General features: G+C 71.1%; 55 protein-coding genes and 2 pseudogenes (2 of these 57 cut by a window edge). 15 read left to right on the top strand and 42 right to left on the bottom strand.

Going from position 1 to position 56,585, the window contains the following annotated elements:
- Positions 1-494, bottom strand: the 5' portion of a protein-coding gene (locus AB0M54_RS31375; protein ID WP_364312386.1) for a hypothetical protein. It extends 193 nt beyond the left edge of the window; 494 of the gene's 687 nt are visible here — the first part of the coding sequence; the start codon lies at positions 492-494; its stop codon lies beyond the left edge, outside the window.
- Between the two features lie 207 nt (positions 495-701).
- Here AB0M54_RS31375 and AB0M54_RS31370 point away from each other — a divergent pair, with 207 nt between their 5' ends.
- A complete protein-coding gene (locus tag AB0M54_RS31370) occupies positions 702-1,127 on the top strand; it encodes a prepilin peptidase (RefSeq protein ID WP_364312389.1) in 426 nt (141 codons plus the stop codon).
- 6 nt (positions 1,128-1,133) lie between these two features.
- Here AB0M54_RS31370 and AB0M54_RS31365 read toward each other — a convergent pair whose 3' ends face one another.
- From AB0M54_RS31365 to AB0M54_RS31345, 5 genes are all read right to left on the bottom strand, one after another.
- A complete protein-coding gene (locus tag AB0M54_RS31365; protein WP_364475294.1) occupies positions 1,134-4,259 on the bottom strand; it encodes a UvrD-helicase domain-containing protein in 3,126 nt (1,041 codons plus the stop codon).
- Between the two features lie 70 nt (positions 4,260-4,329).
- Positions 4,330-5,727: a metallophosphoesterase gene (locus AB0M54_RS31360; RefSeq protein WP_364475292.1), complete on the bottom strand. Its 1,398-nt coding sequence runs from the start codon at positions 5,725-5,727 to the stop codon at positions 4,330-4,332.
- A gap of 578 nt (positions 5,728-6,305) precedes the next feature.
- The gene (locus AB0M54_RS31355; protein ID WP_364312397.1) at positions 6,306-6,548 is read right to left on the bottom strand and encodes a MoaD/ThiS family protein; all 243 of its coding nucleotides are present in this window, start codon (positions 6,546-6,548) and stop codon (positions 6,306-6,308) included.
- Between the two features lie 236 nt (positions 6,549-6,784).
- A complete protein-coding gene (gene moaA / locus AB0M54_RS31350) occupies positions 6,785-7,798 on the bottom strand; it encodes a GTP 3',8-cyclase MoaA (RefSeq protein ID WP_364316934.1) in 1,014 nt (337 codons plus the stop codon).
- Positions 7,799-8,019: 221 nt separating this feature from the next.
- The gene (locus tag AB0M54_RS31345) at positions 8,020-8,889 is read right to left on the bottom strand and encodes a fructosamine kinase family protein (RefSeq protein WP_364312400.1); all 870 of its coding nucleotides are present in this window, start codon (positions 8,887-8,889) and stop codon (positions 8,020-8,022) included.
- A gap of 56 nt (positions 8,890-8,945) precedes the next feature.
- On the opposite strand from AB0M54_RS31345, the gene AB0M54_RS31340 reads away from it, so the two are divergent.
- Positions 8,946-9,449 (top strand): GNAT family N-acetyltransferase, encoded by a 504-nt coding sequence (locus AB0M54_RS31340; RefSeq protein ID WP_364312402.1) that lies wholly within the window; start codon positions 8,946-8,948, stop codon positions 9,447-9,449.
- A 69-nt stretch (positions 9,450-9,518) separates the two neighbouring features.
- A pseudogene (locus tag AB0M54_RS31335) lies at positions 9,519-10,346 on the top strand (DUF4192 domain-containing protein); the annotation flags it as partial.
- A gap of 37 nt (positions 10,347-10,383) precedes the next feature.
- On the opposite strand, the gene AB0M54_RS31330 reads toward AB0M54_RS31335, so the two are convergent.
- From AB0M54_RS31330 to fdhD, 3 genes and pseudogenes are all read right to left on the bottom strand, one after another.
- Positions 10,384-11,073 carry an alkaline phosphatase D family protein gene (locus tag AB0M54_RS31330; RefSeq protein WP_364475290.1) on the bottom strand — a complete coding sequence of 230 codons (690 nt, stop codon included), beginning with the start codon at positions 11,071-11,073 and terminating at the stop codon, positions 10,384-10,386.
- Positions 11,074-11,149: 76 nt separating this feature from the next.
- Positions 11,150-11,656: pseudogene (locus AB0M54_RS31325) on the bottom strand (alkaline phosphatase D family protein); the annotation flags it as partial.
- Positions 11,657-11,696: 40 nt separating this feature from the next.
- Positions 11,697-12,524, bottom strand: a complete 828-nt coding sequence (gene fdhD, locus AB0M54_RS31320) for a formate dehydrogenase accessory sulfurtransferase FdhD (RefSeq protein WP_364312407.1) — start codon at positions 12,522-12,524, stop codon at positions 11,697-11,699.
- Positions 12,525-12,608: 84 nt separating this feature from the next.
- On the opposite strand from fdhD, the gene AB0M54_RS31315 reads away from it, so the two are divergent.
- Genes AB0M54_RS31315 through AB0M54_RS31305 form a run of 3 tightly spaced genes read left to right on the top strand, consistent with a single transcriptional unit; the run spans position 12,609 to position 14,534 of the window.
- A complete protein-coding gene (locus AB0M54_RS31315; protein ID WP_364312410.1) occupies positions 12,609-13,208 on the top strand; it encodes an NTP transferase domain-containing protein in 600 nt (199 codons plus the stop codon).
- Positions 13,208-13,447, top strand: a complete 240-nt coding sequence (locus AB0M54_RS31310; protein WP_364312413.1) for a DUF6457 domain-containing protein — start codon at positions 13,208-13,210, stop codon at positions 13,445-13,447. Before AB0M54_RS31315 ends, AB0M54_RS31310 begins: the two co-directional genes overlap by 1 nt.
- Before the next feature lie 10 nt (positions 13,448-13,457).
- Positions 13,458-14,534, top strand: a complete 1,077-nt coding sequence (locus tag AB0M54_RS31305) for a hypothetical protein (protein ID WP_364475288.1) — start codon at positions 13,458-13,460, stop codon at positions 14,532-14,534.
- Here the strand turns inward: AB0M54_RS31305 and AB0M54_RS31300 are convergent.
- Both AB0M54_RS31300 and AB0M54_RS31295 read right to left on the bottom strand, forming a co-directional pair.
- Positions 14,529-16,349 (bottom strand): beta-propeller domain-containing protein, encoded by a 1,821-nt coding sequence (locus tag AB0M54_RS31300; RefSeq protein WP_364475287.1) that lies wholly within the window; start codon positions 16,347-16,349, stop codon positions 14,529-14,531. The two genes, AB0M54_RS31305 and AB0M54_RS31300, sit on opposite strands and share 6 nt — an antisense overlap.
- Positions 16,350-16,368: 19 nt before the next feature.
- A complete protein-coding gene (locus tag AB0M54_RS31295; protein ID WP_364316936.1) occupies positions 16,369-16,827 on the bottom strand; it encodes an Lrp/AsnC family transcriptional regulator in 459 nt (152 codons plus the stop codon).
- 67 nt (positions 16,828-16,894) lie between these two features.
- Between AB0M54_RS31295 and ddaH the strand changes: the two genes are divergently transcribed.
- Together ddaH and AB0M54_RS31285 are read left to right on the top strand one after the other, a co-directional pair.
- Positions 16,895-17,722 carry a dimethylargininase gene (ddaH, locus tag AB0M54_RS31290; protein WP_364312420.1) on the top strand — a complete coding sequence of 276 codons (828 nt, stop codon included), beginning with the start codon at positions 16,895-16,897 and terminating at the stop codon, positions 17,720-17,722.
- Positions 17,723-17,745: 23 nt separating this feature from the next.
- Positions 17,746-18,297, top strand: coding sequence for a bacterial proteasome activator family protein (locus tag AB0M54_RS31285; RefSeq protein WP_364312423.1), 552 nt, complete (start codon positions 17,746-17,748; stop codon positions 18,295-18,297).
- On the opposite strand, the gene AB0M54_RS31280 is transcribed toward AB0M54_RS31285, so the two are convergent.
- From AB0M54_RS31280 to AB0M54_RS31265, 4 genes are all read right to left on the bottom strand, one after another.
- The gene (locus AB0M54_RS31280) at positions 18,294-19,097 is read right to left on the bottom strand and encodes an HAD family hydrolase (protein WP_364475285.1); all 804 of its coding nucleotides are present in this window, start codon (positions 19,095-19,097) and stop codon (positions 18,294-18,296) included. The genes AB0M54_RS31285 and AB0M54_RS31280 overlap by 4 nt on opposite strands.
- Entirely contained in the window at positions 19,097-19,909 is an 813-nt protein-coding gene (locus AB0M54_RS31275; RefSeq protein WP_364475283.1) for an HAD hydrolase family protein, read from the bottom strand. The genes AB0M54_RS31280 and AB0M54_RS31275 overlap by 1 nt, the downstream gene beginning before the upstream one ends.
- Positions 19,910-20,018: 109 nt before the next feature.
- The gene (serS, locus tag AB0M54_RS31270; protein WP_364475281.1) at positions 20,019-21,278 is read right to left on the bottom strand and encodes a serine--tRNA ligase; all 1,260 of its coding nucleotides are present in this window, start codon (positions 21,276-21,278) and stop codon (positions 20,019-20,021) included.
- Positions 21,279-21,323: 45 nt separating this feature from the next.
- Positions 21,324-22,088, bottom strand: coding sequence for a hypothetical protein (locus AB0M54_RS31265; RefSeq protein ID WP_364312433.1), 765 nt, complete (start codon positions 22,086-22,088; stop codon positions 21,324-21,326).
- Positions 22,089-22,155: 67 nt separating this feature from the next.
- Here AB0M54_RS31265 and AB0M54_RS31260 point away from each other — a divergent pair, with 67 nt between their 5' ends.
- From AB0M54_RS31260 to AB0M54_RS31245, 4 genes are all read left to right on the top strand, one after another.
- Positions 22,156-22,584: an OsmC family protein gene (locus AB0M54_RS31260; protein ID WP_364312436.1), complete on the top strand. Its 429-nt coding sequence runs from the start codon at positions 22,156-22,158 to the stop codon at positions 22,582-22,584.
- Between the two features lie 71 nt (positions 22,585-22,655).
- A complete protein-coding gene (locus AB0M54_RS31255) occupies positions 22,656-23,003 on the top strand; it encodes a metallopeptidase family protein (RefSeq protein ID WP_364316939.1) in 348 nt (115 codons plus the stop codon).
- Between the two features lie 66 nt (positions 23,004-23,069).
- On the top strand, positions 23,070-23,801 hold the full coding sequence (locus AB0M54_RS31250; RefSeq protein WP_364312439.1) for an AIM24 family protein: 732 nt from the start codon (positions 23,070-23,072) through the stop codon (positions 23,799-23,801).
- 151 nt (positions 23,802-23,952) lie between these two features.
- Entirely contained in the window at positions 23,953-26,445 is a 2,493-nt protein-coding gene (locus AB0M54_RS31245; RefSeq protein WP_364475279.1) for a M1 family aminopeptidase, read from the top strand.
- A gap of 645 nt (positions 26,446-27,090) precedes the next feature.
- Here AB0M54_RS31245 and pheA read toward each other — a convergent pair.
- The 5 genes from pheA to AB0M54_RS31220 form a co-directional block, all read right to left on the bottom strand.
- The gene (gene pheA / locus AB0M54_RS31240; RefSeq protein ID WP_364312447.1) at positions 27,091-28,044 is read right to left on the bottom strand and encodes a prephenate dehydratase; all 954 of its coding nucleotides are present in this window, start codon (positions 28,042-28,044) and stop codon (positions 27,091-27,093) included.
- A 10-nt stretch (positions 28,045-28,054) separates the two neighbouring features.
- Positions 28,055-28,603, bottom strand: a complete 549-nt coding sequence (locus AB0M54_RS31235; protein ID WP_364312450.1) for a hypothetical protein — start codon at positions 28,601-28,603, stop codon at positions 28,055-28,057.
- A gap of 36 nt (positions 28,604-28,639) precedes the next feature.
- Positions 28,640-29,029, bottom strand: coding sequence for an ACT domain-containing protein (locus AB0M54_RS31230; protein WP_364312452.1), 390 nt, complete (start codon positions 29,027-29,029; stop codon positions 28,640-28,642).
- A gap of 47 nt (positions 29,030-29,076) precedes the next feature.
- Positions 29,077-29,541 carry a hypothetical protein gene (locus tag AB0M54_RS31225; RefSeq protein ID WP_364312454.1) on the bottom strand — a complete coding sequence of 155 codons (465 nt, stop codon included), beginning with the start codon at positions 29,539-29,541 and terminating at the stop codon, positions 29,077-29,079.
- 101 nt (positions 29,542-29,642) lie between these two features.
- Positions 29,643-30,269, bottom strand: a complete 627-nt coding sequence (locus tag AB0M54_RS31220; protein ID WP_364316941.1) for a hypothetical protein — start codon at positions 30,267-30,269, stop codon at positions 29,643-29,645.
- Between the two features lie 385 nt (positions 30,270-30,654).
- Here AB0M54_RS31220 and AB0M54_RS31215 point away from each other — a divergent pair, with 385 nt between their 5' ends.
- Positions 30,655-31,863 carry an arginine deiminase gene (locus tag AB0M54_RS31215; RefSeq protein WP_364475277.1) on the top strand — a complete coding sequence of 403 codons (1,209 nt, stop codon included), beginning with the start codon at positions 30,655-30,657 and terminating at the stop codon, positions 31,861-31,863.
- Here the strand turns inward: AB0M54_RS31215 and AB0M54_RS31210 are convergent.
- The 22 genes from AB0M54_RS31210 to AB0M54_RS31105 form a co-directional block, all read right to left on the bottom strand.
- Complete coding sequence (locus AB0M54_RS31210; protein ID WP_364475275.1) at positions 31,844-32,575, bottom strand: glycoside hydrolase family 16 protein; 732 nt, start codon at positions 32,573-32,575, stop codon at positions 31,844-31,846. The two genes, AB0M54_RS31215 and AB0M54_RS31210, sit on opposite strands and share 20 nt — an antisense overlap.
- The gene (locus tag AB0M54_RS31205) at positions 32,572-33,447 is read right to left on the bottom strand and encodes a DUF5926 family protein (protein ID WP_364312462.1); all 876 of its coding nucleotides are present in this window, start codon (positions 33,445-33,447) and stop codon (positions 32,572-32,574) included. Before AB0M54_RS31205 ends, AB0M54_RS31210 begins: the two co-directional genes overlap by 4 nt.
- A 32-nt stretch (positions 33,448-33,479) precedes the next feature.
- Complete coding sequence (locus AB0M54_RS31200) at positions 33,480-34,661, bottom strand: HAMP domain-containing sensor histidine kinase (protein ID WP_364312465.1); 1,182 nt, start codon at positions 34,659-34,661, stop codon at positions 33,480-33,482.
- A 142-nt stretch (positions 34,662-34,803) separates the two neighbouring features.
- Positions 34,804-35,130, bottom strand: coding sequence for a rhodanese-like domain-containing protein (locus AB0M54_RS31195; RefSeq protein ID WP_364475273.1), 327 nt, complete (start codon positions 35,128-35,130; stop codon positions 34,804-34,806).
- A gap of 75 nt (positions 35,131-35,205) precedes the next feature.
- Positions 35,206-36,300: an LCP family protein gene (locus AB0M54_RS31190; RefSeq protein ID WP_364312470.1), complete on the bottom strand. Its 1,095-nt coding sequence runs from the start codon at positions 36,298-36,300 to the stop codon at positions 35,206-35,208.
- Between the two features lie 79 nt (positions 36,301-36,379).
- Positions 36,380-37,612 carry an LCP family protein gene (locus tag AB0M54_RS31185; RefSeq protein ID WP_364312472.1) on the bottom strand — a complete coding sequence of 411 codons (1,233 nt, stop codon included), beginning with the start codon at positions 37,610-37,612 and terminating at the stop codon, positions 36,380-36,382.
- 89 nt (positions 37,613-37,701) lie between these two features.
- On the bottom strand, positions 37,702-38,679 hold the full coding sequence (locus tag AB0M54_RS31180; RefSeq protein WP_364312475.1) for an NAD-dependent epimerase/dehydratase family protein: 978 nt from the start codon (positions 38,677-38,679) through the stop codon (positions 37,702-37,704).
- 68 nt (positions 38,680-38,747) lie between these two features.
- Positions 38,748-40,433 (bottom strand): cation acetate symporter, encoded by a 1,686-nt coding sequence (locus AB0M54_RS31175; protein WP_364475272.1) that lies wholly within the window; start codon positions 40,431-40,433, stop codon positions 38,748-38,750.
- On the bottom strand, positions 40,434-40,793 hold the full coding sequence (locus tag AB0M54_RS31170; protein WP_364475270.1) for a DUF485 domain-containing protein: 360 nt from the start codon (positions 40,791-40,793) through the stop codon (positions 40,434-40,436).
- 124 nt (positions 40,794-40,917) lie between these two features.
- Positions 40,918-41,445: a flavin reductase family protein gene (locus tag AB0M54_RS31165; protein WP_364475268.1), complete on the bottom strand. Its 528-nt coding sequence runs from the start codon at positions 41,443-41,445 to the stop codon at positions 40,918-40,920.
- A 7-nt stretch (positions 41,446-41,452) separates the two neighbouring features.
- Positions 41,453-43,057, bottom strand: a complete 1,605-nt coding sequence (locus AB0M54_RS31160; protein ID WP_364475266.1) for an ABC transporter permease — start codon at positions 43,055-43,057, stop codon at positions 41,453-41,455.
- The gene (locus tag AB0M54_RS31155) at positions 43,048-43,827 is read right to left on the bottom strand and encodes an ABC transporter ATP-binding protein (protein ID WP_364312489.1); all 780 of its coding nucleotides are present in this window, start codon (positions 43,825-43,827) and stop codon (positions 43,048-43,050) included. Before AB0M54_RS31155 ends, AB0M54_RS31160 begins: the two co-directional genes overlap by 10 nt.
- A gap of 186 nt (positions 43,828-44,013) precedes the next feature.
- Positions 44,014-44,631, bottom strand: a complete 618-nt coding sequence (locus AB0M54_RS31150) for a hypothetical protein (RefSeq protein WP_364312491.1) — start codon at positions 44,629-44,631, stop codon at positions 44,014-44,016.
- 83 nt (positions 44,632-44,714) lie between these two features.
- The gene (locus AB0M54_RS31145) at positions 44,715-46,352 is read right to left on the bottom strand and encodes a cation acetate symporter (protein WP_364312494.1); all 1,638 of its coding nucleotides are present in this window, start codon (positions 46,350-46,352) and stop codon (positions 44,715-44,717) included.
- Positions 46,349-46,732 carry a DUF485 domain-containing protein gene (locus AB0M54_RS31140; RefSeq protein WP_364312496.1) on the bottom strand — a complete coding sequence of 128 codons (384 nt, stop codon included), beginning with the start codon at positions 46,730-46,732 and terminating at the stop codon, positions 46,349-46,351. The genes AB0M54_RS31145 and AB0M54_RS31140 overlap by 4 nt, the downstream gene beginning before the upstream one ends.
- 41 nt (positions 46,733-46,773) lie before the next feature.
- Positions 46,774-48,444 (bottom strand): DUF4153 domain-containing protein, encoded by a 1,671-nt coding sequence (locus AB0M54_RS31135; protein WP_364475265.1) that lies wholly within the window; start codon positions 48,442-48,444, stop codon positions 46,774-46,776.
- Between the two features lie 198 nt (positions 48,445-48,642).
- On the bottom strand, positions 48,643-49,677 hold the full coding sequence (locus tag AB0M54_RS31130; RefSeq protein ID WP_364475263.1) for an ATP-binding protein: 1,035 nt from the start codon (positions 49,675-49,677) through the stop codon (positions 48,643-48,645).
- Positions 49,671-50,366: a response regulator transcription factor gene (locus AB0M54_RS31125; RefSeq protein ID WP_364475261.1), complete on the bottom strand. Its 696-nt coding sequence runs from the start codon at positions 50,364-50,366 to the stop codon at positions 49,671-49,673. Before AB0M54_RS31125 ends, AB0M54_RS31130 begins: the two co-directional genes overlap by 7 nt.
- 187 nt (positions 50,367-50,553) lie before the next feature.
- On the bottom strand, positions 50,554-51,300 hold the full coding sequence (locus AB0M54_RS31120) for a LytTR family DNA-binding domain-containing protein (protein ID WP_364312508.1): 747 nt from the start codon (positions 51,298-51,300) through the stop codon (positions 50,554-50,556).
- The gene (locus tag AB0M54_RS31115) at positions 51,297-52,490 is read right to left on the bottom strand and encodes a histidine kinase (RefSeq protein ID WP_364312510.1); all 1,194 of its coding nucleotides are present in this window, start codon (positions 52,488-52,490) and stop codon (positions 51,297-51,299) included. Before AB0M54_RS31115 ends, AB0M54_RS31120 begins: the two co-directional genes overlap by 4 nt.
- A 75-nt stretch (positions 52,491-52,565) precedes the next feature.
- Positions 52,566-54,059 carry a sugar transferase gene (locus AB0M54_RS31110; protein ID WP_364316943.1) on the bottom strand — a complete coding sequence of 498 codons (1,494 nt, stop codon included), beginning with the start codon at positions 54,057-54,059 and terminating at the stop codon, positions 52,566-52,568.
- Positions 54,060-54,292: 233 nt separating this feature from the next.
- Positions 54,293-55,168: a DNA-formamidopyrimidine glycosylase family protein gene (locus AB0M54_RS31105; protein ID WP_364475333.1), complete on the bottom strand. Its 876-nt coding sequence runs from the start codon at positions 55,166-55,168 to the stop codon at positions 54,293-54,295.
- A 25-nt stretch (positions 55,169-55,193) separates the two neighbouring features.
- On the opposite strand from AB0M54_RS31105, the gene AB0M54_RS31100 reads away from it, so the two are divergent.
- On the top strand, positions 55,194-56,369 hold the full coding sequence (locus AB0M54_RS31100) for a glycosyltransferase family 4 protein (protein ID WP_364312512.1): 1,176 nt from the start codon (positions 55,194-55,196) through the stop codon (positions 56,367-56,369).
- Positions 56,370-56,400: 31 nt separating this feature from the next.
- On the top strand, positions 56,401-56,585 hold the 5' portion of the coding sequence (locus tag AB0M54_RS31095) for an arylsulfotransferase family protein (RefSeq protein WP_364475260.1). 1,357 nt of this gene lie beyond the right edge of the window; only the first 185 of its 1,542 coding nucleotides appear in the window; its start codon is at positions 56,401-56,403; the stop codon falls past the right edge of the window.

Raw genomic sequence — 56,585 nt, 5'->3', positions numbered from 1 at the left:
GCGTTGCCCTCGTTGCGGACGCACTGACCCTTGGTGACGAACCGCGCGTCCTCGCTGCTGCGCGGCTGGGGGTCGGTGACCTGGTTGGTCGTGGCCGAGGCGGTCGGGTCGGCGGTCGAGCCGCGCGCGTCGTCGTCCCGGCCCGAGAGCAGCCAGGCCGTCGTGCCCAGGCCGCCGCAGATCAGCAGGCCGAGCACGATCACCAGGGCGACGATCGGGGTGTTCCGCTTCCGCGGCTGTTGTGGCTGTGGCTGATGCCCCCAGACCGGCGGGGGCGGGCTCGCGTAGTTCGGCTGCGGCGCGATGGTCGAATGGCCGGTGTCGGTGGCCGGCGGCACCGAGGCCTGGTGGTGGCCCCAGTTCGGGCTCGACGCGCTCTCCGTCGGGTGGTCACCCCACGGGTCGGCCGGTTCGGTGTACGGCTCGTCCGACGAGCCCTGGTTGTTGTTCCACGGCTGCGACGGCGGGCCGGGGTACGGACCGTTCTGCGTCATCAGCGTTTCCTCCAGGGCGCGTCTTCGCTGTACGCCACCGTAGCGTGCACTTTCCGCGGCGTGACTCCCGAAATCGCGCCGACCAGGCAACACTTGAGTGACAAGCGCCCCAAATCAGCCTGTGTGTCGCGTAATTGACCAAGGGCGCCGGGGCGGTTGTCCACAGGGTCCAACGGGGCACGCTCGCGCCTCGCTACGGTCTCGGCCGTGCCCCTTCTTCCCGCGCTGGTCGTCGGCGTGCTCCTGGCGCGGGCCGACCTGCGCTCCGGCCGGCTGCCCGACCCACTGGTGTTCCTGCTGGCCATGGCCGTGGTGCTGCCGGTTCTCGACCGGCCGGCGGTTGCTCTGGCGCGCGGGCTCGCGGCGTCCATTCTGGTGTTTTCCTTGTATTTTGGGGTGGCTCTGCTGCCCGGCGAGGGGCTGGGATTCGGGGACGTGAAGCTTGGCGCGGTGCTGGCCTTCGGGCTCGGTGTTCAGGGCTGGCACACCGTACTCCTGGGCCTGGCTCTGCCGCCGTTGATCGTCGGGCCGACCGCATTCGCGCTGGTGGCCACGCGGCGGCTCGGTCGGCGTGACCCACTGCCGTTCGGTCCGGCGCTGCTCGGCGGGGCGCTCGCGACACTGCTCATCTGACGCTGGTTATATGAGGCGCAGCTGGCGGTCCTTCGGGCGGGCCGGGAGCGTGTCGCCGAGGCGCTCGAACAGGCCGGCGTCGATCGCGTCCAGGAACGGTGTCGGCGACTGCTCGCGCTCGGTGCCATGCCGGAACCGCCGCGCCGCGTGGCTCAGATAGAGCCGGTCCTGGGCCCGGGTCAGCCCGACGAAGAACAACCGGCGCTCCTCGGCGACATCCTCCTCGTCCGGCGACGCGCCCGGCCAGCGCAGCGGGAGCAGCCCGTCCTCACAGCCGACCAGGAAGACGACCGGGAACTCCAGGCCCTTGGACGCGTGCAGGGTCAGCAGGTTCACCGCCTCGGCCCGCGGGTCGAGGGCGTCGACCTCGGCGCCGGTCGCGATCTCCTGCAGGAACCGGGGCAGGTCGTCGCCGATCCGGTGGGCCAGCGGCATCAGCAGCTCGGCCGCGGCCCAGATGTCGTCCGGCGCCAGGTGCTCGGCGTCCAGGGTCGGCGCGGCGTACCGCTGGGCCAGCACCTGGGCGGCCAGCTTGACCCGCGTGGCCGGCGAACCGGCCGGGCCGTCGGCGTGCCGCAACTCGCGCGCGATCACCTGCACGCCGGCCCGGTCCCGCAGCCGGTTGTGTGACCGCTTCTGCACCGGAATGCCGGCCCGGGACAACGCCTCGACGATCGGCCCGGACTGGGCGTCGGCGCGGTACAGCACCGCGATGTCCGAAAAGGACAGCGTGCCCGGTGAGATCGCCCGGCCGTCCACCCGCCCGCTGTCCAGCGATCGGTGCGAAAGGCCCCCGACCAGTTCGTCCACGGTACGCACGACGAAGTCGGCCTCGTCGGCGACGCTCCGGGCGTGGTACCGCCCGACCAGCGGCGACTCCGGGTCGAGCCGGGCCGGATCGAGCCGCCGGCCGCTGACCAGCGACGACGGGGCGATCGCCTGCACCGCCGCGGCCAGGATCGGCGCCGCCGACCGGTAGTTACGGGTCAACCGGACCAGCCGGGCGTCGGTGAAGTCCTCGTTGAAGCGCAGGAAGTACTTCACGTCGGCGCCCCGGAAGCTGTAGATCGCCTGGTCCGGGTCGCCGATCGCGCACAGGTTGCCGTCGGCCGGGCTGAGCAGCCGGAGCAGCTCGTACTGCAGCTCGTCGACGTCCTGGTACTCGTCCACGAACAGCCACTGCCAGCGCCGGCGGTACTTCTCCACCAGGGCCGGCTCGTCGCCGAGCAGCTTCACCGGCATCGCGATCAGGTCGTCCAGGTCGACCAGGTCCTGCTGGCGGAGCAGTTTCCGGTAGGCCAGGTCGTCGTCGCCGGACTGCTCCCGGGCCTGGGTGCGCTCGGCGTCGTCGGCGACCCGCCACTTCGCGGGCAGGCCGGCCAGCTTCGCGTTCTCCTTGAGGATGGTCAGGCCGACCGAGTGGAACGTGCCCACGGTGATGTCCTCGGCCACGTCGCCGAGCAGGGCGTCCAGGCGCTCGCGCAGCTCCTCGGCGGCCCGGCGGGTGAACGTGATGGCCAGGCAGCGCTCGGGGAAGACGCCCAGCTCGGCGCAGAGGTAGGCGATGCGGTGGGTGAGCGTACGGGTCTTGCCGGTGCCCGGGCCGGCCACGATCAGCAGCGGGCCGCCCGGCGCGGAGGCGGCCACCCGCTGCATCGCGTCGAGGCGGTCCAGCAGGCCGGTGCCGACCTCCTCCATGCCGGCCAGCATCGGCTCGAACGGCTCGTGCGGGGACGGCGGCGGGGCGATCGGCCGGGCCTTCTTCTTGGGCTCCTTGACCTTGGGTACGGGCGCCTTGACCTTGGGCGGCTCCGCTTTGCGCTGCTGCGGCACGGCGGGCATGTCGAAGAGCGTCTCCAGCTGAGGCTCGCCGGTCCGCAGCTCACCCGGCTCGAACAGGGTGATCACGCCGTACTCCCCGTCGTACCCCGGAACCCGGCGGACCCGGCCGGCGCGCAACCGGGTGATCGCCTCCCGCAGGTTCTCGCCGCCGGCCTGGCCGATCGCGTCCAGCGGCGCCCTGCGCAGGATGTCCAGCTCCGAGCCGAGCGTGGCGACCAGGTGGGTGAGCTGGCCGTCCACGGTCTTCGACTTGGGGCCGACGCCGTTGATCTCACCGAGGATCTCGTGCAGCTGGATCAAATGCTCGGGTTGGTACGGGCGGATCTTGGGCTCGTCACGATCGGCCAGATCCTCGACCCGGCTCAGCACGCCGACGGTCAGCGGTTTGCCGCATTCCGGGCATCGGCCGGCGTTCTCCCGGGTCTTCTGCGGCTCCCAGTTCACGCCGCACGTGCGGTGGCCGTCGGCGTGGTACTTGCCCTCCTCGGGGAAGAACTCGAGGGTGCCCTTCAAGGTCCGGTTCGTTCGGATGGCGTCGTAGTCCGGTTCGCCGGTGTACAGCGTCGCCTCGCGGGCCAGCGCCGGCGGCGAGTGAGCGTCCGAGTTGGACACCAGGGCGTAGCGGTCCAGGCTGGAGACGCGCCAGTTCATCTCCGGGTCGGAGGAGAGGCCGGTCTCCACGGCGGTGATGTGGCCGGCCAGGTCGGCGTAGCAGTCGGCGATCGCGTCGAAGCCCGACTTGGAGCCGAGCGCCGAGAACCACGGCGTCCAGATGTGCGCCGGCACGAGATAGCCGTCCGGGCTCGACTCGAGCACGATCTCGAGCAGGTCGCGCGAGTCGAGGCCGAGGATGGGGCGGCCGTCGGCGGTGAGGTTCCCGATCCGGCCCAGGGCGGTGTTGAAACGCGCGGCGGCCTCGAAGTCGGGCAGGTAGATCAGGTGATGGACCTTACGCGTACGGTCGTCGCGCTTGTAGATCGTGGAGATCTCGACGCTGAGCATGAATCGCGCTGGGCGGGAAGCCTGCAGCGAGCCCGGCAGCCGCTTGGTGACCTCGTCCTCGGCCGCGTACCGGTAGAGCCCGTGGCCCGCCGGCTCGAGATTCTCCTTGAGATGGTCGAGCCAGGCGGGGTGGGTGAAGTCACCGGTGCCGAGCAGCGCGATGCCCTTGCGGCGGGCCCACCAGGCGAGATTGGGCAGCGTCAGGTCGCGGCTGCACGCTCGCGAAAATCGCGAGTGGATGTGCAGGTCCGCTACGTATTCCTCGCTGTCCGAGGGCACGCGCTGCATCCTGTCACGTCGGCTCTCGGCCCGGCGCGCCGCCACGCTCAAAGCCAGTTATGGATCTTGATGGCCCGGATCAGGGCGCCTTGAGCTCGATCAGCGTGACCTGCGGAGGGGCGCCGACCCGGACCGGCGGCCCCCAGAAGCCGGCGCCGTTGGTCACGTAGACCGGCACGCCATCGACCTCGCCGTAGCCGGAAACCACCGGTTGCTGGAGTTTGACCAGGTAGTTGAACGGAGCCATCTGGCCACCGTGAGTGTGCCCCGACACCTGGAGATCGACGCCGAAGCGCGCGGCGTCACGGGCGACCACCGGCTGGTGGGCCATCAGCACCACGGGCTTGGCGCCGTCCCGGTTGCCCAGCGCGGCGTCGAAGTTCGGCCCGTCGCCGACCGCGGCCCCACCGAGATCGTTGACTCCCGCCAGGTCGAAGGCACCCCCACGGGTGACGATCTCCAGCCGCTCATTGCGCAGCGGCCGCACCCCGAGCCGGTCGACCTCGTCGATCCACTGCTCGAAGCCCGAGTAGTACTCGTGATTCCCGGTGACGAAGTAGGCCCCTTGCTTGGACCGGACATCCGCCAGCGGCGCCGCGAACCGCCCGAGCTCCGCAACGGACCCGTCAACCAGGTCCCCCACGATGCACACCACATCGGCGTCCACCGAGTTGATCATCTCCACGATCCGGCCCATGTGCCGGGCCCCCGTCAGCGGCCCGAGGTGAATATCCGAGACCACGGCGAGCCGGGTGCCGTCCATGGCCCGAGGCAGTTTGGCCATCGGAATCTGCACGCGATCAAGCCGAGGCCCGCCCAGCGCGGTCTTGACGCCATACCCGGTGACCGACGCGGCCGTCAGCCCAGCGAAGATCGCAGCGCCACGCGCCAGCAGCAGCCGTCGCCCGATCCCCGCCTTGTCGTCTGCCGCTTTCTCGTCTGCCGCATTGCCACCTGGCGCCGATCCCTTGGCCGTGCCGGCCGGCGACGCCGTGCCGCCACCTGCTGCGGCCTTGCTCCTACTCGCGCCTTCACCGTTGTCTGTTGCCACGTCGTTCTTCGCGGTGGCGTCGTCCTCGGCAAGCGGGTCGGCGTTGTCGCTGGTCGCGGGGTTGCTGGTGCCGCCACCCAGACCGGTGGAGCGAGCGGCGTGAAGGCTGGCCGGTTCTCGGTCACGGCGCCCGACCGCCCGCCACACCAGGTTGACGACAAGCCGCGGAATCTCCAGCAGAACCAGCGCAACCAGCAGATAGAACATCAGGGCCAGCCAGAGATACCCCGGCCAGGCAAGCCACTGCACGTACCCGTTACGAACGAAGATCAACGTCGCCGGAATGAGCAGCGCCACCAGAAGCATCGCGAACCCGGCGACCTTCCGCCCCGCCCCCGGCCGCATGGTGTCCCGAACCAGGCGCTTCCACAGGTAGAGATGAATCCCCACCACCAGAACCAGCGCAAACCCGATGAACCCGAGCACCCATCACTCCTACGACGCCAGGCGCGCTACCAGCCACGCCGCAGCCCTGGCTGACCATCAACCGACCAAGCCAGGCCACCCTCGAAGAGGGCATTCGCTCCATCTTCCAGCAGCCCAGCCCCATCCGACCCCCGGCCTCAGGATCTTCACAGCGATCCGAGTCCCACCCGCCCCCTAATCCCACCCACCGCAACACGGTCGATCCGCCCCGCCAGCCCCGGCGCCGTCTATCCGATTCCGACGGTCAGACCGGGGCCGTGGAGGGCGGTGAAGCCGGACGACCTCCACCGCCCACCTTCCCGGGCGCCGTGACCAGCGTGCTCGGCCCCCTTGCTCTGAGCGCATATAGGCAACACGTCCCACTCCTCGCTCCAAGCAGCAGTCCTGGTCGTGATCGCGCAGCCCCGAGCGGACAGGCCGGAAGCGTGAGTAGATCGGAGCGCACACAATCGCGGAGCGCACATAGGAGACCGCCGACGCCGGCCCCCTCTGCCCGTCACCCACCAGGAGGCGCTCCGGCCACGCGGACAGCGCCTCGGGCCGCCCCGTCAAGCGGCGGGAAGGTTGAGCGGGGTGGCTCAGCCGCCGGCGAAGGGCGGAAGGATGTCGACCGTCGCCTCCGAGGGGAGTGCCGCGTCGGGGTTGTGGCAGCTCAGGCCGTCGACCAGGAAGCTCGCGGCCTTGAGGACGACTGCCAGGCGTTCGCCGTGGCGGGCGGTCAGCACGGAGATCACATCGTTCAGCGTGGCGGCGGAGACCTGCTCGGCGGGCAGCCCGCCCGCAGCCGCGCGAGCGCCGGCGAAATAGCGGACCGTCAGCATCGCCACGCCCTCCCGGAAAGTTCGTGTCGCGTCACCATCGCACAGCCGCCAGCCGGGCGCAGCTGGGCGCCGACCACCGGGCCGGGTTGCCGTCCGTGCCGGCGGGGAAGTCGGCCTGGCTGCCATCCGGGCGGCCGCGGAAGGAAGCGTGGTCGCCGTCCGCACCGGGGCGAAATGAGGCGTTGCTACTGCATGAGCGGCCGCGGGCGTTGGCGCTTTTGGGGAAGGCATCTGGGTCAGCCGCCGATCGCGGACATGGGGCGGGTCGGCTGGAGGAAGGCGGGGTTGTCGATGCCGTGGCCGGGGCGCTTGGGGAGCGTGGCCTTCTGCCAGGCGATGGCGATGGCCTCGTCGGTTGCGCCGGATCGCAGCAGGTGGCGCAGGTCGGACTCGTCGGTGGCGAAGAGGCAGTTGCGGATCTGGCCGTCGGCGGTCAGGCGGGTACGGTCGCAGTCGCCGCAGAATGGCCTGGTCACGCTGGCGATGACGCCGACGCGGGCGGGGCCGCCGTCGAGGGCCTGGTAGCCGGGGACGATCCACGTTTCGGCGGGCGCCGTTCCACGTGAAACCTCATCGGGCCGCAGATCGAACTCGGCCAGGGACGTCAGGATGTCTTCGGCGGTGACCATGGTGTGGCGGTCCCACTGGTGTTGGGCGTCGAGTGGCATCTGTTCGATGAACCGCAGCTCGTACCCGTGATCGAGCGCGAAGCGCAGCAGCGCCGGCGCCTCGTCGTCGTTCACGCCGCGCATGAGCACCGAGTTGATCTTCACCGGAGTGAGCCCGGCCCGCGCCGCCGCGGCGAGGCCGGCGAGCACGTCGCCATGGCGGTTTCGCCTGGTCAGCTCGTCGAAACGGACCGGATCGAGCGTGTCCAGGGAGACGTTGACGCGGTCGAGCCCAGCCTCATGCAGCGCCCCGGCCAGCCGCTCCAGCCCGATGCCGTTCGTGGTGACCGACAGCCGTGGCCGTGGCCGCATCGCCACCGTTTCGCGCACGATCTCGACCAGACCACGCCGGATCAGCGGCTCGCCACCGGTGAAGCGCACGTCGGTGATGCCGAGCCGCTCGACCGCGACCCGCACCAGCCGGATCACCTCGGCGTCGGTGAGCTGCTCGTCCTTCGGCATCCAGGCCAGCCCCTCGGCCGGCATGCAATAGGTGCACCGCAGATTGCACCGGTCGGTGAGCGACACCCGGAGATCGGTGGCCACCCGCCCGAACCGGTCGACCAGCCCGCCGGGGCGCACACCGCCGCCACCGCGCACGATGACCTCGGGCACGTCCAGCCGTTCGCGAAGCTCGCTCACGCGATCAAAACTAGCCCGCCCGGCCCGGCTCCCGCGAAGCCTGATCCATCCTGTGGATAACCATTCCACCGTGATTGACGACACCTATGGGGCGACGCCCGCGGGGACGTCCGAGCGCAGGTGATAGCTCAGGACGGAAGACGAGCTGGCACTTGCCAGTCTCAGAGGCGAGAAGCCTCGCGCACCGCAGAGGCATAGGACGCCCCGAACGCCGCAGTGTGCACAAGAAGCAGGTGCAACTGATGCAGCGGTACGCGGGCCTCCCAACCGTCGGCCAACGGGTATTCGTCCCGGTAGGCGCCGAGGATCGTGTCGAGGTGGGGAGCGCCGCCGAACAGGGCCAGGGTCGCCAGGTCGGTCTCGCGGTGGCCGCCGTGGGCCGCCGGGTCGATCAGCCAGGCCTGGCCGTCGGCCGACCACAGCACGTTGCCGGGCCACAGGTCGCCGTGGATGCGCGCGGCGGGCTCGCTGTCCTCGTACCCCTCGATGAACGTGATCGCCTGCTCCACCGCCTGGACGTCGGCGGGGGACAGGGCGCCGCGATCAACCGACAAGCGCAGGTACGGGCGGAGCCGGCGCTCGGCGAACCACGGCCCCCATGGACCGGCTGACACCGTGTTGTCCAGCGGCAACGGGCCGATGAAGCCGCCCCACGACGCCCCGAAGCCGGGAGCGCCGGAACGGTGCAACGCGGCAAGCGCGCGCCCGAAGGCGGCCGCCGCGGCCCGGGACGGGGTGCCGGGCTCGATCCACTCCAGGGCGATCATCGACGGCAGCGCGGCCAGCACCGACGGCACCGGGATCACGCCGGGTGACGCCAGCCAGGACAGACCGGCCGCCTCGGCCTCGAAGAAGCCGGCGGGCGGCGTACCCGTCGGCCAGGTCTTGGTGAACAGGGAAGCGCCGTCGTCGAGGGTGAGGCGGGACGCGCGGGACACGTCGCCACCGGGCACCGGCGTCTCTCGGATGCGCTGGTGCTCCAGAAATGTCGGGAGGTGCTGGGGGTGCGTGCGGAGGTACGCCAGATCCACCGCTCTATCTTCCACTTCGGGTTACGGACGTCACGAATCGGAGTCAAACTGTCCGCATGAACCCTGTCACGGTGCGTTCGTACCGGCCGACGGACCACAGCGCCGGCCGCCGACTCTGGTCGGAACTGACCAATCAGCACAACGCGATGTACGGCGAAGCGGGCGACGACGCCGGTGCCGGGTTCGAGGAGTACCTCACCCGTCTCGATCTGGGCGGAATCTGGGTGGCCGAGCACGCCGACGACGGGGTGATCGGGATGGTCGGTCTGGTGATGCGCGGCCGTGGTGGCGAGGTGGAGCCGGTCGTGGTGACCACGTCGCACCGGCACAAGGGCGTGGGGCGCAAGCTTCTGCGGCATGTGGCCGCCGAGGCCAAGAAGCGCAGCATGACCTCGCTGACCATCTCGCCGTCGTCACGGAACGTGGACGCCATCCGGAGCCTGCACGCGGCCGGGTACGACGTGGTGTCGTCGATCGAGCTGACGATGGACCTGGATCGGGTTGAGCACGCATGGCAGCAGGATGGTCTCGAGCTGCACGAGCTGCAATTCCGTTCGTGACGCCTGTGGACAACGGGGTTGTCCACAGGGGCTGAGCAACCGCCGGCCGGCCGGGCCAGGATTGCCGCCATGCCCCCGAACCTCATCGTCCGCGGTGTCGGCGACCTCCTGGCCGTCGTCCCGTACCTGCTCGGCTACCACCCGCACGACGGGCTGGTCCTGGTCGCGACCCGCCGGCACAAGATCCTCTGCGTGTTGTGCGGCGACGACCCGGCCCTGCTCGCCGCCGTGGCCGCCGAGCACGGCCCGGACGGCACCTTCCTCATCGAGTACGGGCCCGGCAGCGCCGGCGTGAACCACGAGGTCGACGTCCGCGTCCACGACGGCCACTACTGGCGACCCGGCGACCCGGACCAGAAACGCCGGGTGCCCACCGGGTCGGTGGCCGCCGCTACCGCCACCTTCCACGGCCTGCGGGCCCGGCCCAGCCGCGCCGCGATGCTCGCCGAGCTGGCCGCGGTGACCGGCCCCGAGCGCGAGGCGATGACCGCCGCCACCCGGCGGGCCGAGACCCGGATGGTCGAGCTCGACCGGACCGTGCCCGACGAGGAGAGGTTCACGCGGCTGGTGCGCCGGGCCGGCACGGCCGCGGTCCGCGCGGCCGAGCGCCGCCACCGCGCCCGGGGCCGCCTCACCGACGACGCCACGGCCTGGCTCACGGTCCTGCTGGTCAGTCCGGCCGTCTTCGCGTACGCCTGGGAGCGCCTCGGCGACGACCAGCAGGCCCTCTGGACCGACCTGGTCCGCCGCGCCGACCCGCGGTATGTCGCCGCCCCGGCCTGCCTGCTCGGCTACCTGACCTGGCGCGACGGCCAGGGCACCCTGGCCCGGATGGCGATCGACCGCGCGCTGACCGCCGAGCCGGACCACGAGATGGCGCGCCTGCTCGACGACCTGGTCGGCCAGGCGGCGCCTGGAAGGGTGACGCCGAGGATCAGGCCGTCTGGTGCAGCCCCGGCACCCGGTCCTCGATCACGAACGTGGCCCGGGTGTGAACCGGCGCCCCGGCCCGCGTCACATAGGGCAGAACCCGGAAGTCCGCCGTCATCGACTCGCGGGTGATCGTGGTCCGCACGTACCCACGCTGGTTGTTGTAGAAGCGGAGGTGCGGGTTCCAGTCGGTCCACGGGTGCCGCCCACCCACCACGTCCGCGCCGTCACCGGTCGAGGTGATCGACGAGCAGACCAGCTCGGTGCCGACCGTGCGCGACGTCGGATCGTTCCAGTCCAGCTTGAGCTCGTCGGCCCAGTGCGCGTGAACGTCGCCGGTGAGCACGACCGGGTTGCGGACCCCGGCGTCGACCCAGCCGCGGGTGATCCGGTCGCGGGAGGCCGCGTACCCGTCCCAGGAGTCCATGCTGACCACCTTGGCCGGGCCCGAGTTGTTGTCCCGCTGACCGAAGAACACCTGCTGGCCGAGCACGTCCCAGCGGGCGTCGGAGCGGCGGAACCCGTCGAGCAGCCACTGCTCCTGCGAGGCGCCGGTGATCGAGCGCGCCGGGTCGATCGCGGCGGGGCAGTCCTTGTAGCCGTCCCCGCAGCCCTGGTCGTCGCGGTACTGCCGGGTGTCGAGCATGTGGAAGGTGGCCAGCCGGCCCCACTTGATCCGGCGGTAGAGCTGCATGTCGATGCCCTGTGGGAGGGGAGCGGCGGCGCAGCGGCATGTTCTCGTAGTACGCCTGGAAGGCGGCGGCGCGGCGGGCCGGGAAGTCGGGGTCCGGCTGCTCGGGCACCTCGTCGGCCCAGTTGTTCTCGATCTCGTGGTCGTCGAAGACCACCGCCCACGGCGCGACAGCATGCGCGGCCTGCAGGTCGGGGTCGGTCTTGTACTGGGCGTGCCGCTGCCGGTAGTTGGCCAGCGTCACGGTTTCCGGGCCTTGGTGGTCGCGCGGGTTGCCGCCGGGGATCGTGTAGACGCCGGCCTGGTACTCGTACTGGTAGTCGCCGAGGTGCAGGATCAGCTCCGGCTCGTCGGCGGCCAGTTCCCACTCGACCTTGATCGGACGGCTGGCCATGCCACCCAGCCCGTCCTCGGCAAGCGGGCTGACGGCGAGCCGGGTCCACAGCACGACGCCGTCCGGTTCGGGGTCACCTGAGGCCACGCCGAGCGTGAACGGGTCGGAGCGAAGCGGTGTGGCGGGCAACGAGAACGGAAAGGCGGTGGCGGCGGCGCTGCCGACGAGCAGGGTTCTTCGCGAAACAGACATGCTCGCAGCCTCGCGAGCATGGATGAACACCGATGGACAGTCAGACGGTGACCCGATGTGCTCCCGCGTACACGTTCATGGACGGGCCGCGGAGGAAGCCGACCAGCGTCATGCCGGCCTCGTCGGCCAGTTCGGCGGCCAGCGTGCTGGGCGCGGAAACGGCCGCCAGCAGGGGGATCCCGGCCATCCAGGCCTTCTGGGTGAGTTCGAAGCTGGCCCGCCCGGAGACCAGCAGCACGTGCCCGGTCAGCGGCACCCGTCCTTCCCGGAGGGCCCAGCCGATCACCTTGTCCACGGCGTTGTGCCGGCCGACGTCCTCGCGCAGCACGAGCAGCTCGCCGTCGGGGGTGAACAGGCCGGCGGCGTGCAGGCCGCCGGTGCGGTCGAAGGTCTTCTGGACCGCGCGCAATTTGTCGGGAAGTGAGGCAAGTGTCCGAGCTGTCACGGAAACGCCGTCGGAGGCGATGTCGAACTGTGATCGGGTTCGGACGGCATCGATGCTCGCCTTTCCGCAGACGCCGCAGGACGAGGTGGTGTAGAAGTTCCGGCTCGGGTCGGTGACCGGCGGCGGGACGTCGGCGCCGAGCACCACGTCGACCACGTTGTAGGTGTTCGGGGTGTCCGTCCCGGCGCAGAGCTGGGCCGTCACCACGTCGTCGGCGCTGGTGATCACCCCTTCGGTGAGCAGGAAGCCGACCGCCAGATCGATGTCCTGGCCCGGGGTACGCATGGTGACCGCCAGCGGCGCCTTCCGGACGCGGATCTCCAGTGGCTCCTCCGCGGCCAGGTCATCGGGGCGGCGGCGGGGTTCCGCGGAGGCGTCGAGATTGATCTTCGTCACGGGGCGGCGGTTCATCGTCCGGGCCATGAGTCGAGCGTAGGCGCGACTCCGGGCTCCGCACAGCGGCCGCACGCGGTCACACGACTGTCGTCGCCGGGATACGGTACGTACGTGGGGGGATTTGCGGCGGTGGTCCTGGCCGGCGGAGCGGCGCGTCGGATGGGCGGTGCGGACAAGCCGACCCTGACCGTCGCCGGTCAGTCGATGCTGACCCGTGTGCTGGCCGCGGTGCATGACGCCGACCCCCGCGTGGTGGTCGGCCGGGTGCCGCCCGACCTGCCGGTTCACGTGCACGGCACGAGCGAGGAGCCGCCCGGCGGCGGGCCGGTGGCGGCCACGGCGGCGGGGCTCAAGCTGGTGCCCGAGGGGGTGGCGTTCACCGCGCTGCTCGCCGCCGACCTGCCGTTGCTCACCGGCGAGGCGATCGACGTGCTGCGGCTGACCGTGGAGTCGGCCCCGATGCAGGGCGCGGTCTACCGGGACGCCGACGGGCGCCGCCAGTTGCTCTGCGGGGTGTGGCGGACCCAGGCCCTGCGTGACGCCGTCGACCGGCTCACCGAGGAACGCGGCAGCCTGCACGGCGCTTCGGTCCGCGAGTTGATGGAGTACCTGCGGGTGGCCGAGGTGTCGTGGCGCCGCCCCGGCCCGCCGCCCTGGTTCGACTGTGACACCGACGACGACCTCAGGACCGCGGAGGAGTGGGCGAGCTGATGAACCAGCTGGACGCGTGGGTCAGCGAGGTGATCGGGGAACTCGGCCTGGCGGCCGGCGACGACCAGACGGCACGGATCCTGGACGTCGCCCGCGATGTCGCCCATCAGGTGCTGCGGCCGGGCGCGCCCGTCACGGCGTACCTGATGGGGGTGGCCGTCGGTCGCGGAGCCGACCCCGCCGATGTCGCGGAGCGCGTCTCTGAGCTGGCCCGCTCGTGGGAAACAACCACTCGATAGGGTGGCGGGTATGACCGCGGACACGACGGGCGACCAGCCCGAGGGCATTCTGCTCGACGAGCCCAGCACCGCCGACCTGCGCGCCAAGGTGACGGAGGCGTGGCAGGAGTTCGCGGCCGCGCTGGCCAAGCTCATCCCGGAGCTGTCCGCGGGCGGCCACATCGACGTCACCCTCGACCCCACCGCCTCGGGCACCGGCACGGCGGTCTATTCGGTCAGCCTGCGCGTGCTCGACGACGAGGTGGTCGAGGCGCTCGCGGTGGGCAACGCCGAGCTGCCTGACGGCTTCCGGATGGATCGGGCCGCGGTCGCCGACCTGATCGCGCTCGGCTGGTCGCCGCCCGGCGTGCAGGCCGACTCGGGCGACTCGTTCGGGCTGCGCTCGAGGGCCGACCACGCCGCGCGCATCGCCACCATCGTCACCCGCACGCTGCGTGATGTGTACGGCGCGCCGCACCCGGCGTTCCTGATGTACCTGGTGCACGACATCGACGACGAGCCGGTCACCACCGCTCCGCTGGGCACCGCGCGTCACGAGCCGACCCTGGAAGAGGGCCTCAACCTCGACGACCTGCAGGGCGCGGCCGCGCTCGCGCATGCCGCCGAGGAGGCCATCCCGCTCGAGGAGCGGGTGCGCACGGTGGTCGCCACGATGTCCAAGACCACCGTCGACCAGCTCCAGGAGGACGCCGACGGTGACATCGGCATCCGGGCCGGCTCGGCCATGGTGTTCGTCCGGGTCCGGGACAACCCGCCGCTGGTCGACGTCTTCTCGCCGATCCTGACCGAGGTCGAGCCGACCGAGACGCTCTACGTGAAGCTGTCCGAGCTGACCAACCGCATGCCGATCGGCCGCCTCTACGTCGCCCAGGACACGGTGTGGGCGTCCATCCCGGTGTTCGGCCGCAATTTCCAGGCGTCCCACCTGATGCTGGCCGTGCAGGTGATGACCGGCCTGGCCGACGAGCTCGACGACCGGTTGCACGGCGAGTTCGGCGGCAAGCGTTTCTTCGGCGAGGGCGACAAGCCGGCGGGCGGCGGTGGCGCCGACAAGGACGCCGACCACCGCCCGGGCATGTACCTATAGCCGCAGGTAGGTGACCGGCTCCAGGGTGGACAGCCGGGAGATCTGCAGGCCGTTCTCGTAGAGCGTCCACAGCTCGCCCCCGATGACCAGGTTGCGCCGCACCTGCATGGCCGAGGCGCGCGGCGCGATCTGGCCGGCCTCCGTCAGGCCGTTGTCGGTCACGGTGAGGGCGAGAAGACCTTCGTTCACGGGTACGGCGAAGAGCTTGGTGTCCGGCCACCACAGGATCGCGTGCGGGTCGTACTCGGCCTCGGAGTACCCGTTCTTGACGTGGTGCTGGGCCAGCCGCCGCGGCGCCGCCGGGTCGGACACGTCGAACAAAGACACCTGGGTGCCCTGCCGCCGGCCCTCCTCGGTCGCCTCCTGGCCGACCCCGACGAGCCGATCCGGCCCGACCGGCTGCAGGTGGGCCGAGAAGCCGGTGATCTTCAGTTCACCGGTGACGCGCGGCGCGGCCGGGTTGCTGAGATCGAGGCTGTAGAGCGGATCGGTCTGGCGGAACGTCACTACGTACCCGCGCGGCCCGATGAACCGCACCGAGTAGATCCGCTCGTTCTTGCCCAGCCCATCCACCTCGCCGACCTGGGTCAGGGTCTCGCCGTCGGGTTTCAGGACCCGCACCGCGGACGACTGCTGGGCCGAGTCGGTGGTGGCGACCCGCAGGTGACCGTCCCATTCGGACAGCGCGTACTGATTGATCAGGAAGCCGGGCACCTTCCCGGCCGCGCGGTAGACCGGCGGCTCGGAGCCGGTGACGTCGAACCGGAAGACGTCGGTCTCCTGCGGCACGGTCCGGTTGTCGCGCCCCGGGAAGAAGTCCAGCCGCCAGCGCTGGTCGGACGCCACGTAGAGGCTGGTCGGGGTGCCGTAGACGGTGTCGCCGTCGGCCACGATCGAGACCGGGCGGCCGCTGTCGAGCTTCGGCGCGGACAGCGGGAAGGTCAGCACGGTCAGCATCGAGCGGCCCGAGTAGGTGACCGGCCGGCGCACGTCGTTGCAGGCCACCTTGCCCTGCTCGGTGGTGTTGCCGGTGGTCACGGTCCAGCTCGGCAGCCAGGCGTCCACGCCGGTCCGGTCGATGACACGCTGGTTGGCCTTGATCCGGTCCTCGTCGTCGTCGCGGGCGGCGGGCCGGTCGGGGAAGGTGATGCGCGGCTGGCTGGTGAGCACCACCCGGGCGGTGTCGCCGGTCTGCCGGGCGTCGACCAGCCGGCCCTCGCCCCGGTAGCGGCTGATCACCCGGGGCGCGCCGGTCAGGTCGACCAGGATCAGCTCGGCGCCGGCCGGCCGCATCGGCATCTTCCGGTCGTACAGCACATCGCCGCCGCCCTGGTGGGTCAGGACCAGCGCGCGGTCGCCGGAGAGCAGCAGGTCGGCGTCGCCCCACGCGTCGAGGGGGAGCTGGCCGGTGGCCTTGTGCGAGGCGGCGTCGATGACCCGGAGCGAGCCGCCGGTGATGGTGACGATCCGCTTCCCGTCGGTCTTGACGATGTCCGGCTCGTCGACGCCCACCTCATGGACGTTGGTTCCGGAGAAGGCCGGCGCGGCTTTGTCAGCCGTTCCACCAGCAGAAGCCGCCGAGCGTGCGCCATCGGGAACGGCGCCGAAGGTGCGCATCATGCCCCCGCTGAAGCCCCACGGCCCGACCGATTTCTTGGCCGCGGCCTTCAGGTCCTTGGTGAGCTGTTCGCACGAGTCGAACGCGACGAGCTTGAAGCCGCTCTTGACCGGCGGCGGGGTCGGCGTGGGCGTGGGCGTCCCGGAAGTGCATCCCGCGAGCAGCAGGGTGGTGACCAGAAGAATGCGGCGTGACATGCGGGTGGGACGGCGCGACTCAGGGATTGGTTCCCAACGTCACCGGCGACTCCACCAGCCGCGACAACACGACCATGCTTCGCGTGGAGGTCACGAACGGCTCGGCCCGCAGCCGCTCCAGCGCCTGTTCGAGGTGCCGCATGTCGGCCGCCCGCAGGTGCACCAGCGCGTCCGCCTCACCCGACACGGTGTAGGCCCCCACCACCTCGGGGTGGCGCCGCGTGGCCACCGTGAGCTGGGCCGGAGTGGTCCGCCCGGTGCAGAACAGCTCGACGAACGCCTCGGTCGTCCAGCCCACCGCGGCCGGGTCGACGACGGTGGTGAATCCCTTGATCACCCCGCTCGAGCGCAGCCGGTCGACCCGGCGCTTCACGGCGGGGGCGGACAGCGAGACCTTGCCGCCGATCTCCGCGTACGAGGCGCGCGCGTCGGCCATCAGCAACGCAACGATTCGCTGGTCAACCGCGTCCATCTGCAACGATTCGCCTCCCACGAGCAAGACAATGAGCTGTTTCGGTCGCCTGAGCGTACCTACCCTTTAGATCATGAGCCACACCGAGCGGGCCCCGCGAAACCGGACATATCTCATGTGTCCGCCGAGCCACTTCACGGTCGAGTACGCGATCAACCCGTGGATGGACACCACCATCGCGGTGGACGCCGGTCTGGCCCTCAAGCAGTGGGAGATCCTGCGCGAGACGCTGGCCGGCCTGGGCCACCAGGTGCACGTGCTCGACCCGCAGCCCGGCCTGCCCGACATGGTCTACGCGGCCAACGGCGCCTTCTCGGTGGACGGAACGGTCTACGGCGCCCTGTTCCGCCACCCGCAGCGTGCAGCCGAGGCCACCCACCACGCGCTCTTCTACCGCAACGGCGCCTGGACCTTCGTCGACCCGGCCCAGGTCAACGAGGGTGAGGGCGACTTCGCCTACCTGCCCGGCGCGTACGGCGGGCTGATCCTGGCCGGCTACGGCTTCCGGACCGAATCCTCCGCGCACGCCGAGGCGCAGGAGGTCCTCGGCCGGCCGGTGGTCTCGCTCCGCCTGGTCGACCCGGCCTTCTACCACCTGGACACCGCCCTGGCCGCGCTCGACGACCGGCACATCACCTACTACCCCGAGGCGTTCTCGCCGGCCTCGCAGCGAATCCTCGCCCAGCTCTTCCCGGACGCGGTGCTGGCCGACCGCTCCGACGCCGAGTCCTTCGGCCTCAACCTGGTCAGTGATGGTCGCCACGTTGTGCTCAACGCTGAAGCCACCGGCATGGCCGCCAAGCTGCAAGCGGCCGGGTACGTACCGGTTCCGGTCGAGTTGAGCGAGCTCAAGCGTGGCGGCGGAAGCGTGAAGTGCGCGGTGGCCGAGCTTCGGCTCTAGAAACGTTGCGCCATGATGGTCCGATGACCGACGACAACCAGACCACAGCCAAGCAGGACGACGACGGCTCCGTCATCGTGGTGGGCCCGGACGGGCGACCCATGGGCACGGTCGAGTCGGATGGCACTCTCAAGCCGGACGAGCCCGGCAACCTCATCGAGCAGCCGGCCAAGGTGATGCGGATCGGCAGCATGATCAAGCAGCTGCTGGAAGAGGTCAAGGCGGCGCCGCTCGACGAGGCCAGCCGCGGCCGGCTCCGCGAGATCCACCAGCGCTCGATCACCGAGCTCGAAGACGGCCTCGCCCCCGAACTGCGCGAGGAGCTCGAGCGCCTGTCCCTGCCGTTCGAGGGTGACGCCCCGCCGAGCGAGGCCGAGCTGCGGATCGCCCAGGCGCAGCTGGTCGGCTGGCTGGAGGGGCTCTTCCACGGCATCCAGACGGCGCTGGTCGCCCAGCAGGTGGCGGCCCGGCTCCAGCTCGAACAGATCCGCGGCGGGGGCGCCATCCCGGGCCGCCCGGCGCTCCCGGTGGGCCCGCAGGGCGCCGAGAACGGCCGCGCGGGGCAATACCTTTAGAGGCCGAAGGTCTTTTCGAGGAACACCGCCACACCGTCCTCGTCGTTGGTCGCCGTCACCTCGTCGGCGATCTCGGCGACGGACGGGTGGGCGTTGCCCATCGCCACGCTGTGCCCGGCCCAGGCCAGCATGGGCAGGTCGTTGGGCATGTCGCCGAAGGCCAGCACGTGCTCGGCGGTGATGCCCTCGCGCTCGCTGAGCCAGGCCAGCCCGGCCGCCTTGGTGACGCCGGCCGCGGAGATCTCGACCAGCGCCGACGACGACGAGTGGGTGGTCTCGGCCAGCCCGCCCAGCGTCCGCGACACCAGGGCGAAGAAGTCGTCGGGCGACCCGGCCGACGCGGATCGGGCCAGCAGCTTCACCGCCGGCACCGAGGTCAGTTCCTCGGGCGAGGTGAGCACGCGCACCTGCCGGTGTTCGCTCTCCCAGCGCATCGGCCAGTTCTCGTCGTACCAGAACGCTCGCCCGTCCTCGACCTCGACGGCCAGCGAGATGTCGGGCACCGCGTCGCGCAGCTTCTTGGCCACGTCGAGCAGCAACTCGACATCCATCGAGGTGGCGACCAGCACCTCGTCGGTGTCCGGGTCGTAGACCACGGCGCCGTTCGCGCACACGGCCGGCGGCGGATCGGACATCTGGTCGTAGAGCTGGCGCAACCAGCGGACCGGCCGCCCGGTGACCAGGACGAGGGGCACGGGCAGCCGCTCGATGACGTCGATGGTGCGGGGACTGAGCGTGCCGTCGCTGCGGATCAGGGTGCCGTCGATGTCGGACGCGACGAGGCGGAAGGGTGCAGGCATCACCTCGACAGTAGCCGGTCGAGATAGACGGCCACCCCGTCCAGGTCATTGGTGAGCGTCACCTCGTCGGCGGCGGCCAGCACGGTCGGGTGTGCGTTGGCCACGGCCACCCGCTGCCACCCGGCCCAGGCGAACATCGGCAGGTCGTTGGGCATGTCCCCGAAGACCAGGACGTCGGCCGGGTCGACCCCGACGGTCTCGGCGACCACGGCCAGGCCGGTGCCCTTGTCGACCGCGGGCGGGCAGATCTCGATCACGTTGAGCCCGGCCTGGGTGATCGTCGCCACGGCCGGTGGCACCACCGACCGGGCCGCCGCCAGCAGGTCGTCGACGTCGTGCGCGGCCGAGCAGGCGTACGCCTTGATCACGTCCCCGGCCACACACTCGTGCCGGGGCCGCTCCTCGACCACCACCTCGTAGCGCCAGTCGGGTGTCCGGGTGCCCCACAGCGGTGAATCCGGGTGTTCCAACGCCTCGACCATGACCGTCAGGGGCCCGATCGCGCGCTCCAGATCGTCCAGCAACGTCGAGAGGACCGGCCCGGGCAGGCGGGCCGAGCGCAGCGGCTGTGGATCGGTCACGTCGTAGACCCACCCGCCGTGCGCCAGCACCAGGAAGTCGGCGGCCCGGATGTCGGCGCGGGTCAGCGAGGAGAGCCGCGGCCCGCGACCGGTCGCCCCGACGATGCGGATGCCGGCCGCGCGTACTCGATCAAGAACCTCATGGGTGTACGCGGAGACCGTGTCGTCGCTGCGGACGAGGGTGCCGTCGAGATCGGTGGCGATCAGCTTCGGGAGCCCTGAGCGAGGCATCTGAACCTCCGTGGGTCGGTGGACCCCCGCTCCAGGGCGGAAGGGAAACGTTACACCGGCCCGACTACCAGCGGCCATGACTTCTGGTAGCGGGCCGGTGGCGATCACGTTACCGAGCAGGTTCGAGGACGTCCCGTCCGCCGAGGAACGGCTGCAGCGCCTTCGGCACCCGGACCGAACCGTCCGGCTGCTGGTGGTTCTCCAGGATCGGGATGAGCCACCGGGTGGTCGCGAGCGTGCCGTTGAGCGTGGCCGCGGTCTGCGGCCGGCCGTCCTCGTCGCGGTACCGGATGTTCAGCCGCCGCGCCTGGAAGGTGGTGCAGTTCGACGTCGAGGTGACCTCGCGGTAGCGCTGCTGCGACGGCACCCAGGCCTCGCAGTCGAGCTTGCGCGACGCGCTCGACCCCAGGTCGCCGGCCGCCACGTCGATCACCCGGTACGGCACCTCGACCTTGGCCAGCATCTCCTCCTCCATCGCGAGCAGCCGCTCATGCTCGGCGGCGGCTTCCTCGGGACGACAGAACGAGAACATCTCCACCTTGTCGAACTGGTGGACGCGCAGGATGCCGCGCACGTCCTTGCCGTGCGAGCCGGCCTCCCGGCGGTAGCACGTCGACCATCCCGCGAACCGTTCCGGCTTCGACAGATCAAGAATCTCGTTCGAGTGGTACGCCGCCAGCGGCACTTCCGAGGTGCCGACCAGGAACAGGTCGTCCGCCTCGAGCCGGTACACCTCCGAGGCGTGCGCCCCGAGGAACCCGGTGCCCTCCATCGACTCGGGCCGCACCAGCGACGGCGTGATCGACGGCGTGAACCCGTGTTCCACCGCCTGCTGGATGGCGATTTGGAGCAGTCCGAGCTGGAGCAGCGCGCCGACCCCGGTCAGGAAGTAGAACCGCGAGCCGGACACCTTGGCCCCGCGCTCGGTGTCGATCGCCCGCAGGCCCTCGCCCAGCTCCAGGTGGTCCTTGGGGTTCTCGATCCGCGGCCGGTCGCCGACCTCGCGCAGCACCACGAAGTCGTCCTCGCCGCCCGCCGGGACCCCGGCCTGCACCAGGTTGGGCACGGCCAGATGGGCCCGGCGCAGGGTCTGGTCGGCCTCGGTGGCGGCGGCCTCGGCCGTCTTCACCTCGGTCGCGAGGTCCTTCGTGCGGGCGAGCAGCGCCGCCCGCTCGTCCCCGGACGACTTGGCGACCTGCTTGCCCAGCGATTTCTGTTCCGCCCGCACGGCCTCGAACCGCTGGGTGGCCGACCGCCGTTCCTCGTCGGCGCGCAGCAACGAGTCGACCACCTCGGTGGGCTCGTCGCGCAGCCGCTGGCTGGCACGGAACAGCTCGGGATCTTCGCGAAGCAGACGCAGGTCAATCACGGCTACCGAGCCTACCGGCGCGTCCGGCGGACGTTCATCCCGATATCAGGCGGGCGAGTCCCGGTCTTCGCTGCGCGAGGTGAACGGGCTGACCGAGGTGACGGTCAGGCCGATCGGGGCGTCCGGCGTCTCCTCGTCGGGCGTGGTCCGCGGCCGGCGCCACGACCAGATCTCCTCGGGTGGATCGGCCGCCTCCGCCGCCGGCGCGTCCCCCGCCGGCGGTGTGGGCGACAGGTGCCGTCCGGCCAGCCACAACGCCAGCGCCACCGCCCCCACGCCGACCAGGGCACACCAGAGGCCGCGGCCGTACGTGAGATTCACCTGCTCCTCGGGCATGCCGGCGGCGAACAGCCCGAGCGGCGACCGGGTGGCCGAGCTCAGATCGTGGGCGAGCGCCCCGAGCACCGCCGCCTCGACCCCGGCCACGGTCAGCCCGGCCAGCCGCGCCCAAGGTCGCCCGGCCGGCGGCCCGAACAGCACGAACACCACGGCGCCGGCGAGCAGGAATAGCCCGGCCAGGAAGCCGGTGCCGAGCGCGCCCAGGTCGGCCAGTCCGGCCGGCACCGGCCGGTTGCCGCCGAGCACGTTCTCGGTCTCGGTGCTTTTCAGCAGGGTCACCTGCCACTCGGAGATCAGCGAGGCGAACAGCGCGACCGCGCCCACGGCCGCGGCCAGCGGGACCGTACGCCGATCGGACCCGAGCCCGACGATGATCTCCGTCGCACTCCATCGCCGCCGCTCGCGGGCGGCCGGCTCGGGCGCGCCGAACTCGACCACTTCCTCGGTGGGTGGGTGCTGGTCGGCCGCCATGCACCACATTGTTGCCGGTGGAAGTGTCCGTCGGCCACCGATGGCGCGATGGACTAGCGTCGAGCCCATGCCTATTCGTTCTGCATCAGCCCGCTGGCAGGGGACCCTGACCGAGGGGTCCGGCACGATCAAGACCGGTAAGGGCGGCTTTCAGGGGAACTACTCGTTCAAGTCGCGCTTCGAGGAGGGCGAGGGGACGAACCCCGAGGAGCTGATCGGCGCCGCGCACGCCGGCTGCTTCTCGATGGCGTTCTCCAAGGGTCTGGCCGACGCCGGGTTCACCCCGACCTCGGTGGATACCACCGCGAAGGTGCACCTGGACAAGACCGACGGCGGCTTCGGCGTGACCCGCATCGAGCTGGAGACCGTCGGCGACGTGCCCGGCATCGACAACGACACCTTCCAGAAGCTCGCCGAGGGCGCCAAGGAGAACTGCCCGATCTCCCGCCTGCTCTCGCCCGGGGCCGCGATCAGTCTGACCGCGACCCTCAGCTGAAAAGAACACTTTCCGCCACTCCGCCGGTCCCCTGAGTGAGGGGCCGGCGGAGCACAATGGTCCTCGTGCCGGTGGACATGAACAGGGAACGTTTCGAGGAACTGGTCGGCGAGGCCCTCGACGAGGTGCCCGTCGAGCTGCTCAATCTGATGAACAACGTGGTGGTGCTGGTGGAAGACCGGCCACCCGAGGGAAACGACGACCTGCTCGGGCTCTACGAGGGATACGCGCTGACCGAGCGCGGCTGGGACTATGCCGGCGTCCTGCCCGATCGGATCACCATCTATCGCATGCCGACGCTGAAAGTGTGCGACACGGAAACGGATGTCATCGACGAGGTGGCCATCACGGTGGTACACGAAATAGCCCATCATTTCGGCATCGACGACCACCGTCTGCATGAGCTCGGCTGGGGCTGATCGGACACTGTCTGCCCTTGTCAGAGGCTCGTACCCTGTGATTCCACACTTCGGAAAGGCATTTAGATGCGCAGCGAACTTTTCTCGGCGGAAAACCTCGAGAAGGAGGGGGCCCAGCCCGGTCTCCGTCTGCAGAATTCCAAGCTGCTGAAAGCTGAGCTCAACGGCGAGTTCATGGCTCGCGTCGGCTCGATGGTGGCCTACCAGGGTCAGGTCCAGTTCGAGGCGCTCGGCTCCGGCGGTATCGGCAAGTTCCTCAAGCAGAAGCTCACCGGCGAGGGCGTCCCGCTGATGAAGGTCAGCGGCCGGGGCGACGTCTTCCTCGCCGAGAACGCGGCGGATGTCCACCTGATCGACATCGAGCCGGGCGACTCGCTGAGCATCAACGGCGCCAACGTGCTCGCGTTCGACGCGACCCTCCAGTATGACATCAAGATGGTCCAGGGCGCCGGCATGCTCAGCAACGCCGGCCTGTTCAACTGCGTCTTCTCCGGTCACGGCCGGATCGCCGTCACCACCAAGGGAACGCCGGTCGTGCTCTCCGTCGACCAGCCGACCTTTGTGGACCCGCAGGCCGCGATCTGCTGGTCGGCCAACCTGCAGACGGGCTACCACCGCGCCGAGCAGCTCGGCCTGGGCACGCTGCTGGGCCGCTCCACCGGCGAGCGCTTCACGATGAGCTTCGCCGGCCAGGGGTTCGTTGTGGTCCAGCCTTCTGAGGAACCGCCTGGTGGATTGGCCGGCGCGGCCCAGGGCCAGCAGCAGTCCGGCGGCGTCATCGGCAACCTCTTCAGCTGACGTCCGGTTGCGCGACCCCAAGATCAAGATTAAGATCTTGGGGTCGTAGCGGGGTGGTGGGTTCAGACCGCAGCTCCCGCCGAGGGTCGCTTCGCTCCACGCGCGTGCTGGGGCACGCTCCTTCAAACCCACGTGCCCGTAGCCTGGATCGGTGTCGCTCACTCTCACCGAAGCCCGGGCTCGCGCCGCCATGATCTCCGAGGTCTCCTACGATCTCGACCTCGACGTCACCTCGACGGAAGGGTTTCGCAGCCGGGTGACCGTGCGGTTCCGGACCACGGGCGGCGACACCTTTCTCGAACTGCACCAGGCCGCTTCGCTCGACGTGACGCTCGACGGCGCGTCGATACACGCGTATGACGGGCGCCGGATCGTCCTGGACGGACTGGCGCCCGGTGCGCATGAGGTCGTCGTGGACGCCCGGCTGGCCTACGTCACGGATGGCGAGGGACTTCATACCTTCGTCGATCCGGTGGACGAGGAGCGGTATGTCGGCGGGTATCTGGGACTGGACATCACGCAGCGGCTGTTCGCCTGCTTCGACCAGCTGGACCTGAAGGCGCCGATCACGCTGGCCGTGACCGCCGATCCGACGTGGACGGTGCTGTCCAACGGGCTGCCGATCTACGGCGCGGACGGGCGGTTCGAGTTCGCCACCACGCCGCCGATCCCGTGCGACCTGTTCGTGGTGGCGGCCGGTCCGTTCCATTCGGTGGCCTGGGCGCACCGCGGCGTACCCATGGGATGGCATGCCCGCCGCTCGCTGACCGCCGAGCTGGAGCGCGACGCGGCCGAGCTGAAGCGGGTCACCGAGGTCTGCTTCGACCACTACGCCGAGATCTTCACCGAGCCGTTCCCGTTCGACTCCTACGACCAGGTGTTCGTGCCCGAGCTGAACTGGGGCGCGATGGAGAACCCGGGCTGCGTCACGGTCAACGAGTTCATGCTGCCGCGGGGCCGGGTCACCGACGACGACCGCCGGCGCCGCGCCATGGTGATCGCCCACGAGATGTCCCACATGTGGTTCGCCGACCTGGTCTCGCCGGTGTGGTGGGAGGACGCGTGGCTCAACGAGTCGTTCGCCGACTTCATGGGCTTCGACGTGGCCGAGTCGGTGGCCGGGTACGCCGGCACCCGGGTGTCATTCGAGGCGGCGTTCAAGCCGGGCGCCTACCGGGCCGACCGCCGCCGGTCCACCCATCCGGTCGCGCCGGCCACCGACGACGTGCCGGACGCCGCCACCGGCGCGACGATCTTCGACGACATCTCGTACGCCAAGGGCAACGCCGTGCTCCGCCAGCTGGTCACCTGGCTCGGCCGGGACGACTTCCTGGCCGGCGTGAACGCGCATCTCACCCGGCACCGCTTCGGCAATGCCACCCTCGAGGACCTGCTGTCCGCCCTGCACGCCGCCTCACCGCGCGACGTCCGCGGCTGGGCCGAGCTGTGGCTGCGCCGGTCCGGCCACGACACCATCCGCGTCACCCGGGACGACCGCGACGTGCCCGTGGTGACCCGCGACGGCGTACGGCCGCACCGCTTCACCGTCTCGGCGTACACCCCCGATCTGAAGCCGGTGGGCGACCGCCTGATCGACCTGGCCGGCGACCCGGTCCCGTTCCCCGAGTGGGCGGGCCTGATCGTGGTGCCCAACGCGTACGGCGAGACTTTCGCCCGCATCGAGCTCGACCCGGCTTCCGCCGCCGCCGTGGCGAACGGCCTGGCCACGCTCCCCGATCCGCTGGTGCGGGCGGTGCTCTGGGCAACCGTCCTCGACCGCGCACCGGCCGCCGCGCATCTCAACCTGCTGACCCGCCAGCTCCCGCACGAGCCGTCACCAACCCTGGTGTCCGCCGCCCTCGACCGCACCCTCGACGACCTGGTCCGCCGCCGCCTCACCCCCGCCGAGGTGCCCGCCGCCCTGGAGGCGATCGCCGCCGCCTGCCTCCCCGAGGCCGCTGGCCTTTCCCCCGCGCCCGATCCTTCCCGCGGGCCCGGCCCTTCCCAGGTGTCTGATCCTTCCGGCGTGCCTGATCCTTCCCGCGCGCCCGACCCTTCCCGGTCCCCTGCGCCCGACGATCAGCGCGCCATCGCTCTGGCCCGCGGCCTGGCCCGCACCACCACCGACGCCGACCGGTTGCGTCGCTGGCTGGACGCCGACTCCACCGACCACGGCCTCCGCCTCGACCCCGACCTGCGCTGGCTGACGATCCGGCGCCTGGCCGAGCTGGGCGCCCTGGACGCCGCCGGCATCGAGGCCGAGCGCCGCCGCGACGGCACCAACATCGGCGAGCTAGGCGCCGCCGCGGCCCTGGCCGCCCGTCCCGATCCCGAGGCGAAGGCGGCGGCCTGGGCCGAGATGACGTCCGACCCCACGGTGTCGGTCCGCCGCTTCCGAGCCCTGGCCACCGGCTTCTGGTCGGTGTCACAGCGCGACCTCGTGGCGCCCTACCTCCCGGCCTACTTGGAGATCGCCCCCACCTTGGCCGCGCGCGGATCAGCCTTCGCGGCGGCGGCCGGCCGTGCCTTCCCCGCACTCCCGCTGACCGCCGACGAACTGGCCCAGGTCCGCGCGTCCCTCACCGCCGACCTGCCGCCGGTGCTGCGCCGCCTCTGGGAAGACGAACTCGACGATCGCACCTGATCGAACATCCTCGATCGCCTACCCGTCCGGCCCCACCACCCAAGCCCGGGGTGGTAGCCCAGCGCGCCGTCCGGGCCGCTTTCACCGTTCGGTCCTACCACCCGACCCCGGGGTGGTAGCCCAGCGCGCCGTCCGGGCCGCTTTCACCGTTCGGTCCTACCACCCGACCCCGGAGTGGTAGCCCAGCGCGCTATCTACGGCCCGAATACCGTCCAGAGCTACCACCGGTCATAGCGCGAGCGGCGGCAGTGGGCGCAACCAAACGCCCCGCCGGCATGGCCGCCCGCCTTGACCTACGACGGCGCGAATCTGGCGGCAGTGGGCGCAACCAGACGCTTGGTCGCCTGCTTTGGCTTGCGACGGCGCGTTTCTGGCGGCAGTGGGCGCGACGAAACGCTTGGCCGCTTTCGCTCCTGACGGCGCGCGGCTGGCCGCCGTGGGGCGTAACTAAACGCCTGGCCGCCCCGCCGCAGCCTGCGACGGCGTGCCGTCTGGCCGCAGCGGGCGCTACCAAAACCGGCGCATGGGCGACCTCGCGAGGAAAGCCCGACCCACCCGTTCCCCCGGATGCCGGCGCAACGGCCCGGACCACCGACCAGCTCGCTGAGGCGGCCGGGACCATGTGCCCGGCGTACCCCTAAAGGTTTATGACCCGGCCGTGCGGAGGCGATTGAGCCAGGCTGAGCTGTCGGCGAAGTCGGCGTCGGTGAGGCCGGCCGTCGTGGGGAGGGGCTCGGCGGCCGCGGCCGAGGACCAGCGGTGGCGCGGGTAGCTGCCGAGGAAGCGGACGTCGGCGCAGATGCGGCGCAAGCCCTGGAGGGCCTCGCCCATGCGGGGCTCGGCGATGTGGCCGGTGCAGTCGAGGAAGAAGACGTAGGTGCCGAGTTGCTCGCCGGTGGGGCGGGACTCGATGCGGCTCAGGTTGATGCCGCGGACCGCCAGCTCGGTCAGGACGGCCAGGAGCGTGCCGACGCGGTCGTGGCTGATGGTCACGGCCAGGGAGGTGACGTCGTCGCCGGTTGGTGGTGCGGGCGCGGTGGGGCGGGTGAGCAGGGCGAAGCGGGTCACGGCGTCGGCCCGGTCGGCGATCTTGTCGGCCAGGACGGTCAGGTGGTTGCGGGGTACGCCGATGGGGGCGCAGATCGCCGCGTCGTGGTCGCCGGCGGCGGCGCTGATGGCGGCGGCCGCGTTGGACAGGACGTCGATGACCGTGGCGTCGGGCATGTTGGCTCGGAGCCAGTGGCGGCACTGGGCGGACGCCTGCGGGTGGGCGGCGACCGTGCGGATGTCGGACAGCGGGATCGGCCGGGGCGCGGCGAGCTGGAACTCGACCGGGATGACGACCTCGCGGGTGATCATCAGCGGGCTGCCGGCGGCGATCTCGTCGAGGGTGACCGTGACGGCGCCGCCGACCGAGTTCTCCAGCGGGACCAGGGCCGCGTCGGCCGTGCCGGTCCGCACCGCCTCCAGCGCCTCGGGCACGCTCCGGGCCGGTGTCCGCAGCCCGTGCTCGGCCGCGCTGATCGTCCGCAGGGCCTGCTCGGTGAAGGTGCCTTCGGGGCCGAGGTAGACGAAGCGGGTGGGAGGTGTGCCGGGCATGCCTGACAGCTTACGAGCCGCCGCAGGCCCGCGCCTTGATGCCCGTGGGGGCGCCGGTCTCGCTGCCGTCGCACACGTCGGCGCCGGCCGCCACGACGGTCAGGGACGACGCCTTGCCCTTGGTGAGCAGGAGCAGCGGGTCGACGTCGTCCTCGTCCTGGCCGACGATCCCGAGGATGGCGAACTGCCAGCTGTCGTCGCAGTAGGGGCCGTACCGCACCTCGAGCGGCTTGGTCGGGATGCCCGGTTTGCCCTTCACGGCCTTCAGGACCTGTTGCTTGCTCGGGGATCCGCCACACAGTGGCGCCGGGGTGGGCGGTGGTGTGGTGGTCGGCGGCAGCGTCGTGGTGGGCGGGAAGGTGGGCTGGGTGGGGAAGGTGGGGTTCGTCGGGTACGGCGTCGTCGCGGGGAAGGACGGCACCGTCGCCGAGGAGGACGGGCCGCCGCTGTTACGCGTGGCCGGTGGGGCCGAGGGCAGCGGCTCGGGCGGCGCGCCGCAGGCATGAAGCAGCAGCGACCCGGCGGTCAGGGCCAGCAGCGCGTAAGCGGGACGCAACACGACGACCATGGTAGGGCGCGACGGCCGTCGATTGAATCATTCCGCGATGCGATGCCCGGCCCGGATGAGCGCGTTGCTGGCGTCGGCCAGCCGAACCGTGGGCACGAGCACGTAATCGGTGTCGTAGGTCGAGAAGGTGACCACGCTGACCCGGGCCTCGGCCAGCGGCCCGACCAGCGACGCCAGCACCCCGACGAGCGCGAAGTCGAGCGGGCCGACCACGCGCAGGCAGCGCCACGGGGTCTCGGCGGACGCGTCCGGCGGCGCCAGGCCGGCCGGGCAGATGATCGAGGTCTCGTCCGGCGCCCAGGTCACCGAGACGACGCTCTTGTCGTTCGGCCCGCGGTTCAGCGAGGCGGGCAGCGGGGTTCCGGCGGGCAGCCGGCACACCGCGTACTCCCCGGGCAGCAGGTCAAGATCGAGCATTACCCGAGAGTACGGGCCGGGTCAGGGCAACGCGAACCAACTTCGGATCAATACCTGACCGGCGAGAAAAACGTGAGTGAGGCGACGACCTGGTCGTTGTCGACCAGCGGCGTCGCGATCGCGTCGACGGTGAGGTGGCCGTCGGCGCCGCCGGTCTGCACCCGCATCAGGCCGCGGGCCAGCCGCTTGCTCTTGATGGCCAGCAGCGGCGGGATCTTCTCGAGCTCGGGTTCGTCGAGCTCGCCGCCGCCCGCGGTGAAGTCGATCAGCCGCAGCGCCTCGCCGAGCAGGGCCCCGCCCACCGCGTCGGCCGGGCGACCCAGGCCGAGCAGCTCGGAGCACGAGGGCGAGAGGGCCCGGATGGTCTGCGCGACATCGATGACCAGGCACGGCTCTGCCGCGGTGGTGACCGTCGTGATCCAACGGTCGACATTGGCCATGAACTCGGACTCGGCCGGCGTACGCGCCTGCGGCACGAACGCCCCCGACAACGAGAGCTCGACGTGCGCCACCCGCACCTCCCTCACTCCACCGCCGTGGCGGCGGCCGGTGGAAAACCGGCCGCGCCGCGACTCGCAGCCCTACGGCTACGAACGGTACTCGGGAAGGAACGTTACCGGCGGCTCGCGCGCTTGTCAGCGGCGGTTTGTCCGTCGGGGTACCAGCGGTAGTCGCCGGCCGGGCGGTAGGGCGCGTTGGACCACGTCGCCGGGTGTTCGGCGACCGCGCGGAGCTTGGCCGCCGTGGCCGGCGAGATCCGTGAACCGCCGGCGATGAGCAGCCGGTCGAGCTCGCGGTGGGTCGCCACCAGGCAGTCCTTGGGCAGGCCGTGCACGCTGATCACACCGGAGCCGACGAACGCCAGCACCGGGGTGACCGGAATGGTCAGCCCGACGGCGGCGGACATCGCCCGGCCGGCGCGCTTGGCGTCACGGCGGGCCTCGGCCACGTAGGCCGGGCGCTTTCCGTTGATCTGCACCACGTCACCGGCGATCAGCACGCGGGCCCGGCCGTGATCGGCGACGGTCACCGCGTAGATGCCGCCCGGCCCGATGGCCAGGAAGCCCGCGCGGTCGTCGGCGGGGTCGGGCTCGTGGTAGCTCTGCGCGTAGTCGGTGCGCGGCCAGTCCACGATGTGCCACGTCGGACCGAGGCGATCGAGGCGGGTCAGCGCTCGCGCGCCGGCTGCTTCGATCCGGCGGGCTTCCTTGACCGCCCGACGGCGACGAGCCCACTCCACGGGGCTGGTGCGCTGCGGTTCGAGGCTGTTGGGGGGCGCCGACGTGGGTCTCTCGACCCGGGCGAGCGCCTTGGAAGGGGTGGTGACGGGCAACGCGGGACGTGCGGGGAAGACAGTCACTGGGACCTCCGGCAAAAGGTCTTTGGCTCTCTTCTAACTACCGTATGTGTCTGACCCCGTACGGAAGAAGACGTAGAGCCGTGAGGAAAGCGGAGTGAAGGGGGATGAATGCCACATTCACGCGCGGCCTCTTTGTGCGTATGGTGCATGCGCCCCTTGATCCCCCCAAGGCCGTCGGACGGGCCTCCACCAAGTTAGCCAAACCTTATCGTCGATGCACTACGCGCAGGTGATCTCTGCGCTAAGTCACAGTAGGGTTCGGGGCGTGGCGCCTTTTGTCGACAGTGAGGTCGGGCGGCTCGCGACGGTCATGCTGCACCGACCGGGTCCTGAGCTGGCCAGACTGACCCCGCGAAACAACGATTCCCTGCTCTTCGACGGCATCCCGTGGGTCGGCCGCGCGCAGGAGGAACACGACGCGTTCGCCGCGGCGCTGACCGGGCGCGGCGTCGAGGTGCTCTATCTCGGTCGGCTGCTGATCGAGACGCTGGCCGTGGCCCAGGCCCGCGACGAGCTGATCACCAGCGTGCTGCGCGACCGCCGGCTGGGCGACTCGCTGCGCGCCCGGGTGGCCGGGTACCTGGCCGATCAGGACGACGTGCGGCTGGCCGGCGTACTCATGTCGGGTCTGGCCCATGAGGAGATGAAACCCGGACCGGGTGGTCTGGTCTACCGGATGATGGACGCGCACGACTTCGTCATCGACCCGCTGCCCAACCTGCTCTTCACCCGCGACTCGTCGGTCTGGGTCCGCGACCAGGTCGCGGTGACCAGCCTGGCCATGCCCGCGCGGAACCGGGAGACCACGCTCACCCAGGCCATCTACCGCTACCACCCGCGCTTCGCCGGGACCCCGCTGCTGTTCTCGCCCGAGCTGGAACACGTCGAGGGCGGCGACGTCCTGCTGATGGCGCCGGGCGTGCTGGCCGTCGGGGTGGGTGAACGGACCACTCCGGCCGGCGCCGAACGGCTGGCCCGGCGGGTGTTCGCGGCCGGGCTGGCGCACACCATCCTGGCCGTGCCGATTGCCCAGGAGCGCGCCACCATGCACCTGGACACCGTCTGCACGATGGTCGACGTGGACGCGGTGGTGATGTACCCGAACATCGCCAGCAGCCTGCAGGCGTGGACCGTGACGGTGAGCCCCGACGGCGAGCCCGACGTGACCGCGCCGCGGCCGTTCCTGACCGCGGCGGCCGAGGCGATGGGCATCGACGCGCTGCGGATCATCGACACCGGCCTCGACCCGGTCACCGCCGAACGGGAGCAGTGGGACGACGGGAACAACACGCTGGCGATCGCGCCGCGGCTCTGTGTGGCGTACGAGCGGAACGTGGAGACCAACGCTCAGCTCGAACGGGCCGGCATCGAGGTGATCGCGATCAGCGGTTCCGAGCTGGGCTCCGGGCGGGGCGGCCCGCGGTGCATGAGCTGCCCGATCGAGCGCGCTCCGCTCAGAGGGAATGCCCGATGACGTGGCTGACGATCAGCGCCGGCGTGTGGTCGGCCGGCCCGGGCTTGTCGGGAAAATCGAAAACCCCGAGTTCCAGCTGTACGGGGTAGTCCGGCGCTTGATCGACCCGGCGGACCTCGTCGCCATCCACGCTGAAGACCAGTGATCCGGGCCGCCAGTCGACCGCGTAGGTGTGGAACTCGGCGATGTCGATGCCCAGCTCCAGGGCCGACCACTCCTCGGTGAGGGCCGGGTCCCGGAACTTGTGCAGCCCGATGCCGATCGCGGTGGCGTCGCCGAACGCTTCCATCACGCAGATCTCGCCCGACCGGTGCGGCTCGTCCTCGATGCCGGACATCCAGAACGCCACCATCGACCGCGGCGACACCTCGCCGCGCATCCGGATCTCGACGTGCCCGCAATGCGGGGTGTAGCCCCAGAACGTCGCCTGCTCCTCGGTTACCAACTGGTTGGTAACAAAGGGCTGGCCGCCGACCGTGCTGCCGACCGGGCCGGAGAAGTTCGCGGACTGGATGCAGGAGACGCGCAGCGGCGTCTCGTGGACGCCCTCGGCCCAGAGCCCCTGGGACGGCGGGATGCTCAGCCGCAGCTCGCCGTCGCGGACCTGGTAGGTCGCGGCCGAAGCCGCCCGGGAACTCCAGTGGGGCAGGTAGCAGGGTAGCCAGACCGACCGGTCCAGCTCCTCGCCCGCGAACTGCTCGTTCAGGTTCACCGCAGCGTCAGCTGACGCCCGATCAGGCCCTGCTTGGCGCGGCGGGACGCGCTGTCGAGCGGACCGGTGTCGCCGAGCGTGTCGGCGTACCGCTTGGCGAAGTCGGCCAGCGGCGCCTCCCAGTCGGCCGCCTCGGGGTCGCGGGGCAGGTCCCAGACCGGCACCAGCACGCCGTGGGCCCGGAACATGCCGGCGAACTTGGTGCCCTCGCCGAGCAGCAGGTCACCGCTCGCGGAGAGCCGGGCCAGCGCGTCCAGCGCCGCGTCCTCGGGGTCGGCCAGCACCCAGCGGACGTGCGACTTCTCCGGCACCCGGCACCAGTACGCGGCATGCGCCGAGGTCATCCGCACGGTCGGGTAGATCGAGGCGTTGGCCCGCTCCAGCGACGCCTTCACGTTCGCGTCCTCGGCCTGGTCGGAGTCCAGCCAGTACTCGAAGCCGTCGTGCATGGTGACCTCGAGCGGGCCGTCGATCAGGATGTCCTGCAGCCGCGGGCCGGGGCCGGGCAGCGCCGGCACGGGCACGGTGTCGCCCGGTTCGGTTCGCAGCGCGCTGAGGATCGCTACGGCCAGGTCGCGGGAGACGTCACCGGACTGGACGTGGCGCTGGAGGCCGATGAACACCCGGCCGTCCTGGCGGGTCATCGCCGGCCAGGCCATCGGGAGCACCGTGGAGAGGGTGACCGGGCGGTCGCCGTACTCCTCGATGATCTCGGGTTTGAGCGTGAGCGGCGCGGATGCGGCCGGGACCAGCTCACGCAGCGCGATCCACTCGGCCTCGTCGGCGAGACCCTCGAACGGCCGCGCGACGAAGATGTCGCGAACCTTCTCGCGCTTCGGGCTGGTCTGCGGTGACTTCCGACGCTTGCTCATGGCAAGCCAGGGTAACGACCCGGTGGCCGGCCTCAGCCCCGGGGCAGTCGCACCTCGGCCACCGTGCCCCCGCCCCGGCGCGGGCGCAGCGAGACCCAGCCGTGCTGGCGCTCGACGATGCGGCGGACCAGGTAGAGGCCCAGGCCGGCGCCCGGGTGACGATGGCCCTGCTCGCGCACGTCGGCCTGCCAGTAGCGCTCGAAGGCCTGCTCGACGTGTTCGGGGCGGATGCCGGTGCCGCGGTCGGCCACCCGGAAGGTCACCGTCTCTTCGTCGGCCGAGGCGGCCAGCTCGATCGTGGAGCCGGGCGGGGCGTGCTTCTCGGCGTTGGTGGTCAGCTCGGTGAGGATGGTGGCCAGCGAGTCGCGGTCGCCGAACGCCTTGGGCAGCTCGGTCGGCAGCTCGCCGAGCACCACCCGGTCACGGAGCGAGCCGGGCAGCTCGTCGACCGCCGCCCGCAACGCCTCGACCAGGTCGAACGGGCCGGCCGGGTTGTCGCCCCCGGCGCCGTCCTCGCTGGTGGCGGAGAGCAGCCGGTCGACCAGGCGGGCGAGTTCGCCGGCCCGGGCCCCGATGATGCGTACGGCTTCCTGGCGTTCGCCCTCGGCCATCGAGCCCCAGTGGTTGGTCAGCGTGTCGGCATAACCCTTGATCACGGTCACCGGGGTGCGGAGCTCGTGGCTGGTCACCGCGACCCACAGGTCGCGGTCTTCCTGGCGCCCGTCGCCGTGCACCGGCAGCCCGGCGCGCAGGCTGTAGAGCCGGCCCACGTACGACGCCAGCAGCTCGAGCACCGCGTGGTGTTCCGGGGCGGGCTCGTGGTCGGCGCCGAAGTAGACGTGGAGCGACCCGATCACCGCGCCGGACGCCTCGCACCGGGCGCCGAGCATGTGGTGCAGGTCGCCGCCCTCGACCTGGCGGGCGAACTCGTCGTTCACGTCGGCCAGCGGGATCAGCAGGGTCCGGTCGCCGGTCTCGCGTTCCTCGCGTTGCACCCGGCGGCCCAGGGCATGAGCGCAGACGCCGGTGGCGGCGATCACCCGGCCGTGGTCGGCGGCGTATTCGGCGAAGCCGGCGCCCCGCCCGCCGAGCGCCTCCTCGGCCAGCCGCACGATCTGATGCAGCACGGGGAGGCCCGCCTCACCGGCACTGATCCGGTCGAGGACCGCGATCTGACCCCGGGTCAGCGCGGCGTAGTCGGGTCGTTCCGGCATGTCTGCGAGTCTGCCTCGCTTCCGTCTTTTTGGGCAGGGCGCTTCGGGCGGATCCCGGCGGGATTGCCCCGTCAGTGTCGGACGTCACACGTTCGTCGTTGTGAGATCACCCCAGGGCGGGACGATCCACGCCGAAAGTCCGTCAGATGACCCGGGACGGCTGTCCGTCCTCGCTTACCACCGGCTTACCGGTCGCGGCCCACATCTGCATGCCGCCGTCCAGGTTCCGGACGTTGTCGCGGCCGTTCTGGGCCAGGTAGGCCACCACGCGGGCGGAGCGGCCGCCGGACCGGCAGACCACCACGACGTCGCCGTCCGGCGGGATCTCGTCGAGCCGGGCCGGCACGTCCATCATCGGCAGGTGGTGGGCGCCGGGCGCGTGGCCGGCGGTCCACTCGTCGTCCTCACGGACGTCGAGCAGGTAGGCGTCGTCAGGAACCTCGGCGGGAGAAACCTCGGGGATGTGCACGGGACAAGAGTATGCCTGGTTTCGGATTCGCTTCCGAGGCGCCGGAACCAGGTGGCGAATCGGGAACAGGCAACCTCACTTCTCGATCGCCACGACACCCGGGTGGTTGATGACGAACTGGCTGACCCGGTCCTGGCGTACCGCGGTGAACATCTGCTTGCTCAGCGGCGTGATCGTCTCCCGGCCGTTGGCGTTGCCGGCGAAGGTGCCGTTGTTGGTCCGCAGCAGCACCAGGTCCTCGGCGCCGATGCGACGCAGCGTGAAGACGAAGTCGGCCACCGGCACCCCCCCGGTGTCCAGCACGAACGCCTTGCCGGCCGCCTTGATCAGCCGGTTCACCTTCCTCGGGTTGGTCAGCACGCCGGCGCTCGCGGCCTTGGTCACGATCGCCTTGATCAGCTGCTGCTGGTGCCGCTGGCGGTCGTAGTCGCCGTTCTTCAGCCCGTACCGCTGCCGCGCGTAGTCGAGCGCCTGCCAGCCGGCCATCGTCCGGCACCCGACCGGGTAGATCACCGGCCGGGTGGCCCGGCCGGTCCGCCGGGCGTCGGCCCGGTACATCGGCTCCTTGCCCACCAGCACCATGTGCTTGCTGGTCACCCGCTGGTCGACGCACATGCGTACGCCGCCGAGCGCCTCGACCACGCCCTTGAAGCCGTGGAAGTCGATGATCGCGGCGCCGTCGAAGCTGATCCCGGTGGCCGCCTTCAGGGTCTGGGCCATCAGCTGGGCGCCGCCGGCATAGCCGCCGCCGTTCTGCGCGCCGTGGAAGAACGCCTCGGTCGCCTTGGCCTTGCCGCCCGGCCACCGGCTCTTGGCGAACGGCGGCACCGTCACCTCGGTGTCCCGTGGGATCGACAGCAGGTAGGCCTGGTCGTGGCGGGCCGGGATGTGCAGCACGATGATCGTGTCGGCGTGCAGGTCGTCGGGCGCCCACCGGGCCCGCGCGTCCACGCCCATCAGCAGCAGGTCGATCGGGCCCTTGAGGTCGTGCCCGCCCTCGGCGACCGTCTTCTTGGTCGTGCCGAGCAGGTTGGTCTGGGTCACCGCGGTCGTCGCGGTGCTGATCAGCGCCCGCCCGGCGGCCAGCCCCGCGCCGCTGGCCAGCACCAGCACCATGCCGACGGCCAGCGCCAGCCGGGCCCAGAGCGGCGAGCGGCGGCGAACGGTCATGGCACTCCTTCAGGACACGACGAAGCGGGCCGGTGAGTGAGTGCTCACCGGCCCGCCGCGCTGCTGTGTCGCTAGGAGATCAGCCGCCCGCCGAGTCCGATGACTTCTTGGGCTGGTTGGCCGTCATCCACTCAGTCATCTTGTCGGCAACAACGGCCTGGTACAAAGCCGCCTGCTGCTCTTTGTCCTGGACCACGACCGATTGTCCGGCGATGGTCTGGCTGCCCTTGTTCGGGCTGGTGATGAAGGTGAGGTTCTCGCCACGCACGTTGCGGAACTGCACGGCCATGTCGGTGAGCGAGAAGTTGTCGTCCACCGTGACCGCCGCCGTGACCGACTTGAGGAAGTCGTTCAGCTTGGTCGGGTTGGCCAGCGTGCCGCTGCTCGCCGCCTTGTCCATCAGCGCCCGGAGGAACTCCTGCTGGTGGCGCATCCGGTCGAAGTCGCCGCGGGGGAACTGCTTGCGCTGCCGGATCCAATCCAGGGCCTGGGCGCCGTTCATGTGCATGGTGCCCTTCTTGAACTTGCGGAACGGCTTGTGGATCGAGGTGATCGCGTAGTCCACCGGCAGGTCGACGCCGCCGAGCGCGTCGGTGACCTCCTTGAAGCCGCCGAAGTCGATCGCCATCACGTTGTCGATGTGCACGTCGGTCAGGCACTCGACGGTACGGACGGCGCGGGGCAGGCCACCGAAGGCGAACGCCGCGTTGATCTTGTTCCGGGTGCCCGACTCGCACTTCGCGTTGTTCGCCGACGGGATCTGCACGTACAGGTCACGCGGGACCGAGATCAGCTGGGCGGATTTGTGGTCCTCGGGGATGTGCATGACGATCAGCGTGTCCGCCCGCCAGGAACTGGCCTTGCCGTCGTCGGTGTCCGGGTCACGCGAGTCGCTGCCCACGAGCAGGATGTTCAGCGCGCCCTCGACCTCCTTGGCCGGGCGGCCGTCGGTGATGTCCTCGAAGGCGTTGGTCCGCTTCAGGTCCTTGTCCAGGCCGGAGGCGTAGCCGTAGAGCGAGATGCCGGCGATCAGGCCGCCGATCACCACGACGGCGCCGACGACCAGGGCGATGCGGCCCCAGCGCGGCTTGCGGCGTCCCTTGTAGGGCGCGCCGGCCGGGCGTAGGGGCGGCGGACCGCCGGGGGCGCCGCCGGACGCGGTGCGCGGCGGCCAGTCATCGTTGTGCGCCTGCCCACGGCGGTAATCGCTGGGCACTCCGGCGCGACCGGCGGGCCGGTTGGCCTCACCCGGGCCGGGCACCGAGGCCCGACCGGAGGAGGACCGGCCGTACTTAGATGTGGGGGCAGACATGTACCCAGGTTACGTACCCGACTCCACGCAACGCTCGCATCGACACCGTGACGGCACGAAGGAAGGAGACATTACTCTCCGTGCTTCGTTCATCGCTGAGATGAATTGCTCAGGGTGCGGAAATACTCGATCGTCCGGCTCAGGCCGTCCTCCGGGCCGATCTGCGGCTCGTAGCCGAGCTTCTTGCGGGCCAGGGTGAGATCGGGGCGGCGCTTCTCCGGGTCGTCCGGCGCCCGCTCGACCAGCTCGATCGACGACTCGCTGCCGGCCAGCCGGACGATCAGCCGCGCGAGGTCGAGCATGGTGATCTCGTGCTCGGTGCCGCAGTTGATCGGGCCGGTCTCGGGCGAGTCGAGCAGCAGCAGGATGCCGCGGACGAGATCGTCGACGTACGTGATGGAACGGGTCTGTGAACCGGTCCCCTGGACGGTCAGCGGGGTGCCTCGGAGGGCCTGGTCGATGAAGGTGGGGATGGCCCGGCCGTCGTCCGGCCGCATGCGCGGGCCGTACGTGTTGAAGATGCGCACGATGGCCGTGTCGAGGCCGTGGAACCGGTGGTAGGCCATGGTGGCCGCCTCGGAGAACCGCTTCGATTCGTCGTAGACGCTGCGGATGCCGTTCGGGTTGACGTTGCCCCAGTACGACTCCGGCTGCGGGTGGACCAGCGGGTCGCCGTACGCCTCCGAGGTCGACGCCATCAGGAAGCGCGCCGCGTCCTCGACGGCCCGGTCGAGCAGGGCCATCGTGCCGATCGAGCCGACCTTGAGGATCTCCATCGGCAGCTTCGCGAAGTCGGTCGGGCTGGCCGGCGAGGCCATGTGCAGGATGGCGTCGAAGCGGCCGGGCAGCGCCGGCAAGCCCTCGGTCAGGTCGGCCTCGATCAGCGTGAACCGCGGCTCGTCGGCCAGGTGGGCGACGTTGTCGCGGGAGCCGGTGATGAAGTTGTCGATCGCCACGACCTCGCAACCGCGGGCGATAAGCGCATCAACCGTGTGTGACGGGACAAACCCGGCGCCTCCGCTGACCAGGATCCGATGTCCATCGCCGTACCGTTGCGTGACAACCATGGTGGTAACTCTACGAGAGAGGGACCGGGTGGCGGCCCGGTCCCTCTCCCTTCGGTGACGAGCTGGGGTCAGTGCGCCCCGTGACCGGTCAGTGACCGGACCTCGAGCTCGGCGTACTTCTTGACGTCGGTCTCCTTCGACACGATCGTGCCGATGAAGCCGCACAGGAAGCCGATCGGGATCGAGATGATGCCCGGGTTGGACAGCGGGAAGAAGTGCCAGTCGCTGTCCGGGAACATCGCCGTCGGCGAACCGGACACCACCGGCGAGAAGAACACCAGGAACACCGAGGCGATCAGGCCGCCGTAGATGGACCAGAGCGCGCCCGAGGTGTTGAACCGCTTCCAGAACAGGCTGTAGAGGATGGCCGGCAGGTTCGCCGACGCGGCCACCGCGAACGCCAGCGCCACCAGGAACGCCACGTTCAGGCTCTGCGCGAAGATCGACAGGGCGATCGCGATGGCGCCGATGATCAGGGCCGCGATCCGGGCGACCCGGACCTCGTCCCGCTCCGAGGCGGCGCCGCGCTTGATCACGCTGGCGTAGAAGTCGTGCGCCACCGAGGACGACGACGCCAGGGTGAGCCCGGCCACCACCGCGAGGATGGTCGCGAAGGCCACCGCGGCGATCACCGCCAGCAGCACCGAGCCGCCGGTGTCACCGCCGAAGAAGTCGACACCGAGCTTCTGCGCCAGCTGGGGCGCGGCGGTGTTGCCGGCCTTGTCCTGCGCGGTGATCGCCTTGCCGCCGACCAGCGCCGCCGCGCCGAAGCCCAGCGCCAGCGTGAACAGGTAGAACACGCCGATGATGCCGATCGCCCAGAGCACGCTCTTACGCGCGATCCGGCTGGTCGGGACGGTGTAGAAGCGGGTCAGGATGTGGGGCAGACCGGCCGTGCCGAGCACCAGCGCGATGCCCAGCGAGAGCAGGTCCATCTTGCTGTAGAACGTCTTGGCCGCGTCGCCCGCGGTTTCGACGCCGTACCGCAGCCCCGGATTGAGGAACGCGTCGCCCTTGCCGGACTGCGCGGCGGCGTCACCGAGCAGCGCGGACAGGTTGAACTTGTAGTGCGCCAGCACCAGGATCACCATCAGCAGCGCGCCGGTCATCAGCAGGAACGCCTTGACGATCTGGACGTACGTGGTGCCCTTCATGCCGCCGACCGTCACGTAGACGATCATCAGCGCCCCGACCAGGATGATCGTGGCGATCTTGGCGGTGTTCGCGTCCATGCCCAGGAACGTGGTGCCCGGCCCGATGCCGAGCAGCAGGCTGACCAGCGCGCCCGCGCCGACCATCTGGGCGATCAGGTAGAAGATCGAGACCACCACGGTGGAGACGCTGGCCGCGGTACGCACCGGGCGCTGCCGCATCCGGAAGGCCAGCACGTCGGCCATCGTGTACCGGCCCGAGTTGCGCAGGAACTCGGCGACCAGCAGCAGCGCCACCAGCCACGCGACCAGGAACCCGATGGAGTAGAGGAAGCCGTCGTAGCCGTTCAGCGCGATGATGCCGGCGATGCCCAGGAAGGACGCCGCGGACATGTAGTCGCCGCCGATCGCCATGCCGTTCTGGAAGCCGGTGAACGTCCGGCCGCCGGCGTAGAAGTCGGTGGCGGTCTTGGTCTGCCGGCTGGCCCAGATCGTGATGCCCAGCGTGATGGCGACGAAGATCAGGAACAGCGTGATGGTCAGCGTGCGCGAGGTCGAGGTCGACGCCTCGGCCGCGAGGTAGGACAGGCCGTGCGTTTCCATCTACTTCGACCCCCCTTCGTCGGTGAGCCGGGCGGCGATCTGGTCGGCGATCGGGTCCACCTTGCGGGCCGCGAATCGCGAGTAGAACCAGGCGATCAGGAACGTCGTGACGAACTGCAGGAGTCCGAAGAGGAGCGCGACGTTGATGTTGCCGATCAGCTTCACGCTCATGAAGCCACGTGCATATGCCGAGAGCAGGACGTACAGGGCGTACCAGAGGAAGAACGCGACGGTCATCGGGAAGATGAAGCCGCGCAGTGTCTTCCTCAGGCCCGCGAACTCCTCGGAGTTCTGCACGGCGAGATATCGCTCGGCGGAAGCCGCATCGGATGCGGCCGAGTCGGGCGCGTCTGTGGTCACCGGTTTCACCACCTTCATGGGGCAGGCAAGTCGGCCCGCTGGCGTGGCGGGCTTCCGGGGCACCGTACGAAGGGGTGAGGCGTGTCACTCCCCGGGCGGTCGGCGGGTGCGCCGAGCGGCCCGGTCAGTGCGCCAAGCGGTGGTAGCGGCCACGGTGGTGGAGCAGCGGCGGCGCGGGTTCGCCGAGGTGGACGGTCGCGATGGTGGCCTCGATGAGCAGGGCCCAGCCGTACGGGCGGTGGGCGTCGAGCGTGCAGCCGGCCCAGGTGGCCGCGCCCGCCGGGACCGGGCCGAACTCCGTCTCGGTCCACGCACCGGTCGCGAACAGGCCGCCCGGCGCGGGCATCAGGCCGGCGAACCGGTCGGCCAGCTGCTGGTCGGCGTCGGTCAGCGCGGTCACGGCGAAACGTCCTTCCTCCGCGACGGCGTCCCAGAAGTCGCTCTCCTCGTCGATCAGCCCGAGCACCCGGCCGGGGTCGCCGTCGGCCACCAGCATCGAGCTGACCGTCAGGCCGGCCGGGCCCGGGGTCGTCCACAGGCTCACGGCCGCGCCGAACCGGCCCCGGAGCCGGCGGATCGGCGACTTCTCCGAGGCGACCGGCGCGAAGGGGTCGCCGGTGTGGATCTCGGCGCCCGGCTGGAAGGGGTTCACGGCGCCATTATCGCTGCGTGACGGCCGACAGCAGTTCGGGCATCCGCCGGTCGAGCAGGTTTCCGGCGAGGCGGGAGCCGACCACGTACGCGAGCCCGCCGTAGATCAGCCCGACCGGCAGGCCGAGCCACTGCCACACGTCGCCGATCAGGTAGCCGGCCAGCAGCATCGGCAGCGTCCCGACGATCGCGCCGAGCAGGACACCCATCGCGAGCAGGCCCTTGGCCGGACCGCCGCCGGACGACATCGCGAACGGGTTCGAGGTGCTCGGCAGCGCGTACGCGGCCCGGACCGAGACCGGAAGAACAACACCCAGCCCGATGCCGTACGCGGCCAGCAGCGTGCCGAGCCGGGCGGCGATGTCCTCCGGATGCCCGGCGGCCAGCGAGACCACGGTCGCAACCATGATCAGCAGCGGCACCACGAACAGTGAGAACGCGGCCGCCCGGGACTGGATCTCGGTGCGGCCGGGCACCCCGGCCACGACGTTCGCGGCGTACGCGTTGCCCTCGAAGCCGAACTGGTTGGCCAGGCTGATCGCGCCCAGCGCGCCGACGAACAGCACGGTGAAGCCGCCGCCACCGCCGTTGATCGACATCGACACCGGCAGGAAGACGCCGACCACGCCGAGCGTGATCAGGCTGGCCCGCCGCCGCGTCTCCCGCCACCAGTAGCGCATCTCCCGGGACACCAGCGCCCCGAACCGGTTCTGCGGCAGCCCGCGCACCATCAGCCGGGCGACCGCCGACCGCGAGCCCGACGCCTTGGCCGTCCGCTGCCCGCCCGACGCCGCGCCGAGCATCGCCCGCTCGACCGTCGACGACCACCAGGCCAGCAGGCCCACGATCGAGGCCAGGACGATCACCAGCTTGATCGGCACGGTCCAGGCCCGGCCCGCCGCGACATCAGTGCCCAGCGAGTACGCGGCACCGAGCGGCGTCCAGCCGATGACGGTCGCGACCTGGGCCACGCGGTCCCAGTCGGCCCGTTCCGCCCCGGCCAGGACGCCGAGCTGCAGCGGCCCGAGCAGCGCGGCGGTCACCGTGAGCAGGATGGTGGCCAGGTCACGCGCCCGCCGGGAGCGCAGCGCGGTGGAGAACGCGCTGGTCACGGCCCGGCTGACCGCGACGCAGAGGAGCAGGCCGAGGACCACGCCGACGAGTTGGACGACCGCGGCGACCGGCCCGCCGAGCAGGCCCGCCGACCACACCATGCCGCCGGTGGCCAGCAGCGTGGTGATCGCCGGGATGCCGGTGGTGGCCGCCGCGAACAGGCCGGTGATCAGCGTCCGCCGGCTCAGCGGCAGCAGCGCGAACCGGGCCGGGTCGAGCGACTCGTCCACGCCGAAGAAGATCAGTGGCAGGAACAGCCAGCCGAACAGCAGCAGCGCGCCGGCCAGCGGCAGCATGATCTCGGCGACCCGCCGGTCGTCGAGCAGGCCGGGCACCGCCAGCAGCAGGAACCCGCCGACGGCGCCGCTGACGCCGAACAGGATGCCGACCGCGAACAGCACCACCCGGCCGGTGCTGCCCCGCAGGCCGTTGCCCAGGATGCGGAGCTTGAGCCGGACGAAGGTGGCCGGCGAGACGGCCGGCGCGGTCGTCACAGCCACGCCAGTTCCGAGCCGGTCGACGTACGCCCGCCGACGACCTGCACGAAGACATCTTCCAGAGACCGGTCGCCGCGCACCTCGGCCAGCGTCCCGCCGACCCGGATCCGCCCGTCGGCCAGGATCGCGACGTGGCTGCAGAGCTTCTCCACGACCTCCATCACATGGCTGGAGAAGACCACGGTGCCGCCGCCGGTCACGTACCGCTGCAGGATGTCGCGGATCAGCGCGGCCGACACCGGGTCGACGGCCTCGAACGGCTCGTCCAGCACCAGCAGCCGCGGGCCGTGCAGCAGCGCGCAGGCCAGGCCGATCTTCTTCTTCATGCCGGCCGAGTAGTCGACCACCAGGGTGCGGTTGTCGACGCCCAGCTCGAGCACGTCGAGCAGCTCGCGGGCACGCTGGTCGATCACGTCCGGCGCCATGCCGCGCAGCAGCCCGTTGTAGGCCAGCAGCTCGGCCCCGTTCAGCCGGTCGAAGAGCCGGGTGCCGTCCGGCAGCACACCGAGGCGCGCCTTGGCCGCCGCCGGGTCGGCCCACACGTCGTACCCGAGGATGGTGGCCTGACCCGCGTCGGGCCGCAGCAGGCCGACGGCCATCGACAACGTCGTGGTCTTGCCGGCGCCGTTGGGGCCGAGCACCCCGTAGAACGACCCGGCCGGCACGTCGAGGTCGACGCCGGCCACGGCCACCTTGGTGTCGAAGCGTTTGACCAGCCCACGCAGGGACATCGCCACGTCGTCATCGGGGGTTCGCTGCAGCGGCACGGTCATCCGCAGAACCTACCCATAGAGAACGGCCCGGAACCAGGGCAGGCTGGTCCGGGCCGTCCACGAACAGTGGTAGCCCAAGGCGGTATCCGGGGCCCGAATACCGCTCGGGGCTACCACTGCCCCCGAGTGACCTATTTCAAATTCGCCCGCGGTTGAGGCGCCCCGAAAGCGATGTGAAATAGGTCGTCAGCCCACCCGCTCGATCACGGCGCGGCGGATGAGGAACTTGCCGGGCTCGCGCACCTGCTCGAAGGCGGCGTTGTTGAGCAGCACGCAGCTGCCCGACGTGGTCTCCACCTTGACCGTGATGCTCTTGTTGTTGTCGAGGTTGGTGACCTTCAGCGTGGTGCCGAGCGGGAAGGTGCCGCTGGACGCGAACGCTTGGCCGCCCTCGCCGGAGAGGGTCACGGTCGAGCCCTTGCAGACGACCTCGCCGGTGCCGCCGGCCTCTTCCGCGGGCGGGGCTTCTTCCGCCGGCGGGGCTTCCTCGGCGGGCGGGGCTTCCTGCGCGGGAGGAGCCGCGGGCGGCTGGGCCGCCACGTCACCGGTGCAGCCGGCGACGGCTCGGCGCTGGTTGATCAGGTCGACCACGGCCTGCCGGTTGGCGATCCGCGCGTCGGACAGCGCGTCGGGGTTGGCCTTCTGGCCGGCGATGAAGTCCAGGTTGTTCCGCAGAGCCTGATCCAGGCCGGCGCAGTTCTCACGGGGGGCCTCGGCGGCGCTGCTCAGCCCGGTGCCGAGAGCGATCGCGCCGCCGGTGACGGCCAGAGCGACCAGCCCGATGATGACCTTGCGCGCCTTCATGTATTGCTCCTCTTCGTCTGGCTTCCACCGCCGATGACTACGGGTGACGGAGGCCGAAGAGTTCACCGCTCAGGAAAGAAAGTTTAGAGACGGAGTGACTCCGGAGCGTGAAGGCGGAGCATGGTCGCGCCGACATCCCGGGGGATCCGCCGGCTGGTGGCGAGCGAGCCGACCACCATCACCGCGAACGCCAGCGGCACCGTCCAGGCGGCCGGCTGCCCGATCAGCTGCGCCGGCCAGCCGGTCAGCGGCGGGCCGAGCACGGTGACCAGCACGGCGGCCATCGCGGCGCCGCCACCGGCCAGCACGCCCGCGGCGGCGCCGACGTCGGTCAGCCCGCGCCACCAGATGCCCAGCACCAGCAGGGGGCAGAAGCTGGACGCGGCCACCGCGAAGGCCAGCCCGACCACCCGGGACACGTCCATGGTGGCGACCGAGACGGCCAGCACGATCGGCAGGGCGGCGGCCAGCACCGTGGCCACCCGGAAGTCGCGGACCGAACCGCCCCGCTCGGCCCGCAGCACGTCGGTGAAGACCACCCCGGCCACGCTGGTCAGGATGCCCGACGAGGTGGACAGGAACGCCGCCAGCGCGCCCGCCGCGACCAGCGCGCCGAGCAGCCGGCCCAGGTGGCCGCCGCCGAGCGCCGCCTCGGGCAGCACCAGCACGACCGCGTCGGTCTGCCCGGTCATCAGCAGATGGGGCGCCCAGATCCGGCCGAGCACGCCGTACAGCGTCGGGAACAGATAGAACAGCCCGACCAGGCCGAGCACGACCAGCGTGGTCCGCCGGGCGCTGGCGCCGTCCGGGTTGGTGTAGAAGCGGACCAGCACATGGGGCAGCCCCATGGTGCCCAGGAACGTGGCCAGGATCAGCGAGTACGTCGCGAACAGGCTCCCGTCGCCGCCCGGCAGCAGCCAGTCCGGGCCGCGCCGGTCGTCGACCGTGCTCACGTCGGGCACCGGCGCCCCGGCCGGATAGGTGCGTTCGGCGCCCGCCTCGACCTCGTCCACTGTCCCGTCCGGCAGGGTCAGCCGGGCCGCGTCGTCGAAGGTCACGGTGGTGGTCACCGGGAAGACCGGCCCGCTGGGTGGGTCGATCGCCGGTCGCCCGGCCGCCTGCCATTGCAGGGCCAGGAAGATGACGGGTACGGCCAGAGCCGTCAGCTTGAGCCAGTACTGGAACGCCTGCACGAAGGTGATCGCCCGCATCCCGCCCAGCGCCACGTTCGCGGTGACCACCAGACCCACGAGCAGGGCGCCCCACGCGTACGAGCCCCCGGCCACCGTGGTGAACGTCAGCCCGGCGCCCTGCAGCTGGGGCACCAGGTAGAGGCAGCCGATGAAGATCACGAAGATGGTGGCCAGCCGGCGCAGCAGCGGCGACCGCAGGCGTACCTCGCAGAAGTCGGGCAGCGTGAAGGCGCCCGAGCGACGCAGCGGCGCGGCCACGAAGAGCAGCAGCGCGAGGTAGCCGGCGGCGAACCCGACCGGATACCAGAGCACGTCCACGCCGTACCGCAGAATCAGGCCGGCGACCCCGAGGAAGCTCGCCGCCGACAGGTATTCGCCGCTGATCGCGGCCGCGTTCCAGGCGGGGCTCACCGAGCGGGAGGCGACCAGGAAGTCCGAGGTGGTCCGGGCGAAACGCAGGCCGTACGCGCCGATCGCCACGGTCGCCAAGATCACGACGGCCAGGCTGGGTACGACGTAAGGGTTCACTCCGGCCGCCTGATCACGGCCGTGAAGTCCTGTTCGTTCCGCTCCGCCCAGCGCACGTAGACCCAACCGACCGCGAACAGGAACGGGAACGACAGCACCCCGAGCAGCAGCCACGGAAGGTTGACGCCGAGGATCCGGATCGAGCCGACCGCCGGGGCGACCGCGAACAGCAGCGGCAGCGCCCCCAGCCCGGTCACCACCACCAGGGCCATCCGCAGGGCCAGCGCCAGCTGGGCCCGGACCAGGCCGCGGACCAGCGCCTCGCCGACCGGCGTCTGCTCGGCCAGGTCGGCGCGCGCCGGATCGGCGGCGGTCCGACGCCCGGCGACCTCGCCGAGCACCACCCGGACCCGCCGGCCCTCCTCATTCGCGCCGCTCATGCCCGGGAGTCTTATGGGCTCCCGGGCAATGTCAAGCGAACCTACCCGTACGGACCTGCAGCCGGGCACCCGGAGGGAAACGCGATCGGGTCGGTGGCGAGCAGCCGCCGCGCCTCGGACTCGCCGTAGCTCCAGGTGCTCCAGGAGGTGTCGCCTTCCTTCAGCCGCTGCTGGATGAAGAAGAGCGTGCAGTCGCGCATCTTCCCGTCGAGCCGGTTGAGCGCGGGCACCGCGTCCGGCGACAGCGTCCCGAGGTATTCGCTGTCGATCCGGCCGGTCCGCTCGTACCGGGCCACGCCGCTGTCGGCGACCATCCGGTCCGGGTTGGCGATGGCCAGGCCCAGCAGGGTCAGCACGCCGGCCGCGATCGCCACCCGGGGCAGCCACGCCGCCCGCAGCCGGAGGCCGGCCGCCAGCACCAGCACGAAGACCAGGCCCAGCCAGGCCTCGCAGAGAAAGACCAGCAGGCGCAGGCGGGTCAGGCCGTACGTGTCGGCGTAGACGGTCATCCGGTGCAGCGCCGACGCCACGATCACCAGGGTCAGCACGGACAGCGCGCCCATGATGCCGCGGATCAGCATGCGGTCGAGCGGGTGGTCGCGGGGCGCCCAGCGGGCGGCGACACCGAGGACGGCCAGCGTCAGCCCGGTCACGATCAGCAGCTGCCAGAAACCGCCGCGGGCGTACTCGGCATAGGTCAGCCCCTCGGTGTCCAGCACGTGCGCGCTCCCTCCGAAGAGGACGGTGAGCTGCACGGCGACGAAGCCGAGGAACAGCAGTGCGAGCAGGCCCAGGGGTACGGCCCACTCCCAGCGATTCACCTTCCGCGCCGGTCCACCGTCCACAGTGGCAAGATCCGGCGGCGTGGCCCGCAGGTAGGCGGCGCCACCGAGCACGCCGCCGGCCACCACGAAGACGAAGACGGCCCGGAAGGTCGTACCGCCGTTGATCTCCGGAACCAGCGACTCCAGCAACCGCGCGAACGTGGCGTCGGCCGAGGCGAACAGCGCCCCGAACAGCAGGAGCAGGAACACACTGGTGATCACGGTCGCGGCGACCCGCATGCCGGAGCCCCCCGCGGCCCGGCGGCGGATCGAGGCCAGGCCGCGAGTCACCCACGGCAGCGCCCGGAACGGCGCCCCGAGAAACATCAGGTAGCCCATCGCCACCGCGCGGAACGACCGCCCGTTGCTCAGCGCCAGCGCGCTGGTCACCAGCGCGGTCAACGCGGCCAGCGCGAACAGCCACGGCGCGGACCGCAGCGTGCCGACACCCAGCAGGGCGACCGTGGCGGCGGCCCAGGCGTACCGGGCCGGATCGGCGGCGCGGCGGCGGACGGTCAGATCGGGCCAGGGCACCGTGGTGCCCGGCGCGGGCAGGCGCCGGATCCCGGCCAGGGCCGCGGTTCCGGCGACGCCGGCGACCAGCCAGCCGAGCCCGCCGTCGGTGATGCTGACCGAGGCCACCAGGGCGGCCAGGATCAGCACACCGGCCGTGGCCGGCGTGGCCGGACGGCCGGGACCCGGCCAGACGCCGCGGCCGAACATCCCGGTCCGCTGCCACGGCCCGGACACCAGCGCGATCACGGCCGGCGCCTGCTTCGGCACGCCGGCCGGCCGGTCCGGTCGATCGGGCTGGTCCGGCCGCGGCTGTCCGGCCGGCGGCGTCCACGGCTGCGGCGTCCGGGCCGGCGCCTTCGGTTCGGTTGTCACGTCTAGCTCATCTCCTCGGTCCTGAGTGCGGTGCCCCTGACGTGCCGTTCTCCGGTCCTTTGCTCTGCGCACCTATAGGCAACACTGGTCGTGCGCCTAGTGGTCGTGGTGTCTGCTCTGCGCACCTATGCGTACGTCTGGTCGTGCGCCTACTGGTCGTGGCGTCTGCTCTGCGCACCTATACGCACCACCCGGCGGTCAGGCGGAGGTCGTGGCCAAGGGCAGGGTGACGTGCACCTGGCAGCCCGGCGCCCCGGCCGGCGCCGGTTCGGCGATCGCGATCGTGCCCCGGTGCAGCTGGACCACCCAGCGGGCGATGGCCAGGCCCAGCCCGGTCCCGCCGCCGGTCGCCCGCTCGCCCCGGGTGAAGCGTTCGAACAGCCGCTCGCGGTCGGCCGCCGGGATGCCGTCGCCGTCGTCGGCGACCACGATCAGCAGGTGGTCGCCCTGCTGCTCGGCGGTGACCCGGACGGTGCCGCCGGCCGGGCTGTGCCGGGTCGCGTTGTCCAGCAGGTTGGCGAAGACCTGGTGCAGGCGGCCGCGGTCGCCGGGCAGCACCACGTCGGCCGCGTCGAGCGAGAACGTGACGTCGTGGCCGGCGCCCTCGGCGGTCACCGCGGCCTCGCGGATCACGTCGTCGAGGAACGGGCGTACCCGGATCGGGGCCTTGTCGAGGGTCAGCACGCCGGCGTCGACCCGGGACAGGTCGAGCAGCTCGGCGACCAGCCGGCCGAGGCGCTCGGTCTGGGCCAGGGCGGTCTTCATCACGTGCGGCTCGGCCTCGGCCACACCGTCCACGATGTTCTCCAGAACGGCCTGAAGAGCGGTGATCGGCGTACGCAACTCGTGCGAGACGTTGGCGATCAGCTCGCGCCGTTGCCGGTCGGCCGCCGCCAGGTCGGCCGCCATCATGTTGAACGCCACGGCCAGCTGGCCCACCTCGTCGCGGGAGGTGGCCCGGACCCGGCGGGTGTAGTCGCCCTGGGCCATCGCCTTGGCGGCCGCGGTCATCTCGCGCAAGGGCGAGGTGAGCCCGCGGGCCAGCAGCTGGAGGGCGCCGAGCGCGACGACGAAGGCGGTGACCGTGGTCCAGGGCGGCAGCCAGCCGATCCCGATGCGGAAGTAGGTCATGGCGGCGAGCAACGCGCCGAGCAGGATCAGCCCGATCTTGATCTTGATGGACCGGACCGGGTCGAGTGGGCGCGGCAGGGCCAGGTGGCGGAAGCTCAGCATCGCGGGGCCTCCAGCGCGTACCCGACGCCGTGCACCGTGCGGATCAGGTCGGCGCCCAGCTTGCGCCGCAGGCCCTTGATGTGGCTGTCCACGGTGCGGGTGCCGGAGGCGTCGGCCCAGCCCCAGACCTCGGCCAGCAGCCGTTCCCGGGGCAGCACCGCCCGCGGCCGCTCGGCCAGGTGGAGCAGCAGGTCGAACTCGGTCGGGGTGAGCTGAGCCTCGACCCCCGACCGGAGCACCCGGCGCTCGGCCCGGTTGATCTCGAGGTCGCCCACCCGGAGGAAGTCCTGGCCGGGGTCGACGGCGGCGGTTTTGGTGGCCCGCCGGACCAGGGCGTGCACCCGGGCGGCCAGCTCACGCATCGAGAACGGCTTGGTCAGGTAGTCGTCGGCGCCGACCGCGAGGCCGACCAGCATGTCGTTTTCGTCGTCGCGGGCGGTCAGCATGAGGATCGGCACCGGGCGCTCGGCCTGGAGCCGGCGGCACACCTCGAGGCCGTCGAAGCCGGGCAGCATGACGTCGAGCACGACCGCGTCCGGCGGCGTCCGGCGGGCGGCGGCCACCGCGGCCGGGCCGTCGCCGGCCAGTTCGACCACGAAACCCTCGGCGCGGAGCCGGGCCGCGACGGACTCGGCGATGGTCGGCTCGTCCTCGACCACGAGGACGCGCCGTTCGATGGCTGCGTTCACAACCCCATCTCCTATCTGACGAGCCGGGTCGGCGTCCCCCGTGAAGCGCCGATCTGGCCCACATCGGGGACCCTAACGAGCCCGCGTGCACGAGAAGGGGGCGGTTTGTGAAGGATCTGTGCAGATCCACCTGCCCTGTGGATAACTGTGTGGATAACGCGCCACGCCTGTGGACAACGCTGTGGATTCAGCGGGTCCAGTCGTGTTTGGCCGCGCGGATCAGCCGGTCCTTGAGCTCGCGGGTGTGCCGGCGGCTGACCGGCAGCTCGGCGCCGTCCACCGCGACCACGTAGCCCGACTGGGTCAGCCGCAGCTCGGAGACCAGGCGCAACTGCACCAGGTAGCTGCGGTGGATCCGGACGAACCCGGCGTCGGCCCAGCGGTCGGCCAGCGTGGCCAGCGAGACCCGGACCAGGTGCGAGGCGTCCGTGGTGTGCAGCCGGGCGTAGTCGCCCTGGGCCTCCACCCAGCGCACCGACGACCGGGGCAGCATCCGGGTGGTGCCGGCCAGCTCGACCGGGATGGCCGGTTCTTCCTCACGCTTGGTGGCCGGGGCCGGGGTGGCGCGCAGGCCGGCCACCCGGCGCAGCGACTCGGCCAGCCGCTCGGCCCGCACCGGTTTGCGGACGTAGTCGGTGACGCCCAGGTCGAAGGCGTCGACCGCGCCGTCGTCGTACGCGGTCACGAAGACGATGGCCGGCGGGTGCGCGAACCGGCGCAGGATCCGGGCCAGCTCCATGCCGTCCAGGCCGGGCATCCGGATGTCCAGGAAGACCGCGTCGACCTCGGTGTCGCGGAGCACGCGCAGCGCCTCGGTGGCGTCACCGGCCCGGTGCACGTGTGCAACCCGGTCGTCGGCGTTCAGCAGGTAGGCGAGCTCGTCCAGGGCCGGCGGCTCATCGTCGACCGCCAAGACCACCAACGCCGTGCTCACGCGCGTACCCCCGGATGGAATTTAGGCACTCGCATGCTCACCTTGGTCCCCTCGCCCGGGGCGGTCTCCACCACCAGCCCGAAGTGGTCGCCGAACACGCTGCGCAGCCGCTCGTCGACGTTCGTCAGGCCGACATGCTGGCCGTCGTCGGTCTCCGGCCGGCCCGGCGCGAACACCTCGGGATCCATGCCGACCCCGTCGTCCTCGACCGTGATGTGGCATTCGGCGCCCGCGTCGCGCGCCTCGATGCTCACCATACCGACGCCGGGCTTCCGGGACAGACCGTGCCGTACGGCGTTCTCCACCAGCGGCTGCAGGCACAGGAACGGCAGGCTGACCGGCAGCACCTCGGGCGCGATCTGCAGCCGCACCTGGAGCCGGTCGCCGAACCGGGCGCGCTCGATGGTCAGGTAGCGGTCGATCGAGCGCAGCTCCTCGGCCAGCGTGGTGAAGTCGCCGTGGGCGCGGAACGAGTAGCGGGTGAACTCGGCGAACTCCAGGATCAGCTCGCGGGCCCGCTCCGGGTCGGTGCGGACGAAGGATGCGATCGCGGTCAGCGCGTTGTAGATGAAGTGTGGGCTGATCTGGGCCCGGAGCGCCCGCACCTCGGCCCGGGCCAGCCGTTCCCGGGACGAGTCGAGCTCGGCCAGCGCCAGCTGCGACCCGGCCCAGCGCGCCGCCTCCTGGGTGGCCTGCACCAGCCCGGGCGCCGGTTGATCGTCGGCGATGGCCACCAGCGCCGCCGTGGCCAGCCCGTCCGCCCCGGTCAGCGGCACCACGACGGCCCCGCGCACAACACAGTCCATCCGATCACACGGCAGATCAGAGCCATTGAGTACGACGGGCCGGCTCGCCTGCACGGCCCGCTGCCCCGCCGCCGCGAACTGGCCGGCGTGGTGGCTGCCGCGCCCGTCGAAGGCCAGGCAGCGGTCGGCCTCGGCGATGGTCAGCCCGACCGCCCCGACCAGCGTGCGCAGGTGGCGGACGGCCTTGCCGGCCGAGCTCGGGGTGAGCCCGCCCCGCAACGGCTCGGCGGCCTGGGCCGCGGTGTGCAGCACGTCGTAGGTGGCCCGCTGCATGGCCGTGGCGATCCGGCGCCGGCCGCGCAGGCGCAGCACCGCGACGACCGCCCCGGCGAGCGCGGCCACCGCGGCCAGCACCGCCAGCACGGTCGGAAGATCGGGCCTCACCCGCGGCATCCTGCCATGCCCGGGTCGGGGCGACGCGTGGCCGAGGGCCTGTCCTGCCGATCAGCAGGACAGACCCTAGTAGGCGCCCTTGCGCTTGAGGACGACCCAGATGGTGCGCCAGAGGATGCCAAGGTCGTAGGTCAGTGACCAGTTGTCGACGTAGTACAGATCGAGCCGGACCGCCTCGTCCCAGGAGAGGTCGGAGCGGCCGCTGACCTGCCACAGGCCGGTGATGCCGGGGCGGACCAGCAGGCGGCGGCGGACGTCGCCCAGGTAGTCGCCGTCGTCGGCGGGCAGCGGGCGCGGGCCGACCAGCGACATCTCGCCCCGGAGCACGTTGATCAGCTGCGGCAGCTCGTCCAGCGAACTGCCCCGCAGCTTCTGGCCGAAGGAGAAGATCCGCGGGTCGTTCTTCATCTTGAAGAGCATCCCGTCGGAGTCGTTCAGCTCCTCCAGCGTGGCCTTGCGCTCCTCGGCGTCCACGTACATGGTCCGGAACTTCCAGACCCGGAAGGTACGGCCCTCGTGGCCGACCCGGGGCTGCCGGAAGAACACCGGGCCGGGGTCGGAGAGCCGGATGCCGATCGCGATCAGCAGCAGCAGCGGGCTGAGCGCGACCAGGCCGAGGAAGGCGGCGACCCGGTCGAGCAGGTTCTTGGCCAGCCAGGCCGGCCCGGAGAGGGTCGGCTCCTCGACATGCAGCAGGGGCAGGCCCTCGATCGGGCGGATGTGCACACGCGGGCCGGCGATGTCGGTGAGCTGGGGCGCGACCACCAGGTCGACGCCGGTGCCCTCGAGCTGCCAGGCCAGCCGGCGCAGCTCGCCCGGTTCGGCGCTGGCCGAGCCGCAGACCGCGATGGTGTCGGCCCCGACCTCGCGGACGAGGGACAGGACGTCGCGCCCGGCGTACACCGGGACCGGGGTTTCGATGCCCCGGACCGAGGCCAGGCCGTCGGTGATGTGGATCGCCACCGGGATCAGACCGGCGGCCGGGCTGCGGGTCACCGCGGTGTAGACCTCGAGCGCCTCGGGCAGCGTGCCGACCAGGACCATCCGGTGGGCGCCGTGCCCGGTGCGGCGGCGGGCGAAGTGCAGGACCTGCCGGGCGAAGTAGCGGCCGAGCAGGATGAACACCAGGGCGCCGCCGGAGACCAGCGCGACCGTTCCCCGGGACAGCGAGACCTTGTTGGCGAACGCGGCCACGGAGACGCTGGCCACGATCACCACGAACGAGCGGAAGACCCGCTTGAACTCCTCGCTGCCCAGGCCCAGATAGCGCCGGTCGTAGCTGCCGCCGCTCCAGAGCACGAACACCCAGGCCACCGGCAGGGCGCCGTACGCCATCGCGGTGAAGATCTCGGGCTGGTTCTGGAAACCGGCGTTGGCCTGCTCCAGCGTCGAGGTGGCGATGTAACTGGCCAGCACGGCGGACAGGAAGTCGAGGACGATCAGAACCGCGGTGTACGGCCGGTGCCAACGGGAGACCCGGCGGTGACTGCGGGTCCACGCGCTTCGGGGTACGCCGTTGCTCGGCGGTGGTTCCTGCCACTCGAAGCTGTCGTACGGCATGTTGCTCCGGCTGTTACTGGTCGCCGGTCGCGAGAGGCTCGTGGTCACCTCGCCTACGTCCTCCCGCATTCCGACCGCCCGACGTTATTACGCACTGCCACGGCCAATGGTCACCGACGATGACTGCCGGTCTGCTTCGCGCCGTGGGCGAAGCGTGGGACCGGGCCACTATACCGATGGATCGGGGCGGGAGAAGCGGACGTTACGCCCGCAATGCCTCTCTACACCCCGCGTTACCTGATCAACTTGGAAAGCCGCCGGTCGGCAAGGGGTTTGCCGCCGGTCTGACAGGTCGGGCAGTACTGCAGGCTCTTGTCGGCGAAGGAGACCTCACGCACGGTGTCGCCGCAGACCGGACAGGGCAGTCCGGTGCGGGCGTGCACCCGCATGCCGGCCCGCTTCTCGCCCTTGAGCTCGGCCGCCTTCATGCCGACCGACCGGGCCACCGCGTCGGTCTCCACCTGGCGTGTCGCCTCGTAGAGCGCGGTCATCTGCTCCTCGGTGAGCTTCCCGGTCAGCGCGAAGGGCGAGATCTTGGCGGTGTGCAGGATCTCGTCGGAGTACGCGTTGCCGATGCCGGCCAGCACCTCCTGGTCGGTCAGCACGCCCTTGACCTGCCCGTTCCGGCCGCAGATCCGCTCGGCGAACTCGTCCCGCGTGACGGCCAGCGCGTCGGGGCCGAGTCGCGCCACGCCCGGCACCTCGCCCGGGTCGCGTACCAGATAGGCGGCCAGGGACTTCTGGGTGCCGGCCTCGGTCAGATCAAACCCGGACCCGTCGTCCAGCCGTACGCGCACCGCGATCGGCCCGCTGCCCGGTTTGAGCGGCGTGGCCGATTTGAAGGCCTCCCGATAGTGCAGCCAGCCCGCCCGGGCCAGGTGCACGACCAGGTGGATCTGGTCCTTCTCCTCGCGGGGGCCGAGCCCGATGTCGAGGAACTTGCCGTGTCGCCCGGCGCTGGTGACCTCGAGGCCGGCGATGGCGGTGGGTGGCGGGTCGAAGGTCTTCAGCGCGCTGAAGGAGGACACCTCGAACCGTTCGACCGTGTGGCCGACCGCGCGCTCTCGCAGGTACGCACCGAGCGCCTCGACCTCGGGAAGTTCTGGCACAAGCTCCACGGTAGCCTCCCTGAGCGTGAAGGTCGTGGTTGCGCACAACCGTTATCGCGAGGCGATGCCCTCCGGGGAGAACGTCATCGTGGACACCGAGATCGCCCAGCTGGGAGCGGCCGGTGTCGACGTGGTGCCGTTCCAGCGCAGCTCGGACGACATCGGCGAGCTGCCGCTGGTCCAGAAGGCGCTGCTGCCGCTGTCGCCGATCTACGGCTTCTCGTCGCAGCGTGACCTGGCGGCGCTGCTGGCGGCGGAGCGGCCGGACGTCGTGCACCTGCACAACCCGTACCCGTTGATCTCGCCCTGGATCGTGCGAACGGCGCACAAGCACGGGGTGCCGGTGGTGCAGACCGTGCACAACTATCGGCAGGTGTGCTCGCCGGGGCTGTACTTCCGGGACGGGCACAACTGTTACGAATGCCGCGGCAAGCTGATCGGCTATCCCGCGGTCGTGCACAAGTGCTACCGCGGGTCGAGCGCGCAGAGCGCCCTGATGGCGACCACGCTCGCGGTCCATCGGCCGACGTGGCGCTCGGTCGACCGGTTCATCGCGCTGACCGACAGGATCGCCGAGCATCTGTCCTCGTACGGCATCCCCGACGACCGCATCGTGATCAAGCCCAACGGCCTGCCCGACCCGGGTACGCCGGCCCCGCTGGGTGACGGCTTCCTGTACGCCGCTCGGCTGTCCCCCGAGAAGGGACTGGCGCTGCTGCTGGACGCGTGGCAGCGGCATCCGGACGGGTCGCTGGGCATGCTGCGGATCGCCGGTGACGGTGAGTTGCGCCCGCTGGCCGAGGCCGCGGCGGCGTCCCGGTCGGACGTCGAGTACCTCGGGGTGCTGGACCGGGCCGGGATGGCCGCGGCACGGCGGGCCGCGTCGGTGGCGGTCGTCGTCCCGACCTGGGAAGACGTGCTGCCGACGGTCGTCCTGGAGGCGATCTCGCACGGGCGGCCGGTGCTGGGCACGGCGGTCGGCGGGATCCCGTACCTGCTGGGTGACGATGCCGGGTGGACGGTTCCACCGGACGCCGCGGCGCTGGCCGCGGCGCTGCCCACGGCTCGGGCCGGCGCCGGCGCACTGTCCGAATCGGCCAGAAAGCGGTGGGTGAGCCACTTTCATCCGGATGTGCTGACCGCTCGATTGATCGACGTCTACAACGACTTCACAGGAAAATCACATTCCTTGCCTAGGTAGATATCGATCCACTTGGGGAATGCTGGGTCGGGTGACGGAAACCCCCACCTCCAAGGTCAAGATCCCTCGCCGGAACCTGCTGCTCGGCGTCGGTGGTGGCGTCGTGCTCGCCGCCGCGGCCGGTGGCGCCGGCTACGCCATCGGACACGCCGGTGACGCCGAATCCACCCAGCCCGCCGCCGACCCGGTGGCGGCCCAGCCGAAGTACCGTTCGCG

Source organism: Actinoplanes sp. NPDC051470 (assembly GCF_040682035.1).
In the GTDB taxonomy this organism is placed as follows: Bacteria; Actinomycetota; Actinomycetes; order Mycobacteriales; family Micromonosporaceae; genus Actinoplanes.
The sequence above is the reverse complement of the archived record's forward strand: the minus strand, read 5'-3'. Positions and strand labels throughout refer to the sequence as shown.

Excerpts from the sequence above, each read along its gene's own strand:
- AB0M54_RS31365 (WP_364475294.1), bottom strand. The coding sequence starts at position 4,259 with ATGCAGCGCGTGCCCTCGGACAGCGAGGAATACGTAGCGGACCTGCAC.
- AB0M54_RS31355 (WP_364312397.1), bottom strand. The coding sequence starts at position 6,548 with ATGCTGACGGTCCGCTATTTCGCCGGCGCTCGCGCGGCTGCGGGCGGG.
- AB0M54_RS31340 (WP_364312402.1), top strand. The coding sequence starts at position 8,946 with ATGAACCCTGTCACGGTGCGTTCGTACCGGCCGACGGACCACAGCGCC.
- AB0M54_RS31330 (WP_364475290.1), bottom strand. The coding sequence starts at position 11,073 with ATGCAGCTCTACCGCCGGATCAAGTGGGGCCGGCTGGCCACCTTCCAC.
- fdhD (WP_364312407.1), bottom strand. The coding sequence starts at position 12,524 with ATGGCCCGGACGATGAACCGCCGCCCCGTGACGAAGATCAATCTCGAC.
- AB0M54_RS31310 (WP_364312413.1), top strand. The coding sequence starts at position 13,208 with ATGAACCAGCTGGACGCGTGGGTCAGCGAGGTGATCGGGGAACTCGGC.
- AB0M54_RS31305 (WP_364475288.1), top strand. The coding sequence starts at position 13,458 with ATGACCGCGGACACGACGGGCGACCAGCCCGAGGGCATTCTGCTCGAC.
- AB0M54_RS31300 (WP_364475287.1), bottom strand. The coding sequence starts at position 16,349 with ATGTCACGCCGCATTCTTCTGGTCACCACCCTGCTGCTCGCGGGATGC.
- ddaH (WP_364312420.1), top strand. The coding sequence starts at position 16,895 with ATGAGCCACACCGAGCGGGCCCCGCGAAACCGGACATATCTCATGTGT.
- AB0M54_RS31285 (WP_364312423.1), top strand. The coding sequence starts at position 17,746 with ATGACCGACGACAACCAGACCACAGCCAAGCAGGACGACGACGGCTCC.
- AB0M54_RS31280 (WP_364475285.1), bottom strand. The coding sequence starts at position 19,097 with ATGCCTGCACCCTTCCGCCTCGTCGCGTCCGACATCGACGGCACCCTG.
- AB0M54_RS31275 (WP_364475283.1), bottom strand. The coding sequence starts at position 19,909 with ATGCCTCGCTCAGGGCTCCCGAAGCTGATCGCCACCGATCTCGACGGC.
- AB0M54_RS31265 (WP_364312433.1), bottom strand. The coding sequence starts at position 22,088 with ATGGCGGCCGACCAGCACCCACCCACCGAGGAAGTGGTCGAGTTCGGC.
- AB0M54_RS31260 (WP_364312436.1), top strand. The coding sequence starts at position 22,156 with ATGCCTATTCGTTCTGCATCAGCCCGCTGGCAGGGGACCCTGACCGAG.
- AB0M54_RS31250 (WP_364312439.1), top strand. The coding sequence starts at position 23,070 with ATGCGCAGCGAACTTTTCTCGGCGGAAAACCTCGAGAAGGAGGGGGCC.
- pheA (WP_364312447.1), bottom strand. The coding sequence starts at position 28,044 with ATGCCCGGCACACCTCCCACCCGCTTCGTCTACCTCGGCCCCGAAGGC.
- AB0M54_RS31230 (WP_364312452.1), bottom strand. The coding sequence starts at position 29,029 with ATGCTCGATCTTGACCTGCTGCCCGGGGAGTACGCGGTGTGCCGGCTG.
- AB0M54_RS31205 (WP_364312462.1), bottom strand. The coding sequence starts at position 33,447 with ATGAGCAAGCGTCGGAAGTCACCGCAGACCAGCCCGAAGCGCGAGAAG.
- AB0M54_RS31200 (WP_364312465.1), bottom strand. The coding sequence starts at position 34,661 with ATGCCGGAACGACCCGACTACGCCGCGCTGACCCGGGGTCAGATCGCG.
- AB0M54_RS31190 (WP_364312470.1), bottom strand. The coding sequence starts at position 36,300 with ATGACCGTTCGCCGCCGCTCGCCGCTCTGGGCCCGGCTGGCGCTGGCC.
- AB0M54_RS31185 (WP_364312472.1), bottom strand. The coding sequence starts at position 37,612 with ATGTCTGCCCCCACATCTAAGTACGGCCGGTCCTCCTCCGGTCGGGCC.
- AB0M54_RS31180 (WP_364312475.1), bottom strand. The coding sequence starts at position 38,679 with ATGGTTGTCACGCAACGGTACGGCGATGGACATCGGATCCTGGTCAGC.
- AB0M54_RS31175 (WP_364475272.1), bottom strand. The coding sequence starts at position 40,433 with ATGGAAACGCACGGCCTGTCCTACCTCGCGGCCGAGGCGTCGACCTCG.
- AB0M54_RS31155 (WP_364312489.1), bottom strand. The coding sequence starts at position 43,827 with ATGACCGTGCCGCTGCAGCGAACCCCCGATGACGACGTGGCGATGTCC.
- AB0M54_RS31150 (WP_364312491.1), bottom strand. The coding sequence starts at position 44,631 with ATGAAGGCGCGCAAGGTCATCATCGGGCTGGTCGCTCTGGCCGTCACC.
- AB0M54_RS31140 (WP_364312496.1), bottom strand. The coding sequence starts at position 46,732 with ATGAGCGGCGCGAATGAGGAGGGCCGGCGGGTCCGGGTGGTGCTCGGC.
- AB0M54_RS31130 (WP_364475263.1), bottom strand. The coding sequence starts at position 49,677 with ATGCTGAGCTTCCGCCACCTGGCCCTGCCGCGCCCACTCGACCCGGTC.
- AB0M54_RS31110 (WP_364316943.1), bottom strand. The coding sequence starts at position 54,059 with ATGCCGTACGACAGCTTCGAGTGGCAGGAACCACCGCCGAGCAACGGC.